Below are 57671 nucleotides of genomic sequence, written 5' to 3' on the forward strand. Positions count from 1 at the left end.
TTCAGGACAGCCGAGGAGATCAGCTCACGGTAAAACAGGTTGAGTTCTTTGATAAGCATCCGATTGACAGCGGCGACTTTTTTACCGGCCAGCCTACCTTCACCAATAACATTTTACGATGGTCTCTCATCGGGATCACCTTCGTGGTCGTGATTCTGCTGATTAACAGCCTGAAGAAGAAATCCGGAATAGATGAACTCAGAACGATGAGTAATTTTGAAGCAGGCGATCAGCTTGAGGGTGGTGAAAAGCAAGGTTCACTTCCGGGAGAAAGTTCTGCGGCAAATCAGCTTGAAGGGGCTGAAGGCAACCCGGGCACAGAGGGTGAAGAACAAGCTAAGCAGCTTCCGGAGAAGAAATACAACAAAGACGAAATTGTGAATTTTGTTGAATTGAAACCGGCTGAAGCCGCTCAGGTTATGAGAGCAATGATAGCATCAGAAGAAAATTAACAGAGAAAAATGGCAACTACTACAAAAAGTAAACCCGGTGTTTTTAATGATATTTCGGACTTAAGCGGTCCTCAAAAGGCAGCTGTGTTTATCATGAGTATTGGTACTCGCACCGCAGCAACCATGATGAAATCACTGAGTGAAACCGAAATCGAGAAAATCACTCTCGAGATTGCAAAGATCAAAGATGTAAAAGCGGAAGTCGTGGATGCCGTTCTACAGGAGTATTATGCCCTGATGGAAGTGAAGCAATACATGCTGAATGGTGGTGTAGATGCCGCCGAAGATCTGCTTGCTCAATTGGGAGACAGCGCTAACTCCGAAAAAATGCTGAAGCGACTTAAAGCACAGTCGGGCAGTACGGTTTTTGATGAATTTCAGCAGACTAAAATCACACAAATTGCCTCCTTTATTCAGAATGAACATCCGCAGGTGGCAGCGCTGATTTTTTCTCAGCTGAATGTTGAGAAGTCGGCCGAAATACTTGGGTATCTCGACAAAGAACTGCAGGCAGATATTGTGTACCGCCTGGCCAGTATGGATAAAATTTCCAGTGAGGTAATCGAAGAAATTGAGGAAGTGATCAAAGAACATATGGGCGGTATGGATACCCTTGGAGACCGCGTGAAAAGCGGAACCAACATTGTGGCCCAAATTCTTAACGGTTCTGATATTACCGTTGAGCGCCATGTGCTGGAGACTATCGGAGAAAGAGACGAGCAAATGGCCAGCGACATCAAGGAGCAAATGTTCTTGTTCGAGGATATTCTGCACTTCGACGACCGTACCGTTCAGCTTATCATCAACGAGATGGAAAAAGCCGATATGGTTATGGGACTTAAAGGGGTGGATGAAGCCCTGGCAAATAAATTCCTCAAAAACATGTCGAACCGTGCGGCCGATATGTTACGTGAAGATATGGATGCCCTTGGTCCGGTTGCCTTGAAAGATGTGAAAGAAGCGCAACAGCGTATCATCAAGAAGATAAAAGAACTGGAAGAAGACGGCCAGATTTCTACCCGTAAGATGGATGAAGAAGAGATAGTTGAGTAAGCAGAATGAGAACTCAGAAGGTCTTACAAAATAATCAAATAAGCTGGTTTAATGAGGGCAGCAAGCGCCTGAATTACCAGATGATTTTCAACGAAAGTGAGGTTAAAAACGAAGAAGATGAATACACGGAAGAAACGACAGATATTAATGAGCTACTTGATGAAAGAGATGCCCGTTGGAAAAGAAAGCTTGAACAGGTTCGCAATGAAGCTTACGCTGAAGGATTTGATGCAGGCCAGGCTGAAGGCATAGAAGCGGCCCGGGCTGAGATCGATGAAAAGCTTTCAGTGGTCAGGGAGGCTTTGGAGCAAGCTCATGAGGAGTGGAAAAGCCGCCAACAGATATTGGAGCCAGGCTTGTTGGATATGGTTTTCGAGATTAGTGAATCTATTCTCGGTATCCCGGTTGAAAATCCCTCAATAAGAGAATCCCTTGAGGAAAAATTAGCTCCGCTGCTGCAAAAGATTAACGAGCAGTCGAAGCCCATTCTTTGGGTTTGCGAAGATGACCTGGAATTTGTGCAGGCACTGAAAGACGATTTTTCCAAAAGCATGGTACTGAACATGCAGGTCTCAGAAGAATGCAATCCCGGCGAGTTCCGGCTGGAAACCCAGGAAGAAACAGTGGTTCACAATTTCAGGGAAATGCTCGATGAATTTAAAAAGACATTGGCCCTGCCATCATGGAAATAGCTGACATGCCCTCCTTACAAAAGCACTTCGATACCATTCGTGGAAAAATCAGCGGTGAGCTGAACCAGGTAAAGAGGTTTGGTAAAGTATCTTCCATCATCGGTACTATCATTGAATGTACCGGACTGGAAGCCTCGGTTGGGGAAGTGTATGGCATCCATACCGTTATGGATACCATTGTGCCCGCCGAAGTAGTGGGGTTGAAGGAAGGGAAAACTCTGCTTATGCCTTACGACCGCGTAGTAGGTATGAAAGCCGGCTGCAAAGTGGAAAGTATGGGGCAATCGCTGAACGTGCCGGTTGGTTTTGAGATGCTGGGCCGTGTAGTGGATACCAACGCCGAGCCCATAGACGGGAAAGGACAAATTCGTGTAACCGGGCAAATGCCGGTACATAACGACCCACCCGCTCCGCTTGACCGTGCCCCCATCAACGACATTATGTTTACAGGCATCCGGGCATTGGATGCTTTAAATACGGTGGGAACCGGGCAGCGAATCGGACTTTTTGCCGGCTCCGGTGTGGGTAAATCCGTTTTAATGGGGATGATAGCCAAGCATTCCTCGGCCGATATCAATGTGATTGCTCTGATTGGTGAGCGTGGCCGTGAGGTTCAGGAATTTATCCAAGATACCCTGGGCGAAGAAGGGCTGGCGCGGTCGGTTGTGGTGGCGGCAACCTCAGATAGCGCGGCCATGAGTCGGGTAAAAGGAGCATTCACGGCAACGGCTATTGCGGAATATTTCCGCGACCAAGGAAAAAATGTCCTCTTGATGATGGATTCTGTGACCCGGGTTGCCATGGCACAACGAGAAATTGGACTGGCTTCAGGGGAGCCCCCAACCACCAAAGGATACACTCCAAGTGTGTTCACCATACTCCCGAAATTGCTCGAACGACCGGGTAAAACACACAAGGGAAGCATCACCGGATTGTACACCGTATTGGTTGATAATGACGATATGAACGAGCCCATTGCTGATGCTGTACGTTCCATTTTAGACGGCCATATCGTGCTTTCCCGACGTTTAGCGCATAAAAATCATTATCCGGCCATTGATATCCTCGAAAGTATTTCGCGGGTTATGACCAAGATTGTAACACCCGAACAACGACAAATTGCGATGAAAGCACGGGAGCTGTTGGCTACCTACCGAGAGGCCGAAGACCTGATCAATATTGGTGCTTATGTGAAAGGTTCAAACCCAAAAATTGATGAATCCATAAAAAAACATCCGGGTTTGGAATCATTTTTGATACAAGACTTAAACGAAACAGATTTCAGCGATGATCTCTGGGATACGCTAAAGAAAATTATTGAATAAAAATCACGAGCAACAGACATGAAATTCAAATTCTCTCTTGCACCGGTTCTCAAAGTTCGGAAACACCAGGAAAAGCTTCAGAAGCAAAAGCTGGCTGAGCAGGTTTCCAAAAAGCAGAAGATCAGCGATGTACGCGATGATGTACAGGGGAAATTGAAAACCTTTCTTCAAAACTCAGAAGATAACTCAGCGGAGAATATTCATATGATCCGAAGACGATCGGCTCACCTGCAACAGGTGCATCAGAAAATGGATAAGCTGAGCCGGGATCTGGACAAAGCTGAAGTTGAGGTTTCCAAAGAGAGAGAGAAGCTGGCCACGGCCTATAAGAACCTTCACATCCTGGAGAAAGTGAAAGAATTTGAGAAGGGGCTTTTCTCGGAACGTATGGCCAAAGATGAACAGAAATTTATGGACGAAATTGCAACTCAATCATTTAGCCGATAAGCGATGAACAAAGCAGTAATACTTAAAATTGCGGGTTTGATAACTGTGCCACTGTTGGTGATGATTGTAGCCATGTACTTCCTGTACCCCTATATCAATAAAGAGGAGTATCAGGAATTGGTGCAGGCGCAGGAAGAAAAGCTGGATGCTGAATTTGAAGCACTGGGCTTGCCTGCTCAGGAAGATTCGGTGGTTGCCGTTCTTTCTGATGCAACCATGGTAATGGATTCTGTAGCCGTTGACACCTTGGTTACCGATGAGCTTCAGCTGGCACTGGAAGAAAATACCCTTTTGCATAAAAGAGTCGATTCTTTGATTGCTGAGATCGAAGTGCTAAAAGCAAATCAGCCGGAAGAAACCGATGCTGAAGATATTCAGGAGCTCAGCAAAGAAGAGTTTGCGCAACGAATTAAAAGTTTATTGAACCTGGAAGAGGACGACCTGGGGCCTATTCTTGAGAAAATGACCAACGAGCAATTGGTGAGGCTGTACAATGGAGGAGGGACCATTCAGCGGGAGAAGATTCTGCGGTCGCTTAATTCTGATAAAGCAGCCAAACTTATGACGGAGATTATGTTATGATAAAGCAGTTATTATCATCGGCCGGAAGTAGTAAAGAAGCCGGGCTGGCAACAAATATCACCAAAACGAACGGTACCAACAGCGATCAGGCTTCACCGGGACTATTCGGCTCTATACTGAAAACCGTACAGGGTCTTGGCCAACAAACAGAATCTGGCAGCACTTCTTCAGAACAGGAGGAAGCTCAGCCGGAAGAAGCAGCTCTTGCCAATGAAGCACCCACTGCTGAAGCTGAAGAAAAAGCAGTGATACAAGAGCAAGAAAAAAATGAAGAAGCGCAGGAAGTAACCGGAGCAGAAAGTGAAGTTAAGATCTCTGAGTCGAAATCGGCTGAATCTGAAAACAGTCCTCAGGTTGTGAAAGGGGATACGGTGTTAAACGGTGCCGGCGAAAAGATATCTTCTACTGCTGAGCCTGAAACTGAGGCAACTGCAAAGAACATAGAAACGGCCGAGCCAGCTGTTGAAACTGAAAAGGAATCAGACATATCAACAAGTTCAAAACCGGCCGAAGCTGTAAGTACATCAATGAATTCCGAAGGGGAGGCTGAAGTAACAAGCACCACGGAATCTTCTGAAGCAAAGAATACCGATCGGGTAGTAAAACCGGCTGCTGAACAGGTATCAGGGGCCGGGGAAGCTAAGGCTGTTGAACCGGGAGCATCTCAAATGGAGTCTTCGGTTAAGAGTGGCTCTGAAGTTTCTGAAATTACTGAAGGTGAAAATGCCACGAAAACCACTGTTTCGGTAAAAGAAATGGTGTCTGAATCAGAAATTGAACTTCAGCAGGCTGAAGGAGATTCAACAAAAACTTCTTCAGCTAACAATCTGCAGAACCCGGCTTCTGCCTCACCTTTGGTGAATGAAGGAGCTAATCCACTGCAAAAGAATCAAAAAGTAGTTGAGCAGGTATCTTCAACCATCCAAAAACAGCAGGTTGAGGAAAGCTCTGAGACCAATGAAACGCAGCCTGAAGCAGAGGCGGAGGTAACAAAACAGGCTATGCGGGCAGCTACCGGGCAAACCGCCACAAGTGCCCCTGAATTAAATCAGGGCATGCAAAGCCAAAAGGCTGAAGAAGTAAGAGAAAAGAGATTTCGTGAAAACTATGCTTTTTCGGGCCGGCAGGAACTGACCTCCGAGCGGCTTGACGTTATTACACAGGGCAGAGACACAAAAGCTCCGGTTTCCTTTTTGTCGCAACTTGATGTTCCGGTTCAGGCTGTTCAGAACCAGATGAGTGCCGGTCAAAATTCTACCATGACAACCGAGCAGGAGCTGATGCTGAAAGAATATCTAAAAGAATCGGTTGAGATGACCGAGCAGAAGGATACTTCCAGCGCTTTGTTTGCCAGAATGGGAGAAATGCCCGTATCAAATATGCTGGTTCGCAGAACCGTAATGCCATCGCTTACCCAGGCCGTTCAGAAAACGATTTCAGCCGGTAAAGCTAGCCCGGAAACCTGGCAAAAGCACAGTTTTGAACTGGAAGATGGAAACAGCATTCAGCTTTCTACCCGACAGGTAGATGGCGTGTTGCAGGTGAAGCTGGCAACCACAAGTGTGGAATTAAGTCGCCTGATGCAGCAGTACGAACAGGAAATTAAACAGCACCTGGAGCAGGAATGTCAACTGGATGTAAACCTTCAGTTTGATGGCGGTGAACAGGGGCAGGAGATGGCAGGCTTCTTTGGGAACTCGTCTTCCTCCAGGCAAAAAGCACCGATGATAAAATCAGGTGTGGGAAATGAACAGGCATCAGCCCGGAAAACCGAACAGAACTTACAACAAACCGTCCGTCGATTTGGCTACAACCAAATGGAATGGACCGCTTAAAGGAACCGAACCATGGATGTAAATAGTATAACTTCACAAGCCTCAGGAGCATTTGCTCAACAAGGGCAGACTAAGAAAAGTCAGCTCGGGCAACAGGAATTCTTACACCTGTTGGTGGCTCAAATGCGTAATCAGGATCCCATCAACCCAATGGATGGAGCCGAATTTGCCTCCCAGCTTGCTCAGTTTAACTCAGTGGAGCAGCTGATCAGCGTGAATAACGGTCTGAAAACCCTGCAAGGCAGCCAGGATATGATGAGCGCCAGCTTAACCAACTCCATGGCAGCATCACTTACAGGAAAACAGGTGAAGGCATTGAGCAATGAGGTTCACCTTGGAGCTGAAGGCAATTCCGATATTCAGTTTGAACTAAATAACTCAGCCGATTCGGTTGAGATTATCATCCGCGATGCGAGTGGATCAGAAATACGCCGCGAAACAATGAACGGGTTGTCATCGGGCGACCACGACTGGACATGGGACGGGCTGAATAATGCCGGTGACCGCATGGGAGAAGGAGATTATACCATTGAAGTGAAGGCAGCGAACGGGGATAATCCGGTAGGCTCGCTGGTATTTATTGAGGGTATAGCCGACAGAGTACGTTATACATCGGAAGGGGTATTCCTCTCGGTGAATGATGTAGAGATACCTATTGGTGATGTTGAAGAAGTAGGTACTGGAATTTTCTAAACGTAATTAATCAAAAAAACAAAAAGGGCATCGCGTAGCATCGCCCGGCAGTACTAAAGGCTGCAATTTTCAAAAAGACAGGAGATAACTTATGTCATTAGTCAAATCTTTAAATTCAGGTGTTAGCGGTTTGAGAGCATTTCAAACCAAAATGGATGTTATAGGTAATAACATCGCAAACGTAGAAACGGCGGGCTACAAATCATCATCGGTTACTTTTGCTGAGATGATGAGTGAGCGTTTAGGCCGTGCAGGCGGAGGCGGAGATTCCTCCCCACAGCTGAGCAACCAGGTTGGGTTGGGAGTGCGTGTATCTTCCATCAGTCGCGATTTTAGCCAGGGCGCGATGCAAAGCACAGGCCGATCCACCGATTTAGCCATAGAAGGCGAAGGATACTTTATGGTATCAGACGGAGGTGAAAACCTGATGACCCGAGCCGGTAACTTTGTGTTTAACAAAGATGGTATGCTGGTTGATCAGGCCGGACGTTCGGTTCAGGGATACATCGCTGACAGTGCCGGAAACATTTTAGGCGGCGGTACTGCTGAAGATGTTCGTATCGATTTTGAAAACGTACTTCCTCCAAAGAAAACAGATAACGTAACGCTTGCCGGTAACCTGAATGCAGGAACCAGCGTTAGCAAAGTACTGCAAGCTCAAAGTGGATTTACCACCGCAACCGGGGACAATGCAACAGCATCAACTCCTATAAACGATCTCAGCCAAACACTGACGGATCTATCTGCCGGTGATGTAATTTCGTTCGACGTTACATTAAACGACGGAACGACTGCAACTATCTCTCATACCTATTCTGCCGGTGACACAGTTGGAGATATGATTAACAGCTTCAACAGCGGATTAACATCGGCTGAAGGCCAGCTTTCGCTGATTGACGGAATGATGAACCTGCGCTCTGCTACCATGGGCGACAGTGAGCTCGATATTTCTAATGTATCGGTAACCGGAGCGGGAGACATCAACTTCCCGGGACTGCAAACCATTCAGGAAGGCCAAACCAACACACAAACCATGAGTACCACGGTGTATGATGATCTTGGTCAGGCTCACTCACTGATGCTTGAGTTCACACAGGTTGGAACCAACGAATGGCAATACGACGCCCGTTTCCTTGATGGCGAAACCATCACAAGCGGAGCTTCCGGAACCGTTACGTTTGATGAACTCGGCCAGCTTTCTTCCGATGATATGCTGAACATGACTTTTGACCCGGGTAGAGGAGCGAGCACATCCAGCTTCTCCGTAAACCTCGGTGATTCCCAAACAGGAACCCGGTTCACACAATATGCAGGATCCAATTCTGCTAAGGTGATTAGCCAGGACGGTTACACTCAGGGTCAGCTGATTGATGTTGCCATTGATGGAGCCGGACAGGTTCAGGGAATTTATGACAACGGAAACAGCACCGTTTTGGCGCAGCTTGCTCTTGCGCAGGTTCAAAACCAGAATGGACTTGAAATGGTAGGAAGCGGATTGTTCCGTGCTACCTCAGCTGCCGGCGAAATGTTTGTAAACACAGCCGATAGCTTTGCCGGAACAGCTATTAACTCCGGTTCTTTGGAAGGATCAAATGTTGACCTGGCTAAAGAATTCACAAATATGATTACCTCACAGCGAGCCTATCAGTCAAACGCTCGGGTAATCACAACTTCTGACGAAATGTTGACAGAAGCAGTAAATCTGAAAAGGTAATTAGCCAAACGATAACGTAGCTAATTTTTCATAGTTAAGGTTAAAGCTCTGCTCACAGAAATTGGTCTGTAGATCAATTATGGGGGTGGAGCTTTTTTTGCTTATGAACTTTTAAAAAATGCCGATACCAATCCTATATCGCATTACAGATGAGTTCCTGTACACTTTTAGAAAAACAGGGGGATATCCTCTTAAGATTTTTACCCATATACCGATAAAGGAAATATGTTAGATCGTTCAACAATCATAGGTTTAGTTATTGGGTTCACCCTGATCATCGGTTCCATCATGATGGAAGGCAGTATTCTCATATTCTTGAGTTTGTCTTCTCTTTTTATTGTGGTTGGTGGGGCGATGGCTTCAACCATGATCAGCTTCAGCATTGATGACATCAAAACGAGTTTTAAAACTTTCATGGGATTAATGAAAGTGACCTCTATCGACCTCCGAACCGACATGGAGCTGCTCAGTATGTTTGCCCGGCGTGTTAGAACCGGTGGATTGTTGATTCTGGATAACGACATCAAACACTTAAAAGATGACTATCTGAAGAACGGTCTTCAGCTGGCGGTTGACGGTTTCAAAGAGGAAAGCCTGGATAGCATTCTTGCCGATGAAATTAAAGGAGCAGAGCGGGATTTAGAACTTGCAGCCGGTGTTATGAATTCACTGGCTACCTACGGACCAGCCTTCGGAATGATTGGGACCATTGTAGGGCTGGTATTGATGCTTCAGAATATTTCGGATCCGGAAGCGCTTGGGGCCGGTATGGCAGTGGCCCTTTTGACTACACTATATGGAAGTATGTTCGCCAATATGATCGTGGGTCCGTTGGCAGCTAAATTAGAGTATTTGAGTGAAATTGATTTGAACCGAAAGCGGATGTTCCGGGTGGGCATTTTGTCTATCGTTGCCGGTGAAAATCCCCGCATCATGGAAAAGAAAATGCTGATCCATATTGATCCGCACAGCCGGGCCGAGTATGTGAAACACCATGAAGAATTAAAGATCATCAAACAACGAGACGAGAAGTTTTACAAACTTTGGATCGAACAACAGGATAAAGAATGGGAAAATCTGAAGGAGATTCTCAAGGCTGGTTAGTGACCTATAGTGACCTTGTGACGTTGATTCTCACGTTCTTTGTGTTGCTATATACCATGACTTCCGGTGTTGAGAAAACATCGTTTAACAGTTTTATACAATACTTCCAGAAGAATGCGGGCTTCCTGCCGGAATCTCAGGCGGCCGTAGAAAGTATTGAGAATAAAATAGAACCCGAGCAGCTCGAGCAAATGATGGAAGAGCAAATGGAGCGATGGGAAGCCTTTGCCGATTTTTTGCATGAGCAGGATGTAGCCTCCGAAGTGGATATTCAGCTACTGCAGGACGGAGTTAAAATCACCCTGAGTGATTCGCTGACATTTGAAAGTGGTTCTTCCGAATTATTGCCGGAGGCTAAGATCGTATTGGAGCAGGTTGCTGAAGTTCTGGGAGAGCGTGAAATTGATATTGAGGTACAGGGGCATACCGATAATGTGCCTATCAGTAACATGTTGTTCCAATCAAACTGGCATTTGGGAGCAGCCCGGTCGGTTTCAGTGGTTCAATATCTTCAGGCTCAGGCGGATATTAACCCACAGTATTTCAAGGCAAGCAGTTTTGGCGAATACCGCCCCGTATCGGAAAATGAAACAACGGATGGAAGAAGAAAAAACCGGCGCGTTGAAATTTACCTGAAAGACCTGATTGCCAGAGGAGCTCTTGAGGCCGTGCTGCCATTTGATGAGCCTATTCCGGTTTACAATCCATCAACAAATTAACAGTTACCATCATGGCTACAGAAAATAAAAACGACCAAAAGGACAAAAAGGATATAAAAGCCAAGAAGCGTAAAGGCGGGCCAAATTTTCTTAAGCTCGGAAAATATTTCCTGCTTGTTCTCATTCTGGTGGGGCAGGGATTTCTGGCGTACGCCATTGTGGATAAATATTATCCAACCGTTTTTGCTAAAATGAGTGAGAAAAGTCCGTCCGATTACGGCACCTATCAAATGGAAGAGATGGTGGTGAATCCTGCCAATACCTATGGGAAAAGATACCTGATGGTGGAAATAAGCCTTGAATTGGACGATAAAGACCATGTTTCGCTTCTCGACGAGAATATGATGAAGCTGAAGCAAGAAATTATTGACGCGCTTTCGTCACGTAATGTTGACCAACTTACCCGGGTAGCGGGGCGCGAAGAATTAAGGAGAGAACTTTCAGGATTAATTAATTCCTCTATCGGAGTACGTTCGGTACGCAATTTGTATTTCACTAAATATGTAATGCAATGATCGTAAACCAAGAACGGAAACTCTTATGGAATCGAAGCTGCCCAGGCGTACATTGGGAAATGTTAAATATGTAGAATCCTACGATTTCAAACATCCTAAGCTGTTTAGTAAGGAAATCATGAGGACGCTGCAGGCTATTCATGAAGTATTTTCCCGAAACCTCAGCCGTATTCTCAGCTCTTCACTTCGCTATAAAGTAGATGTATATCTGCAAAAGGTAGATCAGCTTTCCTCATCAGAATTTGCTCACGAAATTAAAAGCCCGAGTACGATTTATCTGCTCGAGGTTAACGAGTTGGGCGGTGAAGTGGTAGTAGTGCTTCCTCCTGAATTTTGCATTCACCTGATTGAACGGCAAAGCGGAGGGGCTGAAAAGCAGCTGAGCGAGCGCAGGATCCTTACGGTAATCGAAGAAAAAATCATGTCGCGAATCATGGGGAGCATCAGCAATGAAGTGGTGCTGGCCTGGGAGCCGTACATGGATTTTAAGGTGGATGGAATAAAGTACGAGAGCAAGCCAGAGAATCTGAACCTGGCTGCAGTGGACCCTAACATTGTGGTGAAGTTTGAAGTAGATCTCGGCGGGCAAAAAATTCAGATCGGCATTTCCTATTCCTACAGCCTGCTCAAAAAGGCGATGAACGATACGATCATGAAAAAGGGGGTGAACTCTCGCAAAGAACGGCTTTCGGAAGAAGAAATGGAGTCCTATAAGCGAACCCTGGAGAAAGCCAATATCCGCATTCAGTCGCTGCTGGGAACTACCCGGCTCACCCTGGATGAAATCATGAATCTAAAAGAAGGCGATACCATCCCGCTGCGGCAAAAATCGGACAAGCCGCTGGAAATACGCGTGAATGGCGTAAAGAAAATGACCGCATATCCCGGAGTTATACAGGGACACAGAGCGGTCAAAATTTTTGAACTCCTCGAAGAAATTAACGAACAGGAACTGGTATAACTATGAATTACTATCAAGAACAACTGCAAAACAACCTTCCCGAAATAGAGAAGTATTTAACTTCTGTACTGCTGGAGGAAACGAATATTGAGATTACCTCTTTTGAAGCCATTTCAACAGAAGATTTTCTGAAGAAAATGGTTAAGGAAGATATTTTCATTCTTACAAGAGATGAAAACACCGAGACCGACCTTATCTGTATTCTGGATAAAGACTGGTTTGCCATTCTTTCCAGTATCATGTTGGGTGTGGATGAAAGCTCCTTCAATGAAGTGACTAAAGACTTACTGATGAAGTTTTCGTCCGAACTTTCCACAACGCTGTCCAAGAAATTGAAAGAAGACGGGCAGGAATTTGATCTTCGCGAGCTGGAAGTATTAGCGCTTAAGCAGCTGGAAGACAAATTAGGACATACCGAATATTTCTTTGGTATGATGGAAGTGGAAGGCCTGGCTGACGACAAAATTAAAGCAGCCGCAGTATTCGGGAATCCGGAAGCGCAGGTTGAAGTAGAAGAAGAACCTGAAGAGGAAGTTCAGGAAGAACCGACAGAAAATGAGTTTACCCCATCCGGTTCCGAAGAACTCGAAAAAGCCGGGGCTCAGGAAGAGGTGATATCCGGCCGCTATATTGAGTTCGAAGATTTTGAGCAAACCACACCGGCCATTAAAAACGGTGACGGAAACAGCATGGAGCTGCTCAAAGATGTGGAAATGGATGTGTCGGTGGAACTTGGCCGCATCGAATTACCGCTTGGTAAAGTACTTCAGCTTGCAAAAGGTTCTGTAATAGAATTAGAGAAGCTGGCCGGTGAGCCAGTTGATATCCTCGTAAACGGGCAGCGTATTGCCCACGGCGAAGTTGTAGTTGTAGACGAACACTTTGGGGTTCGGATCTCAAACCTGATTACTACCCGCCAACGATTAGCCAAGCTCTCGTAATGGACTTCACCAAAATCCTTTCACAGTCAAAAAAGAAGCCACAGAACGTACTCAAAATCGTGCTTGCGTTTGCAGTGGCCCTGTTGGTTATCTGGATGTTTCTGGTATCACGAATGGAGTTCTCAGCCACTGAAACGGCTGCATCCAATCCCGAAGCAATAGAGCGCACCCAGGGTTTGAAAACAAGCCTGGGGCAGAAAACCGCTGAAGTTGAAGTATCAGCTGCAGAGCCGGAAAATGCCGGGGAAGACACCGTTTTTCAAAATGCATTTACCACCTTCCTGGTTATGATGGGGATGCTGGGACTGGTTTGGTTTTGGGCAAGAAAAAAGTCCGGTTCAACCCAGCAAAAACAAGATGGGCGGGACTTGGGAGAACATATTCTGGGGCAAGGAGCACAGCTGAAGTTTGTAGAAATTAATAATGAGGTGTGGGTGATGGGAATGACCGCAGGATCGCTGAATTTACTGCATCGCATCCCTAAATCAGAGTGGAATGAAAACGAAGGCTTGGAAGAAATAGCAGAGATCAAAAACGGTTCCGCTGATTTTAAATCACTCTATAAAATGTTCAAGAACTAAGATGATGTCGAAGTTGAAACTTAAAAGTTCGTTGTTTGCGAAGGTTTTTATGGTAATGGCCGCCCTGTTTGTTGCCATGCCGTCGTCTTCTGAGGCAGCGCCGCTTAACCTGGCTTCGGTAACAAGCCCTATGTTTATTCAAGCCATTCCGCAAATCGATCTATCGATTGGAAACACCGGCGCAACGGCCCAGGACGAAGATTTTACCTTGCCGATTCAGGCACTGATTTTAATCACAGTACTTTCATTCGGATCGGCTTTCATCACCATGATGACCAGCTTTACCAGGATTATCGTGGTGTTTTTCTTTTTGCGGATGGGGTTGGGTACACAGCAATCTCCGCCCAACCAGGTGTTGGTAGGGCTGGCATTATTCCTCACTATTTTCATTATGAAGCCCACATTTGACCGGATGAACGAGGAAGCCATTCAGCCGTATATCAACGAAGAAATGACGCAAATGGAAGCACTGGGGGCAGCTGCGGTTCCGCTCAAGGAGTTTATGGTTCGGCAGACATCAGATCAGGACCTGCTGTATTTTATGGACATGGCGGAAATTCAAAGCGTGGATGATATTGAAACCCTGCCACTTTATGTAGCCGTACCGGCCTATGTGCTAAGCGAGCTTAGGGTAGCCTTCCAGATTGGCTTTATGATTTACCTGCCCTTTATGGTCATAGACCTTGTGGTAGCTTCTATCTTGCTGGCAATGGGTATTATGTTCCTTCCGCCGGTGATGGTTTCGCTGCCTTTTAAAATCCTTGTTTTTGTACTTACCGATGGCTGGTACCTGCTGGTACAGTCGCTGGTTGAAAGTTTTAATTAGAGAAGAATGAATATAGATACAGCACTTTTTTGGTTACAGGAAATGCTCACAGCCGTAGTTGTTTTATGTTCTCCGGCTATGGTTGGAGCGCTTGCCGTAGGTTTAGCTGTCGCCATTTTCCAGGCGGCTACCTCTATTCAGGAAATGACCCTGAGTTATATCCCTAAGATGGTAGTGGTAGTAGTAGTACTGTTTTTCGCTTTTGGCTTCATGTTGCAGTTTGCGGTTGATTTCACCCAGCGTGTGTTCGACTTCATACCGCAGATTACCCAATAACCGCAGGCTTTCGTGCTCACCGAAACAGCAACCCGGAGGTAGGTAAATGGAATCGCTTACTGTAGATATGATTTTATCGGTGTTCCTTGTTTTTACCCGGGTAGCTGCGCTTATCATGACCGGACCTTTTTTCAGTTCGGCGGCTTTTCCCAAGCAGATTAAGCTGTTTTTTGCAATGGCGACTACCATTCTGCTTTTCTTTGCCATCCCGGCCGATGGGGCATTCGTTTCTGCCAGTGACGGCACGCTATTTATTTTCCAGGCCATTATTCTCGAAGTATTAGTGGGAATGGCTCTTGGGCTGGTAGGCCAGCTTGTGTTTGCAGGATTGGAAATGGCAGGGATGCTTATAAGTTTAAATACCGGACTCAGCTTTGCCAATATGATCGACAGTTCAACCCAGCAACAAAGTGCTGTACTCAGTAACCTTTTTAGTATGATAGCTGTGTTGGTTTTTCTTTCGATTGACGGAGACAAGGTCTATATCAGTGCGCTGGCAAAAAGCTTTGAGGTTATACCCGTTAATGAAGCCCAAATTCACTTGGCCGGTCCGTATATGCTTGAGATAGCGACCTACCTTTTTACGATCGGGGTTCAGATTGCCTCTCCGTTTATCATTGTGCTGTTTCTGTTGGATGTATCGCTGGCTATTTTTGCCCGGATCATGCCTCAGGCCAACATGATGTTTATCGCCCTTCCCATTAAGTTCGGTGTAGGGATCGCCCTGCTGATGCTCGCCATCCCGTACCTGCCAGCCGCCTTCGATTTAATGTTCCAGCACCTGTACGACTTCCTGGTGGAAGTGATGGGTGTCATTTCTCCGCTGGAATTTTAAGGCAAAGGTACATCGTCCCGATTACGAGAGCTTTAAATGAAAATCACGGTAATCCCGAAATCAAGCCAATCAAGGTTCCTTTGTTTTTGAACCTTGATTTATTGGATTGTAGGATTGCTTTGATAAAACTAATCATGACATTCACCATTCAATCCTTATCACGAAACTATGAATGGCTTCGCTGGTGTACCGGAATAGATATGGGCTGTTATGAATTTTTGACCTGAACTTAGTAACAGGAATTCTACAGGTAAAAATTATGCCTGTAGGTCGATGTGTCCGCCGATGGTTTCGTCTTTAGTTTTCGGTTTTTGGGGCTCTTTTTTATGAGTTTGTACTTTGAACTCAGACAGGTCCTGGGAATGAATGGCTACTTCGTCTTCCATAACAAAAGGAGGGCGTTCTTTATCCTTTCGGTCTTGCCGGCCTTTCTTCTGCTTTTCTTCGGCTTCCTGCTTGTGTTTCAGGAGCTCCGGCAGTTTTGTAAAGCGTGTTATTTTTGGTACGAGTGACATGTTATGGTAACGAAAAGGTTGTTCGTTAATCCTTTATCGGACAGAAATGATTAGATATTAAATTAGAATTGTCGGAGCCTAAATTGAACGACGAAGTAGAGTCATCCTGAGCTAAAGAGGGAAGAATGGGGCCGGATGTTTATCGCGAAGGATCTGAGCCAGAAAAAGCTTGGTAAGTATTTCGTGGCTAAGGTTCATCGCTCCGCTCTGAATGACTTTTGGGGAGAATTTATTATAATCAACCATGGGGCACTATACCTATATCGTTACTAACCCTAAGAAAACAACACTTTATACCGGGGTCACCTATGATGTTCGCAAACGAATCATTGAACATTATCTAAACAGAGGAGAGAGTAACACCTTTGCCGGTAAATACCACTGCTATTGTCTGATTTGGTATGAGGCATTTCCAACAATGAGAGAAGCTATTGAGGCAGAGAAAAGAATTAAGGGGAGGAGCAGAAAATGGAAGGAAGCTTTAATCAATGAGGAAAATCCGGGATGGAATTGCCTTAATAAAGTAGTGTTAGGAGAATGGCCTCCGAAACATACGCTACCAGATAGAAAGTCATCCTGAGCAAAAAAAAGTAAAATTAGGGCTGTGTGTTATCTGCGAAGGATCTGCTCCAGATCAAGCTTGGCAATCGTTTCATGGCTAAGGTTCATCGCTCCGCTCTGAATGACATTTGGGAGGTTGTTGAAAAAAGTCCAACTAGGGGTCATCCTGAGCGCAAGTAAGTAGAATAGGGCTGGGTATTAACCGCGAAGGATCTGAGCCAGTGCAAGCTTGGTAAGCATTTCGTGGCTAAGGTTCATCGCTCCGCTCTGAATGACTGCAGAGCTATAGCTAATACTCATCAACTGGCTGCGTACGCCATTTGCTCTTGTCCGAGGTCGCCCTTGAGTTGAATGAGCAACTTACCCACGATTTGAGAAATACGGGCTTCGGTAAGTTCCAGCAGCAAGGCGATTTCACTCATTGTCATATCTTCATAATAATAGAGCATCAAAATCAGACGGTCTCTTTCCTTTAGCTGTCCGATTTTCTTCTGCAGAGCTTCGGTGCGCTCTTTCTTCTCCAAATTGGTATCCGGTGTTTCTGAATTTGGATCCTCATGGAAGTCATAGAAGGAACCGGAGTTTTCATCATAAGCAGGAGTATCTAATGAGAGTACATTTCGCTGCTGTACATTGGAAAGAAGTTTGTAGTAATCATCCATTTCCATTTCCAGCTCATTGGCGATTTCTTCATCAGAAGGCTCGCGGCCAAGTACCTGGCTCATTCGCTGGATAACTTCCTGCACCTGTCCGTAGTTTTTGCGCTGTTTTCTTGGCAGCTGATCGATACTTCTCAGGTAATCAACAATACTGCCACGGATTCGGTAATAAGCGAAGGTGTTAAACTGAATATTTCGTTCGCAATCGTAAGAATCCAAAGCCTGGAGCAGCCCGATGATTCCTGCACTTTCCAGATCTTCACGGTGTGCCAATGGCTGATCAGGTCGATTGATCTTGCCAATAATGCTGCGAATAAGTGGAGTGGATTTACTGATGATAGAATTTCGAATCCCGTCCACAGGGTTCTTGCAATAAATTTCAACCAGTTCTTGTAGTGACTTATTTCCCATGATTACCCTTCTCCGTTAGCATTAGAAGTACTCCCGCCGTTTGGCATAGACACGCCATCTGAATTCTGGTCTTCACGAAGCACATTCAGCAGAAAAATGGAGATATAAACCACGGCGAACAGGATCATGAATGTGAGCATACTGCGGTATAGGGCAACTTCAATGTTCACTCCGGATATCATCAGAAGCATAAAAAGAATCAGTGAAATTACAGTAATTAATCGTATTAGCATGGTTTTCTCCTTCCGTTAGTTTACGGTCTTTAAAAGTGTTTTTTCTTCGTTATTTGCATAAGCAAGCACGTTTTCTGCAATAAACTCGAATTCCGTGAGTATGTCTGTATCGGCGCCCATGTCCAGCAGCGGTTTTTGTTTTTGAACCGATTCCCGGATTTGCTCGCTTGCCGGAATAAACCCAAAGTATTGAGTCTGCTTGTTTAGAAAATAATTCAGGATGGTATTGAACCGCTGATAGGTGCTTTGGGCGGTGTCTTCGCTTTCAGCATAATTCACGATGCTTGCGAATTTATACCCGGGGTCGATATTGAATACGTACTTGCATAAGCGGTACACATCGGAAATAGCGGTGGGTTCATCAACCAGAACCAAAACCCCAATCTGTGAGATATCCAGCGCCCACAAAGACATTTCACCGGCACCAGCAGGGGTATCAATAATGATAAAATCATGGTTTTGCTTAAGAAAGGCAGTCACCTGATCGAGGGCATCCATAAAAAGATCGGGCTTAAACTTGTTCTCGCCGGGGGCATTTGCTCCCGTTACCAGTGTTATTCCGGAGGTAACGCAAGGCAAGTCTTCAATTCCGCATTTGCCTTCCATCCAGCTGCTCACCGTTGCACTCACGGGTTCGTTTAACAGGGTGGCGCAATTTGCCAGGCCCAAATCAGCATCCAGCAAGGCAACTTTGTATCCCAGCTTGCTCAGCATAGTCGCTGTGTTAACGCTGGCCATGCTTTTACCTACGCCGCCTTTTCCACTGATCACAGTGAATACAAATGGTTGTTCTAATTCAATTGGCTGTTTCATAATTCTAATTTTCCTGTAATACCTTTTGAGCAAACCATTGTGGGTTAAACTCATTCAAGTTATTCAACTTGTTGCCGGTGCTGATGTACCGGGCGCTGCATCCCATTTTTTGAAGGAATGGAATAACCGGTCCCCATTGGGCCACTTCATCAAGATGAGTGATTGCCACGTAATCGGGCTGAAGGGGATGGTGAGTAGCTGACGAATTCTGGAAGTAAAACCGGTTCAAAGCTGCATTCACCACATAATGCACCTCTAAAGGAGCAAGAGGAGAGAGCAGTTGTTTGATTTTCCAAAACTCACGGAACGAGTTATCCTGTTCGATGCTTAAAGAAGGTGTGTCGATAAACACATGGTCAAATTCGGCTAAGTCTTCAACAATCTTTGAGACATCCAGTCCGCTCTGTACTTCGAAATAAGGAATTTCATGCTGAGCACAGAATGGTTCCAGAATGGTATAATATGGTGCTGCATTTTCTGCCTGCGGATAGACTGAAACTACGGCTAATTTCTTGTCGATCATGAAGTCAGGGTGTTGAGTCAGCTTCATAATCAGCTGTGTTTTCCCTGCTCCGGATGGTCCGGCAAAGAGCATGAATTTCTGAGCTTCCTCTTCAGATGGCTTACCCAATGCTTTACGGATGATTTCCGCCAGCTTCGACATAAAAAGCTCGCCTTGGTCATAAGGGTCGATGCCTTCTTTAATAATGTCACTGAACCAACCCGCAATTACGCTGGTGTTTATTCCGGTATGCACCAACTGCTGGAAAGCAGGGTGGGAGGCGTAGTCGAGGTTAGCCGAAATAAGGGCTGAGTCGAGCAAAGCTTCCAGTTTGTCAAATCGTTTGTGCAGGGCTTTTATCTCGCGCTCATTATGCCGCGTTGATACCACTTCCCGAACTTCAGGGGCTTTGTTAGCCTGTGGCTTCGATGGTTTGAAATGGGTAATGAAGCCGTTGCTTTTGGCTTTTCCTGAAGGGGCCTCTTTCTGTTCTTCTTTTGGGTTTTCAGACGGTGAAACCGGCTCTTCAACTTTATTTTCTTTTTTCTTTTCAGGAGTCGGTTTTACAGGGCGAATGAAGGAACGACTGTACAACATATCGGAATTTTTTTCCGGCTCAGGTTCATTTGCTTCCTCTAAAGTTGTCGTTCCATTTTGATAGCCGTTCAGTTCGGCACCCATCTGTTGCTCGGCAAACTTACGCAGAGAACCCAATGTATCTTTACGGGATTGGGCATTACTGTGCCCGTTTTTAGGTGGAACCGGCGCTTCACCGGATCGCTCAAACATGACGCCTTGTTCAGGCTCAGGTTTAGACTGCTTAGGTGCTGCAGTACGGGTATGCCCATTTTGGCGGCCGTTGGTTTGGCCTTCCTTCTTGCCATCAGAAAAGATCGTGATACGGGCTTTACCATCGGCTCCATCACCTTCAAAGGACTCAATGACCAGGAAATCATCCCCATACATCTGCTGGGCACTTTTCTTAGCCGCCTCTATTGTTTTCCCAAAAATATTCTTCAATATCATGCCAGTACGTGTTCTTCAGGTTGTTGCGCTGGTTGTTCTGTGTTAGCCGCCGGTTGATTCATCTTTACAGGGTCTTCAATCTTCAGTCGGCCGAATGTTTTAAACTGTACGTCTTGACTGATGTCATTGTACGACAGCACATTTATATCTGGCAAAATTGGTGCCAAAAACTCAAAAAGGGTAAAGCGAAGAACCGGCGAGGTTAGTAAAATCGGCTCAAATCCCTGACGGATCATACTGTCAAAAGTAGCTGAGGAATTCTTGTACAATTTCTCAACCGTTTCAGGGGTTAGCCCAAGTGTGTTGCTGTTTAACGTACCCTGCTGTGCCTGAGCAATCAGGTGCGATTCAAGGTTAGAGTCCATCATTACCACCGTTACTTCGTTCTCGTTGTTTGCATACTGCCGGGTGATGGTCTCCGATAAAGCAGCACGGCAGTACTCGGTGAGTACATCGGTGTTGTTGGTTTGATGGCAATAATCGGCCAGGGTCTCCAAAATGGTAACCAGGTCTTTCACCGGTACCCGTTCGCGAAGCAGTCGCTTTAATACTTTCTGTATTTCTCCCACCTTCATACCATCGGGAATAAGTTCTTCCACCAGGGCCGAGTGCTGTTCTTTGATGTTATCAATAAGCTTCTTCACCATTTGACGGTCAACCAGCTTATGGGCATTTTTCTTGAGCACTTCCATCAGGTGAGTAGTAATCACAGCTCCGGATTCAATCACGGAAAGCCCATATTTTTCCGCTTGAGACTTATTCTTTCCGCTCACCCAAATGGCATCCATACCAAAGGTCGGGTCTTTGGTTTCAATGCCCTGGATATCCGGTTTAAAATCAGCCGGAAGCAAAGTGAGGTGATAGCCGGGGAGGATTTCACCATCGCCCTGCATAATTCCTCTCATCTTTATGGTATAGTGGTTGGCGTCAAGCTGAACATTATCCCGTATTCGAATTGAAGGGATGATGATACCGAGCTCGGAAGCAAGTTGTTTTCGGAGTGAAGTCATTCGATCCAGTAAGTCACCTCCTTGGTTGGCTTCTACCATGGGAATAAGGCTGTAGCCAATTTCGAGCTCCAGGGTATCCATCAGTAAGTAATTCTCAACCGGATCTTCGGCTTTGCCGGACAGTTCTTTTGTTTCTGCCGCTTCTTCTTCAAGCCTTTCATCTTCTTCACGCTGAAAGTTCTTCACTCCCATAAACAGGAAGAAACCGGCAATACTCCAGAAGGGGATGACGGGAAGTCCGGGCAACATCCCCATAAAAAATACAAATACAGCACCGATGATGACGGTCTTGGGATTCCCCAACAGCTGAAACTTAAGTTCGTTACCCAGGTTACCCTCCGAAGCAGCACGCGAAACCATGATACCTGCAGCCGTCGAGATCAACAGCCCGGGAATTTGAGAAACCAGACCGTCACCGATAGTCATCAGCGTATATTTAGCAGCTGCAGCTCCAATCGGCATCCCAAGCTGTACGGTTCCGATGATGAGACCGCCTATAATATTTATAAAGGTAATGAGAAGTCCGGCGATTACGTCACCGCGAACAAACTTACTGGCACCATCCATGGCTCCGTAGAAATCAGCTTCGCGGGCAATTTCCTCTCGTTTCTTTTTGGCTTCTTCGTCGGTGAGTAATCCTGCGGCGAGGTCGGCATCAATCGACATCTGTTTACCGGGCATGGCATCCAGGGTAAATCGGGCGGCAACTTCAGCAATACGGGTAGCACCTTTGGTAATAACCACAAAGTTGATAATTATCAAAACCGCGAAAATGATAATCCCGATTACAAAGTTGCCCTGTACAATAAATCCCCCAAACGATTCAATGATGGAACCGGCATAGCCTTCACTTAAAATGAGCCGGGTTGTACCCACGTTCAGCGAAAGCCGGAAGAGGGTGAGAATCAAAAGCATACCGGGGAAAACGGCAAACTGTAAAGGCTTCAAAGCATAGAAGGCCACCAGCATCACGATGAGGGAAAGGGAGATGTTCAACGCCAGGAAGAAATCCATCAACTGTGTGGGGAACGGTATAATCATAATCAACAGGATCATGATGATACTGGAGGAAATTAAGACATCCGTCTGGAAAAATGTTCCTTTTAACTTTTCGGTTGTGATTCCGCCAAAGGCCATGTGAATTATACTTTGTGTTTGTTTTTCAGTTTATAAACGTACGCCAGGATCTCTGCTACGGCACGATAGAGGTCTGCAGGAATGAATTCGTCTTCCTCAGCCGTCGCATAAAGAGCCCGGGCTACAGGTACATTCTCTACAATAGGTATGCCATACTGCTTGGCCAGCTCTTTTATTCTTAAAGCACGCAGCCGTTTTCCCTTCACCATTACTATAGGTGCATTACTTTTTTCGGGATCGTATTTCAGGGCAACAGCGTAGTGAGTCGGGTTGGTGACGACTACATCGGAAGCAAGAACCGCATGATCCATTCTTTTTTGCTGGCGGAGTTTCATTCCGAATTTTCTACGCTGACCTTTTACATGAGGGTCACCTTCCATCTGCTTGTATTCGTCTTTTACTTCCTGCTTGGTCATTCGCAGGTCTTTTTTATGTTGAAACTGCTGGTACACGGCATCAGCAATGGAAAGGACCAACAGTGCCGCCATAATCCGGGTTACAAATAAAAGGATGAACGAACCGGATTGGCTCATGCTGTAATCCAAAGGGGAGATGATGAATGAAACGAAATGATTTATATCGCTCCGCATGGTGAAGTAAGCGACAGTTAGGATGATGAACAGTTTCAGCAAACCTTTTACCAGCTCCACCAGTCCTTTGGTTGAAAAAATGTTCTTCAATCCTTTTAGCGGATTCATTTTGCTGCCTTTAAATTTCAGGGCATCAAAAGAAAAGACTCCACCTGTTTGCACCACATTCACGAGAACAGCCATTACAAGTAAGCTGATCATGGTTGGGGTTAGCATTTCCATACCGGCCCATAATGCATCCTGCAGGTAGCGTGTAGCTTCCTCCTGATCAGCGAAACCTCCACCCGCGTTCGAAAAGAAAGACTCGAACAGCTTGGTAAGCCGGTCACCGATTATACCACTCATCGCTACAAACGATATAATCGCTGTAACCATAAGGGCTACCGAGGAGACTTCCTTGCTGACGCTGACATTCCCTTCCTTCCTCGCATCATCGAGGCGTTTCTGGGAGGGTTCCTCCGTTTTTTCCTGATCTGATTTATTATCTGCCATGTCCCATAGGTATCAAAAACAGTACCACGGCTGCAGGCTTCATAATTCGGCTGATTTAACGGGGTTGGCAGGAAAGAGGAAGGACAAAAAATCCAGCTAACGGAAAACATTTCCCTAAAAGAGGAAGGGGTGGTAAGGGTACAACTTTTCCCGGTTCAGGAAATTCTTTCTATGGTATATGGTTGATACCTGAAGCAGCATTAATAGCCGATTCAGTACTCTAATAAGTGATTTAATGCTTCTTAAAACATCTCTAACGGCTGTTTCAGAAGCCTGCCTAGCGCCGAATTCAAGCACCTTTTCAACCGACTGGCACAGATTTTGTAATTCAACCCGTGAGAATCGCAGGAAATGTTCTCCATGGTTCTCGGCGGATTTTTGAAATCCTTAAATGATGATCTCAAACAGTTACAAATGATTGACAGATTATATACCCAAATGCAGGCGATGCAGGTTTTGAACCGGTCTCAGGAAATGACCGCGGACAACCTGTCGAATATTAATACGCCGGGCTTTAAAGGGACCAAAGTGTTTTACCGGATGTTTCAGGAGAACGTGAATGGGAAAACCATTTCAAAAAGTGTGCCCATGCAGCAGGTAAACCTGGAGCAGGGCGTTTTGGAGCCAACCGGTAATGAATTTGATATGGGCATTAACGGCGACGGCTTTTTTGTAGTGGAAGACAATGGTGAACAGTTTTTAACCCGCGACGGCCGGTTTCACCTTGATCCCGATGGATACCTGGTAAACAGTTCCGGTGCTAAAGTGATGGGAGATTCCGGCCCGGTTCAGCTTGCAGAATATATGCAGTCGAATGGAGAAACAGGCGGGAATGCCATGCTGGAAGTATCCAAAGATGGAACCATCCGGCTGAATAATAAAGCACAAGACCGTCTGCGCATAGTAAATGTGGAAGACCCGGCCATGCTTAACCGAAAAGGGAGTGCCTACTTCTCGGTGATGGACGAAAGCATGCTTTCGGAAGATAGCACCGGGACGGTGATGCAGGGATATTATGAAAAAGGAAATGTACAGCCCCTGACGGAGATGGTGGATATGATGAGAAACATGCAGGCTTTTGAAAGCCAGCAGCGGGCATTGAAAACAACCGATGAAATGCTTTCTCAGGTAACCACCCGACTGGGCAGATTTTAATTATCAAACAACAGAATAAACAACAGCATTATGTTTAGAGCATTAAGTACAGCCGCACTTGGAATGAGTGCTCAACAGCGATCGGTAGATAACATAGCCAACAACCTGGCTAACGTTGGAACCACCGGTTTTAAAAGAAGCACCATTGCTTTTCAGGATCTATTCTATGAAAACATCGCTTCTTCCAAGCTGGGCAACTCAGGAAACCAAAACTCAAGTGGCCCTTCGCTGCAAATAGGTCACGGTTCCCGTGCCGTTGCCACGATTCGAAACTTTATGCAGGGTTCGGTAGCTGAAACAGGCAATGCCCTGGATTTAGCCGTCAGCGGAGCCGGTTTCTTCCAGGTAGAACTGCCGGATGGTAACATCGGCTATACCCGCGACGGTAACTTCAGTCGCGATGCCACCGGGATGCTCGTAAACAACTCAGGTTTGCCCCTGGCCAGCCAGATTGAAATCCCAACCGACGCGGTGGCTATTGAAGTCTCCCAAAACGGAACGGTAACCGCCCTGATGGCCGGCGATAACACCCAGGTTGAATTGGGACAGATTGAACTGGCCAAGTTTTCCAATCCGGGCGGACTTGAAGCGCTCGGTGACAACCTGTTTGCAGAAACAGAATCGTCAGGCATGCCTTTTTTCGGTGAGCCGGGATCGGAAGGATTTGGGGTGGTTCGCCAGGGATACCTGGAACAGTCGAACGTAGATATTGTAACGGAAATGGTACGGCTTATTGAAGCACAACGTGCGTATGAGACCAATTCAAAAATGGTTCAAACCGCTGAAGACATGATGTCGGTAACTAACTCCATCAAACGATAAGACCCATAAGCAATCTATAGCATCGTGATACCGATACTCCTCATAATTTTTTCGTGCACCTCTGTGGTAGCGGGGCCGGCGTACCCCACTGCAACTGATGAAACCAGGCAGGTTATCATAGAGAAAGCACAGGAATCAATAGAGTCAACATTTGACCCTGAGGAGTATCGGTTCACTCTTTCTGCTCGGTGGATTCCCGGCAGTTTGTTAAAAGCCCAACCCGAACATGTACGCTCTGTTAAGCTGCAGGGTACGGTTGAACAATACACCAATTTCGAAGTGCTGTACCTGAATGGGAATACGATTGAACAAGTTCAGATACAGCTGAAAGTAGAAGCGGAACAAAAGCTTCCGGTCCCCAACCGAAGAATGATGAGCGGGCAAACCATTAAGCCGGGCGATTTAAGCTGGCGTTGGGTACCTGTAAGGATGGGAAGGGAGAAGCCGGTTCGGAATATGGAAGAGCTAGAGGGAAAGACATTGAGGAGAACTGTGAATCCGGGACAGCCGATTCATCATTCAGAGATAAGTACCCCTTTCCTGGTAGAAGCAGGAGAGGATGTTGACCTGATATTCACAGAGTTTGGAATACAGATTATCCTGACTTGTGAGGCTCGCCAAAACGGAGCCATCGACGAAGAAATTCAAATTTATTGCAAAGAAACACGAAACAAATACCTGGGCACAGTGAAAGGTCCGGGAGAAGCACTATGGCAAAAAACACATTAGTAAATCGAATCGTACCTGTTGTTCTTTTTCTCACGCTGCTGTTCTCCGGAACGGGCTATGCACAGAGTTCCCTGTACCGGGATGTGAAAGCAAATCAGGTGGGAGATATCATAACAGTGATACTGAAGGAAAGCACTTCCGGAAGTTCTACCTCCGATTCCAAACTTTCTACCAGCTCGGATGGATCAGCCAATGGGGCCATAAGCGGAAATTTTCTGCCATTTGAACCGACTTTTGGCTCAGGCGTGAATGTGAACTACGGTTCGGATCAGAAAAACCTTTCCAGTCAGCGCCAGTTACTCGAAGGCTATATAAGTGTTCAGATTGTTGAGGTGACCGATCGGGGAGACCTGATTGTAGAGGGTAACCGGATGACCGAGGTAAACGGTGAAGTTCACAAAATGTCGATTACCGGGACTGTTCGGCAGAATGATGTGGACAGTCGAAACCAGGTGCTTTCTTATCGCATTGCCAATGCCAATATCAGCTACCAGAAAATGGGCGGTATCAAAAAGAAAAAACAACACAAAGGCCTCCTGAAGAAAGTGGTGTTCACCGGCGTCACTCTCGGGATGGGAGCTGCCATGATACTGCGCGAACTACAACGATGAACAAGATTACAGAAGCAATCAACATGAAAAAGAATATACTCGCCCACATTATTGCAGCTGCTTTGGTATTCGGTTTATCCGTTCCGTTACAGGCGCAATCTAAGCTGGCTGACCTGGTAGAAATCCAAAATGCAGAACGCTCGGAACTGATCGGCTATGGGCTGGTTACCGGGCTGGACCGTACGGGTGACCGTTCATCCAGCAGCAGGGGATCGGTATTTACCGTACAGTCGATTGCCAACATGCTGGAGAACTTCGGGATTACCGTTGACGCTGAACGCCTCCGAACCCGAAATGTAGCCGCTGTGATGGTTACAGCTACCATTACTCCGTACCATGCTCCCGGTAGTGAAATTGATATCACCGTTTCCTCTTTGGGAGATGCAAGTAGTTTACAGGGTGGCGTCTTGCTTCAAACTCCGCTTTTTGATCCGGATAACGATGCCGTTTTTGCCAAAGCTCAGGGTCCGCTAATTGTAGGGGGAATAACGGCTGAAATTCCCGGCGCCCGCCTCAGCCAAAACCAAACATTGACGGCAACCATCCCAAGCGGGGGTACCGTAGAGCGAAACGAAGAATTCAATTTAAGTACCGAAGAACCTTTGGGGCTGGTCCTGAGAGAACCAAACTATGCCAATGCCCGGAATATGGTTGAAATCATCAACGAGACGTTTGATGAAGAGCTGGCTTCCATGCACCATCCGGGTTTGGTAAAAGTGAATTGGCCGGAAGCCTTCAGAGACCGCGGTACCATGAACGTTTTCACCAGCATTATTCTGGAGCAGGAAATTCAGGTTCAGTCTCCGGCTAAAGTAGTTATTAACGAGCGAACCGGAACCATTGTGGCCGGCGGTGAAGTGGTTATTGACGATGTAATGATTTCGCACGGAAATATTCAGGTGCGAACCCAGGTAACACCGTATGTGAGTCAACCACCGGCATTCAGCGGAGGGGAAACCCAGGTGTTGAATGTGCCGGAAGCGGGTATTAGTGAACAGGCGGCCCAAACCATTGTGCTGGAACCTGAGACGAATGTACAGCAACTGGCCGGTTCGCTGAACGCGCTGGGCTTAAGCCCGAGAGATATCATCTCGATTTTTCAGGCACTGGACAGAGCCGGTGTATTGCGTGGCAAACTCATTGTGATGTAGAAGAAAGACAAAAGGAAAAACATGAAAGTTGACGACTCTTTTTTAAACATAGCCCGAAATCAGGTTGATAAGAACAGAAGCCAGGATCTTCAAAAAGAGAAGGCGGCTACTGATTTCGAAGAGATTTTTGCAAAGCATTTGGTGAATGAGCTCACTAAAGATTCATTTAAGATGTCCGATAACGGCGGTATGATGGGACAATCGAATAATATGTACAGAAGCTTTATCACCGATGCTCTGGCGAGTGAACTCGCGGCTCAAAGAAAATTAGGAATGGCAGATTTGGTTTCCAGATACTGGGATCATTCTTCCGCATCCACCAAAAAGTAATTCAATAATTAAGAAACAAAGCAATGTATAACATATCCGATACCACTTCATTAGAACAGATAGCAGAATCGGTTGACCTGCTTCATAATTGCTCCAAACAGATTATAAAGGTGATGGAGGACCAAATTGATGCTATCATCGCTTCAAATGCGCTGAGAATTGAAGAGCTTTCCGAAGTGCATGGTAATCTGTCTAAACGATTTAAAATTCACGAGCAGGAATTCATCAGCGAACTATCCGCACTATTAGCTACTTCAGGAAGTACAGCACCGGTGCGGTTGGTGAGTCTTAAAGAGGTGTTTCCGGAGTCTGTATCTGATATAGAAAATTGGCACAAAACCCTCACCGCTGATACCAAAGAACTACAGCGTAAGCATAATCAGATTCTACAGCTGCTTGAGTTTGCGATGAGCCAAAATGCCCGCATGATGCAGTCTATGTATAGTGTTCATAATTCCAAAAACACACATTATGCACCTACGGGGCAACAAAAGGGAATTACAACAGGTGTAGCACTCAACCAGGAGATCTGATTATGCGCTCTCTATTTGAAATTTCTAAAAGTGGATTACGAAGTGCCGAACGTTCTCTTTCGGTTACCTCAAATAACATTGTAAATGCCGACACGAAGGGATATTCCCGCCAGCGGATCGACAAAACTCCGAACGGTATGAAGATGACCGGCTATAATACCGGGCTCGGGGTGAATATCTCGAATGTAACCCGTCTCCGAAACGAGATGAACGATGTGATGCTGAACGAAAAGCGGCAAAACATGTCGTTCATGCAGAGTAAAGCCCGGGTTTTTGAACAGCTTGAGGCCAGTATGGCTTCCGATTCAGGCAGCGATCTGGACCTGAGTATCAGCAATTTGCTGGATACTTTTTCTGAGCTGTCCACCGACCCGCAGGATATAAGCGTTAGAAACAGCCTGATCAGTGATGCCCGGCAATTGACGACTAAATTTAAGGATGTAAGCAGGAATATAGATCGCACCAGCGACCTTATTTTGGAGTCATCCAACAGCACTATTAATGCAATTAACGGCTTGCTGGGAGAGATTCATTCTCTGAATCAGACCATCGCTCAGGCCGATGCTGCCGGAGCTCCCGATAATACAAGTCTGGATCTCAGGGTGCGCAAGCTGGAGGAGTTGTCTGAGCTTACCGACTACGAAATAAGCGCCAACGATTCCAATGCCGTTGAATTACGCATTGGTGGGGTGAAGGTGCTGGATGCAGAAAAAGCAGATCACCTGAAAGCTGAAATCAACGATGTAGATAAAACCTACCAGATTCGGCTTGAGAGCGGGAAAACAGTGGAGCCTCAGGGCGGTCAGCTTGGAGCTGAGCTTGAGATGTATCAAACCGAAATACCCGCATTGAAAGACCGGCTGGATGAACTTGCATCAACCATAGTAACAGAGTTTAATGCCATTCACTCCGGCGGTTATGGGCTGAATGACAGCATAAGCCGAAATTTCTTCAACCCAACCAACACCACAGCTGATACCATCAGCCTGAACCAGGTTTTGGTGGATGACCCGACAAATATTGCGGCTTCTGATACCGCCGGTGAAGCCGGGAATGGTGAAACGGCACTTCAGATCGCAGAACTTCGCAGCCAGCAACTGATTGGCGGAAGAAAGCTGATTGATTATTCCGTGGATTTGATTACATCGGCCGGGAATAGCCTGAGCAGCCTTAACTCTCAGATAGAAGCCCGGGATTCCGAAATTCAGATGCTGACCACCCAGCAGGAGAGAGAATCGGGTGTGAATATTGATGAAGAGCTAAGCCTGATGATTCAATATCAAAATGCTTATCAGGGAGCGGCTAAAGTAATGTCGGCCGCACAGAATATGTACGACACACTCATCGGAATTTTGAGGTAAATCATGAGAATTACACAGAAAACTATTTTTGGAAACTTCATGCGCGATATCAATAAGAATCGCGGTGAAATGGCTAAGATTCAGTCAGACCTTTCCAGTGGAAAAGCAGTCAGGGTGCCATCACAAGACCCGGTTTCTTTTCAGAGAAGTCGGATTCTGACCGAAGACATCCGCAAGGAAGAGCAATTTCAGAGCAATATCGAAAGTGGCCTTCGGCAAAGCCGGTTGGCCCAGGATGCTCTTGATGAAACCATCGACCGGCTGATTGAGATTAAGGAAAAGGTTGTACAGGGAGCATCCAGCTCGTTGGGAGAAAGCAACCGGGCCAGTATGGCCGATTCCATTTCAGGCATCAGAGATAGCCTGATCAGTACATTGAACCTAAGCTACGGCGATCGTTATTTATTTGCCGGTACCAACAGCGGTGAAAAGCCTTTTGAACTGGACGGTACGGCCGTGGGTGGAGTTTCAAATGGAAGTAACAACAAATCGCCTAAAGTACAGGCCGGAGATGGTGTCAATATCGACATCAGTGTAACCGGTTCGGAAATCAGAAATACACCGGCGGGTGATCTTTTTGAGGTGATTGGAAATATTGAACAGGCTTTGCGAGATAACGACGTAACTGCTTTGAATAACCTGCTGCCTGATGTGGATGAGTCCATTGAACATGTGACGGATGTGACCTCAAGATTGGGGAATAATATCAACCGGATGGACTTTATGTTTGAACAATATGAAGCCACCCGAATTACGAAAGAAGCGGATATCAGTCGCTTGGTAGATACGGATTATGCCGAGGCGTTCTCGGATTTACAGCGGATTGAAGTAGCGTATGAGTCGGCAATGGCGGTTCATACCACTATGTTCAAAAATACCCTGCTGGATTATCTCTAAGCCTGAACCTTGAAAATAGAATCGGAATCAATAGCCATGAAAGAAGAAACTAAATACAAAGAGTGGATTGATTTGGTCGTTTACCTGACCGACATCAAATACCTGAATTCAAACAAGATTGCTGAATGGGATTCTATTTTCAACAGCATCAGGGTTGTTTGTCCCGACGAACGTCCGGATGAATTGGATGAACACATCGGATGGCGAATTTCTGAGAAAGAAGAACAGCGATCCGACATTTGGAATGAGATGCTGGCACAATCTGACAAAGAGTGGACCCTTTTTGTGGAAGATGATGAAGTCATTCAATTCAATGATTTTCCTAATGAGGCGGAGGTCCATGAAAAGAAATGGGCTCCGGCGCTGATTGTTCATACTCAGAATGAAAAGCTGTATCAGCATTATCAAATTCGCCTGGTTCAGAAAGGAAAAACCCAGGTATTTGATGGCAAGAATCTTCCGGATTGTACACGGTTCATTACCCAGAATGAAATTGGGTTGGCTTCCATGCCGATTATGATTGAAAGGAAAACAAATCCGGTACAGGAAGTAAACCCTTCGGATGAATTAACGCTTCAATCCTACTCTCCACAGTTATACCTGGTTCAGGGAGATCAGTATTTTAAAGAAGGGAAATATGTACATGCCGCGGCCCAATACCGTCAGTTACTTAAGAAAAACCGGTTGTTATCCTTTGATCGTTTAGGAGCGGTTAATGGATTGGCAAGCTGTATGGCCGAACAGTATAAATGGCCTCAGGCTTTGGCACTGACGGAGAAATCGCTGGAGGCAGAGCCACTGCAAAGTCTTCCTTACCTGATTCAGTTTAAAATCTTTCAGCTGCAAAAGAAATGGAAGCAAGCCTATCAGTCGCTGAATAGTTATTACGAACGACTTGAGCTTTATTCACTCGCCAACTTTGATGTGAAAATATCTGAAGAAGAGACCTTGATTAACCTGGCTGATCTTGCATTGAAATCCGGTTTAAGGGAAGAAGCCTCCAAACTGCTGAACGAACTTTTTGCTGTTAAAAACGGAGAGGTGGACCGCACTTTTCTGCGTCAGCTTTTAGTGCTGTCGATTGAACTTACAGACTTCGAAAAGTCGGAATTTTTCTTCAACAAAATGTTTGAAGATGAGGTAGGATCCGGGACCATGGACGATGAAATCAGGGAAGAGCTCAACGATTACATGACCATGTTTATGCAAAATGAGTGGCATGAGTTTGTGTATGAGTTGTATTGGGAACTCTACAATTCAAACCCGCAAATCGATGAATACCGGCGCAGACTGATTGTGGCATCCGTTAAGACCAACCGAGTAGAACAAGCCCAGAAGTTAGTAGCAAAAGTAGCCTGATTGCTTGCTTGTTACCCGGTTACATAAAACGGGTCATCCTGAGCGCAAGAATGCTGAAATAGGGCCGGGATAGTAATCGCGAAGGATCTTTGCCGCGAAATACTTGGTAAGTAGTTCTTCATTGCTCAGCTTTGAACGACATTCATGGTAACCCTGATACCAACCCACTTACAGAATTCCATCTAAAGTGTGTATAATTTTGATATCGCTTTTAGCTCTCAGTTAGAATCGTTAATATTATCACGTGAAAATTTCTGCAACATATCGCTTCATTGCATCTTTGCTAAGCCTGAGCATATTCATTGGTGTTTCACTTCCGTCCGGCTTGCACGCCAAAGACTTGGAAGAATGTGATGCCATGGAAACCATGCATGCTGATCATCAAATGCCTATGACCATGATGGCGGGACACGATGACTGCCCCATGGAGCATCAGCACAAAAATGAGGAGGCAAATCCTGCCATATCAATGGTAGGAATGCACGATTACGGTTTTGCCTGTGCCTGCAGTATCGAAGAAGCACCGGTTAAAACCGAAGCGCCTGTTTTCCAAAAAGTGAAAGCAAAGGTTTTAGCTGTTGTTCAGGTTATTGCGGAAGATCATACCACTAAAACTGAATCCGACAACCACGCTATTCAAACTTCGGATTCCTATTCACCACCACCCATCTTTTTAGCCAACGAGACTTTTTTGATTTAGGGATCGGTACATCTTTTCTACCCTAAAGTCATGATTGTGAGGGTAAGGATCATAATTCATTTACCAACTTTTTGTGGATAAATGGACAGCATGATTTTGATAAAGCCTTAATGACTTTTCTCTTAACAATCCCTTTTAAAACTACCGATTCAATAAAAAGAACTCATACTAAACAAAACCATCCGGTTTTTCCTGGAAAATAAACTGATAGCTGTATTGCTGGTACTACTGCTGGCGGGATGGGGACTAATTACCTCACCGTTTGATTGGAATCTGGATGCCCTCCCGAAAGATCCGGTTCCGGTAGATGCCATTCCAAACCTGGGGGAGAACCAACAAATTGTATATACCGAATGGGCCGGGCAGTCTCCCCAGGATATTGAAGATCAGGTAACCTATCCTCTCACAACGCAGTTACTTACTGTTCCCGGAGTGAAAACCGTTCGAAGCACTTCCATGACCGGGCTTTCCAGCATCTATGTGATTTTTGAAGAAGATGTGGAGTTCTACTGGAGTCGTTCCCGCATTCTGGAAAAGCTGAATTCATTACCCGCGGGCACTTTGCCGGAAGAAGTGCAGCCGGCATTGGGGCCCGATGCAACCGCGCTTGGGCAGGTTTTTTGGTACACCCTGGAAGGACGTGATGAAAACGGCAATCCGGCCGGAGGCTGGGATCCACAGGAATTGCGATCACTTCAGGATTTCTATGTAGGATATGCCCTATCCGGTGCGGAAGGAGTGGCTGAAGTGTCTGCTATTGGGGGGTATGTGAAGGAATACCAGGTAGATGTGGACCCAAACAAAATGAAGGTTTATGGGGTCACTCTTTCGGATGTATTTGAGGCTGTTCGAAACAGTAATGTGGAAACCGGAGCGCGAACACTGGAGTTGAATAATGCCGAATACCTGGTAAGGGGATTGGGATACATCAAAAGCCTGGACGACCTTGAGTCGGCTGTGGTAAAAGTGGTGGATAACACTCCTATTCGAATTCAGGACGTGGCTTTTGTAACGATGGGTCCGGCACAGAGACGAGGAGCTTTGGATAAAGCCGGAGCAGAAGCCGTTGGAGGTGTGGTCGTGGCAAGGCAAGGAGCCAACCCACAGCAGGTGATCGATAATGTAAAGGCAAAGATTGAAGAACTTTCAACAGGCCTTCCCTCAAAAACACTCGAAGACGGATCCACGTCAAAAGTTACGGTAGTTCCTTTTTATGATCGTTCTGAACTGATTTCAGAAACACTGGGCACACTGGAGGAAGCACTGACCCTGGAAATACTGATTACCATCATCGTAATCGTAATAATGGTAATGAACCTTCGCACTTCGGTGTTGATCTCAGGTATGCTTCCGCTTTCTGTTTTGATGTGTTTTATCGCAATGAAATATTTTGGGGTGGATGCCAATATTGTCGCGCTTTCCGGTATTGCCATTGCCATTGGTACGATTGTAGATATGGGGGTGATCCTTTCTGAGAATATGCTTCGCCATATGGAAGAAATGGATGAAGGGGAGTCGCTTCTGGAAGTGATTTATACCGCTACGGTTGAAGTAGCGTCAGCGGTAATTACGGCGGTTACAACAACTATTGTAAGTTTCCTGCCGGTATTTACGATGATTGCAGCGGAAGGTAAACTATTTAAGCCTTTAGCTTATACAAAAACGTTCGCGCTAATTGCCTCCATCATTATTGCAATTACTCTTATCCCGCCTTTTGCACACTGGGTCTTTGGCTTAAAAATCCGAAACAAAAACATCAAGCTGGGCTGGAACGGATTATTGGTAGTTAGCGGATTAGTTATCCTATTTACGGTATCAGGGTGGGCCGGATTGTTAATTCTCGGGTTTGGACTGATTAACGGAGCCGGCTATTTCCTTGGAGAGAAATATCAGCAGCGCATTCCTTTATTAAATAATGCACTTTCTGTTACAGTAGTCACATGGTTGCTGACCGAGTATTGGTTGCCATTTGGTCCTTCCGTTTCATTTGCAGGCAACCTGACTTTCATTATTCTACTGATTGGTATGATTCTTGTCAGTTTCTGGCTGATTATCAAATACTATAACCAGCTTATAGGATGGTGTCTCGATCATAAAAAGACCTTTCTTGCTATACCTTCTACTTTGGTTTTGGTTGGAGTGATGATATGGCTGGGTTTTGCAACGGTTTTTGGATTTGTAGCCAAAGGCTTTGATTCGTTGGGGGTGAATATCCGTACCACTTCGGTGTGGACGGCAGCCAGCCATACCTTTCCGGGATTGGGAGAGGAATTTATGCCCGCTCTGGATGAAGGCGCATTTTTGCTAATGCCCACCACAATGCCTCACGCCGGTATAGAGGAGGCCAAAGACGTGATGCAGAAGATTGATATGTCTGTGGCATCTATCCCTGAGGTTGAAACGGTAGTTGGAAAGATGGGGCGGACTGAGTCAGCTCTGGATCCGGCACCTATTTCCATGTTTGAAAACGTAATTCTCTACAAGTCAGAATACAAAACCGATGAAAGCGGTCGCCGGATTCGATTCAAAGTAAACGAAGACGGAAGCTACGCACGGGATGAAAATGGGCAGCTTATTCCAGATTCTGACGGCGAATATTTCCGCCAGTGGAGGGATGAAATTCAATCACCGGATGATATCTGGAATGAAATTGTCGAAGCCTCCCGGCTTCCGGGGAACTACTTCTGCCCCTAAACTTCAACCTATTCAAACACGGCTGGTGATGTTACAATCCGGTATGCGTGCACCTATGGGGGTGAAAGTAAAGGGAGACAATCTTCGTGAAATTGAGAGTTTTGGATTGAAACTGGAGGACGTACTTCGGAGAGTTCCCGGGGTGAAGGCGTCATCGGTTTTTGCCGAACGAATTGTCGGTAAGCCCTATATCGAAATTGAATGGAACCGGCAAGCGCTGGCTCGTTATGGACTCTCGATGCAGGAGGTTCAGCATTTTGTTACCGCCGGTATTGGCGGAATGCCCGTATCCAGGTCGGTAGAGGGAAGAGAGAGATACGATATCCGTGTCCGTTTTGCACGAGAATTAAGAGGCGATCCGGAATCACTTTCAGAACTGCTGGTGCCAACCAAAACCGGAACCCAGATTCCTCTGGGGCAGCTGGCTGAAATTCAATACCGACAAGGGCCTCAGGCAATCAAAAGCGAAGATACTTTTCTTGTGGGCTATGTGATTTTTGACAAAGTAGATGGTTTTGCCGAAGTGGAAGTAGTTGAAAATGCCCGGCTGGTTATTCAGGATCGTATTGACTCAGGAGAACTGACGATACCGGCTGGTATTAACTTCGAATTTGCCGGTAATTATGAGAATCAGGTTCGGGCTGAACGAAGACTGAGTATCATCTTACCGATTGCTCTGGTCTTGATCTTTCTGATTATGTATTTCCAATTTAAATCGGTGGCTACCACAGGAATGATCTTTACCAGCATTTTTGTGGCCTGGGCGGGCGGGTTTCTACTGGTCTGGTTATACGGTCAGGGCTGGTTTCTGAATTTTGAAATATTCGGACAAAATCTCCGCAACGTGTTCCAGATGGGTACTGTAAATCTGAGTGTGGCTGTCTGGGTGGGCTTCATTGCACTTTTTGGAATTGCAGCAGATGGCGGAGTGGTAATGGCTACCTACCTTGACCAACTGTATGATCGCAGGAAGCCAGCAACCATAGGCGAACTTAAAGAGGCGGTTGTTGAAGCAAGCTCTCGTCGGATTCGTCCTACGCTAATGACTACCGCTACCACAATTCTGGCACTGCTTCCGGTACTCACCTCAACAGGACGAGGAGCTGATATCATGGTTCCAATGGCCATCCCAAGTGTGGGGGGAATGTTACTTCAGATTATCACCCTGTTTGTTGTGCCGGTACTGTACTTCATATGGAAGGAATTCAAAATCAAAAGAATATCGAACATTGAATCATAAAACTATGAAATCAGAACTTTTAAATAGAATAGCGCTAGCGACGCGCTTGTGCGGTGTTTTAATTACATCTCTTAGCTTCAAGCGAGACGCTTGGAGCAGACTGGTAGGGCCTGCGAATTATTTGCGGCTTCTGTCATTAGCGTTACTGATCCCGGTGTCGGTAACTGCCCAAAGTATTGAAGACTACCAACAAATGGCTGCCGAGAATAACCCGGAAGTCCGCGCTGCATTTCAGCAATATCTTTCCAGCATGGAGGTAGAATCCCAAGTGGGGGCATTACCTGATCCGGAAGTGGCTTTTGCTTATTTCATTAGCCCGATTGAAACCAGATTGGGGCCACAGCAAGCGCGCATCTCACTAACCCAGATGTTTCCGTGGTTTGGAAGCCTCTCTGACCACCGATCAGTATCGGAAGTGCGGGCAAAAGAACAGTACGAAGTGTTTCGGGAAACCCGGAACCGATTGTTTTTTCAAACTGAAAAATCGCTGCTCGAACTTTATGAACTCGAACAAAGCTTATCGATTGCTAAAGAGAATCTGGACATCCTGAATTCACTGGTGGAGATCAGTTTACGACGATATGAAACTGATCAGGCTTCCCAGGTAGATGTGTTAAGGGCTCAAATCGAACAGGAAGACTTGAAAACGCAAATTGCTCTGCTTGAAGACAACCGGGAAGTGTTGATCAGGAAAGTGAATGAGCTTTTAAATGCTAAGGTAGAGCAGGAAGTCACCCTGCCGGATACGTTAATTCCCCAAACGGATATAGAAAGTGAGTCGGAACTGAAGAATCAATTGATACAGCAAAATCCGGCCTTAAACCGGCTTCGGTACCAGGAAGATTCAGCGCGCGAGATGAAAGCACTGGCTGCAAAAGATGGAAAGCCATCTTTCGGGATAGGAGTGGATTACATTTTTACCGGTGAGCGATCCGGTGTTACCAATCTTACCGATAATGGCAAGGATGCTATCATGGCCCGTGCCAGTTTCAAAATCCCCCTATTCCGAAATAAATATAACGCTAAAGTGAACCAGGCGGAGCTGAATATACAAGCGGTACAGTCCCGGATTATCGATAAAGAGAACAAGCTGGAAACCGATCTGACCTCTTCGTTAAGAGATTTTTACGATGCCCAACGCCGATATGAATTGTACGACCAGAAACAGATTCAGCGGGTAAATCAGGCACTGAACATTATGACTCAGAAATATGCTACAGACAGTTCCAATTTTGAAGAAATTCTTCGCATGCAACGCAAGCTTCTTGACTACCAACTCAGCCGTATTCAGGCTTTGGTGGATATGCAGGTTTCATCGGCGTATATCGATTATTTGACCGGAAAAAATAACATCAATCTTAATAAATAGATGTAAGATGTGAGATTTGAGTATCAAGATAAAAACTTCTCAAATCTTACATCTAATATCTTAGATCTCACTACTATGAAAACTAAAAACATACTTATTTACTCTGCACTTATACTTGGAGGGCTCTTACTTGGCTACCTCTTTTTTGGAGGAAGTTCAGAACCACAGACACTTGAAGAGCATATTTCAGAAACTCATACCAATGAAGAGGGGGAAATAGTGTACACCTGCAGCATGCACCCTCAAATCAGAGAGAATGAACCTGGCAATTGCCCCATTTGTGGGATGGAGCTCATACCGGCCGGTGATTCTGAAAGCGGAGCCTTGGAAAATGAGTACACCCTTACCATGACCAATGCGGCCGTAAAGCTGGCTGAGATCCAGACCTCTTTGGTTGAGTATGGAGATGCAGTTCACACCTTTACACTTCCGGGGAAAGTAGTTGAGAATCAGAATAATGTATCGAGCGTGACGGCGCATTTTCCCGGACGAATTCGTGATTTATATGTGGATTATGAAGGGACTTTTGTGCAAGAAGGCCAAAAAATGGCATCGGTTTACTCACCCCAGCTTATTGCAGCACAGCAAGAACTACTTGAAACCGTAAAATACAAGGAGCAGAACCCTCGATTATATGAGGCAGCGAAGCAAAAACTGAGACTTTGGGAGTTTCCGGAAAGCACAATCAACGCAATTGAGAGAAGCGGAGAGATTATGACCGAACTGGATTTCTTCTCTCCGGTAAGTGGTTACGTTTCCGAAGTTGCTATTTCGAGAGAAGAGCACGTTATGGAAGGCGGATTGATGTATCGGGTTGTAAACCTGTCTTCGGTTTGGGTGGATTTCCAGGCCTTTGAATCTAACGTGGCCAATATTGAGGAAGGAGATAACGTACAGTTTTCGGTTGAAGCTTTTCCGGGACAGCAGTTTGAGGCTGAAGTAATTTACGTGGATCCTTTTCTAAATAACGATTCCCGATCAGTAACGATCCGAACCCGAATTGAGAATCCCCGTTCTATGCTAAAGCCCGGAATGCTTGCAAGGGCTAATATTCGATCCGAAGTCTCTGAAGGTGAGGCCCTATTGGTGCCCCGCTCAGCAGTAATGTGGACCGGAAAACGTTCCATCGTTTATGTTCAGGTACGGGGGACTGATACACCAACCTTTGAAGCCCGCGAAGTGGAAATCGGGCAGCGTGCCGGGGAATATTATGTGGTAGAATCAGGATTGCAGCAAGGTGAGTTAGTTGTTACCAACGGCACCTTCAAAATTGACAGTGCCGCCCAGCTTAATGATAAACTCAGTATGATGAACCGAGAGCCCGGAGCCGGTGCCAATCGTTCTGCACATGATCATGGAGGTATGGAAATGGACATTAGTGGTGATTCAGAAGATATGGATCATACCGAGCATCAAACAATGCAGTTGATGTCAGCGGATTCAGATACCACCCATAAATCAGTTCATCAACATAGCACCCATTTGGATAAGCTGGTTGAAAATTATTTGAAAATGAAAACTGCGCTAACTCAAGACAATCTTGATCAGGCTCTAATCCATTTTCAGGCGTTTGCTAAGGAGGTAAGAACCAGTTCCGAAATGAACAAGCACGAGGAGCATGCTCAGAAACATGCCGTGCATCACCATGCGATGCTGGAAGCTGTAAGTAAGGCCGAAAAGGCCTCTGATATCAAATCCTTTCGTTCAGCTTTTAAAAAAATATCTGCTGAGCTAATAACGGCTTTAGAAAATCAGGGCTATGAAGGAAGCTTATTTAAGCAATACTGCCCAATGTATGAGGTAGGAAGTTCATGGATTAGCGACAGCGAGGAGATCAAAAATCCATTTTATGGAAGCCGGATGCACAACTGTGGAGAAACGGTTGAGCAACTTTAGAGTAATACTTACAATTTTGAACTTAAAATTTTATTAATCTAAACAAAGGAGCTGAAAATGATACCTGAGTGGTTACCTAATATTCACCCGCTTGTAGTGCATTTCCCCATTGCTTTACTTGCAGGGGCTGTGGTTGCAAATTTTATCACCTTCTTTATTTCAGAAAAATGGTGGGATGAAACAAAGAGTACCATCCTTTATGTAGCAGGCACGCTGTTCGCCGGGATCACCTACTATAGTGGTACATTAGCTGCAGATAGCGTCTTTTTACCTACAGAAGCACAATCTGTATTAAGCGAGCACGCCGACTGGGCAGAGTACCTACTTTGGTTCTTTGTTATATACACTCTATTGAGAATCGCCTTTCACTGGTTTGATCTTTTTGAAAAGAAGAGCTTTAAGATCATTGCATTAATTACAGCGCTTCCGGGATTATTTATGGTGTTTGAAACCGCGGAGTACGGTGGTAAAATGGTATATGGCTATAGAGTCGGAACCGGTCAATTATTGCAACAAGAAGAAGCAGCCCTATCTGAAGTCACCGACAGTACTACAACGGTTCCATCCTCTTTTATCACTAAAGAAAATGGAGGCTGGACCTGGGAGATCAACTCAAATTCAGTCAGTGATCTAATCACTAACTTTCACTGGGTGGAAGGTTCTTTACAGGCATTAAAGCCAACTATAACTTCAAGCGGTAATCCGTTATTACAGCTTCAGGCTTCCGGGCAAGCAAATCTATTTGTAACCCATCAATCATACCAAAACATACAAGTTGATTACTACCTCAATCTGGATGATTTAGATGGAGAAATAGAACTCATTCATCACCTGCAGGATGCAGATAACTATGATTTTGTTTCACTGAATTCGGATGGGATTATTCGTCAGGGCAGAATCCAGAACGGTGAAAGAACCATTTTCGAAGAAGGCACCTATGAAACCGATGGGCTGTTATTTCTACGGGTAGTGGCAGATGAGACTCACTTTCGCGGATACATTAACAGAGAAATGAAAGTGCACGGCCACGGAGATGCCCCCGAAAGTGGGGCAGTGGGTATCAAATTTGTTGGCAGTGGATCTCTTCTCATATCTAAAATTGAAATGACAAAGCTATAAAAATAAATCGGACTTACGATGAATGAATTCATACAACTCTACGGCGAATCAACAAAAACAGCACTTGGGTTTTTCTGGAAATCGGGCTGGGCTTTTGTACTTGGCTATTTTGTATCAGGAATGATTCAGGCTTTTGTGCCCAAGGGTAAACTAACCAAATATATGGGAGGCGGAGATTTTAAAAGTATCTCTCTATCTACCTTTTTTGGGGCTGCCTCATCTTCCTGTTCCTTTGCCGCATTGGCCGCCGCCCGGGCTCTCATCAAGAAAGGGGCACATTTTATAGCCGGTGTGGCCTTTATGTTTGCTTCCACGAACCTGGTTATAGAGCTGGGAATACTCATCCTTATTTTTCTGGGCTGGCAATACCTGGCCGCAGAAATAATTGGCGGATTAATTCTGATAGCCATCAGTACCGTGCTTATCAAACTTACGTATCCGGAAAAGTGGATGGAAGCAGCACGGAAGAAAGTGGAGGATGAAGGCGAAGAGATAGAAGAAGAATTTGACTGGAAGAAGCGCATCAAAAGTAAAGAAGGATGGCAGCTGGTAGGGCATAAATTCGTAAATGACTGGAAGATGGCTTGGGAAGATATCCTTATAGGATTTACCATTGCCGGCTTTGTAGCTGTTTTAGTGCCGGAAATGTTCTGGAGTTCATTGTTCTTGGTAGATGCTACCGGGATACCGGAATGGGTAGTAGCTGTTGAAAATGCCCTGATTGCTCCGTTTGTGGCCGCTTCTACTTTTATCGGTTCTATGGGTAATATCCCTCTTGCAACCGTTTTAAGCGAAAACGGAGTGCTGTTTGCAGGTATCATGGGATTTATCTATTCCGACCTTATGGTGCCGCCTCTCGTTCACATTAATGCTAAATACTACGGTTGGAGAGTGGCGCTGTATATAGCCGGCATCATGTTCATCAGTATTGTACTGACGGCATTAATCCTTAATGGACTTTTCAGCTATCTGAACATCATCCCTGAAAGTCAGCGGGTGGTTTCTGAAATCACGCAGTTTAAAATTGACTATACCTTTTGGATGAATCTGGTGTTTGTCTGGATTGCCGGTTGGTTGGTGTATCAGAATAAGGCTTATCTGAAAGATCATTCCATGAAAATGATGAAGATGGAAGGCGGGGGTAAGATTAAATCTTTCATGGTTGGTTTATTTATTCTGATAAACCTGATCGGGCTCACAGCATTCATTTTTAACTCATTGATATAAAATGGCTGAAACCAAACTTCATTCTAAGATTACTTGTCCCAACTGCGGTTTTTCCTTGAAACAGAAAATGCCAACAACTTCCTGCCAGTTCTTTTGGGAATGCCCGGAATGTAAAAGCATCATCAAGCCTAAGGATGGAGACTGTTGTGTGTTCTGTTCTTACGGGGATACGCCTTGTCCTTCTATTCAGCAAGAGAAATTCTGTTGTTGAATGAAAACTTTATTTATTGACATCTCGTTTTATCATTTCTTAACCATACTTTCTTTGGATTTTAAAGTTGAGGGCCTATTTTCTATAAGTGGAAAAACTGAATAACCATATACTGTTTAAATCTGCTGCAAACTTAGTTATTGTAGCCAGTATTCTATGTGTAATCTTTGGAAATGGATTGCATGTTCACGCCCTTTTTGATCATATCTTCGATCACGGTGATGTACATGCTTTTGTACACATCCATTCAAATGAGCAGGATCAAAATCATAGTCACGCCAAAGAATTTGATGATAAGGATGCCCACCAGCATCCAACGGCTACCGTTGACCTAACGGGAACACTAACTCAGAAGACTACCAATAAAGTATCCACTAACACACAGCTTTTTTCTTCTCCAGCCGTTTTAAGCAGCCAAAGAACTTTACAATCTCCGATCCTGCTTTATTTAGATCTGCCTCCGCCGGATCATCTTTACCAATCCATCCCATTTTCTTCTTACTCTCTTCGCGGCCCACCCCTGGGATAAATCTATCCCTTTGCCAGATAGCATCTCTAATCCGCTATCTCAATAGCATTCCATAACCATTAATACATCCTATTTATGAATTCATCCAAGTGGTGGATCTTGTTTTTGGTATTCCTGTGGATACCATTTCAGGTTCACGCCCAAACTCAGACTCTTTCCTTAGAGGACGTTGTTGAGCGATTTAAACAACACAGCCTCCAGCAAGAGCTGGCAGAGCTTGATAAGCTTCGAAAACAGGGAGCGGCTCAACAGTATAAATCGTACATGAATCCCGAGGTGAGCATCTTCAGCGAGCAGCTCAATGCCGGCACGCTCGATTATGATGAAACCACCTATCAGATTTCGCAGCCGATTGAACTGCTGGGGCAACCCTTCCTTCGAAATAAAAGCGCGACCAAAAGTAGTGAGGCTGCAGAATTAAGCTATGAGTATGACCGCTCAGTGCTCATCCAGCAGGTAAAGAGCCTGTATGCTGAATATTGGTTTTTACAGCATAAACTGAAGGTTTACGACCAAGCACTTGATGTTATTCACGAAGTGTTGGCATCAGCCATAGCCCGACAAACAGAAGGCACAGAGTCAGGTCTTCAGGTGCAGCGTTTTACGGTGGAAAAGAATCGGTACTGGCGTATGCGCAATGAAGTTGAGCTGGAAATGATGCAAACAGGGAAGCAACTGGCTTCTATGATCACTTCTTCGGAAGAAACCGGCTTTGACTTCCAGGTGGAAGCTGATTTGCCGGTGGAGCCGATCATGGAGGATTCGGAAACGCTGAAACAGTACGCTCTGGAACACCGGGTCGATTTACAAGCTATTGAGCTTGAAGCAGAAGCTCTCGGACTAAAATACAAAGTGGAAAAACGAGAACGCCTGCCGGACTTAAAGGTAAATTTCGGCTATAAAAATCAGTCGGACGGCTCGGAAGGTTTTGTAATTGGCGGAGGCATACAGCTGCCCATTTTCAACCGAAACAGTGGAAGCATCACCATGGCAGAAGCCGAACATCGCAGCGTGGAAACATCGTTGCAGCTCCAAAGGCGAACCATTCGTAATCAGGTGGATGTAGCGTACCATCGTGTTCAAAATTTGTATGCGCAGTGGCAAGAAATGCAACAAAATCCACTTTCTGCGGAAATGTTGGAAACATCACGGTCAGCTTATCAGGAAGGACGTTATTCGCTGATCGAACTGCTGGATGCCACCAAGGCTTACGTAGATGGTAGTAGCCTTCTGCATCGAATGACTGCAGATTACCAACAAGCCCTTTTTACACTCGATACCATCACTTCAGGAAAAATATTCTCAACTCAAAACACTTCAGAACAATGAAAAATCTATTCACAGTACTCTTTGTAAGCCTTGCATTTATTATCGCCGGTTGCGGCTCAGAAAAGGAAACACACAGTCATGGCGAAGACGGGGATCACACCCATGAAACTCCGGCTCAACCATCCATGACAGATGACAGCGATGCTGTCCGTATTGGAGGCGGTGACCATTCATCAGAAGGCGATTCTACTCATGCCCATGACGATGAAGAGGATCACAGTCACGATGAGGAAGAACATAGCCATGATGATTCAACGCATTCTCATGGGGATGAAGAGCACAGTCACTAATTCCATGAACAAACCACTTATCACGAATAAATTTTAAAGCAATGAAACAGCTTATACTAACCATAATTTTAGGGACCTCTCTGGCGATGATGGGGTGCGGCGGAAGCGGTGATGAAAGCCACAGTCATGGTGAAGATGGAGACCATACACACGAGCAAACTGCTCAGCAAGCACAGGAAAATGATAGCCATTCCCATGATGGAGAAGACGCCCATAGTCATGGGGAGGATGCCCAACTGGAAGGAGCCGGGGTAATTACTCAATGGACAGATAAAACCGAACTGTTCATGGAGTATCCGGAACTTATTGTAAGTCAGGAAGCCACCTTCGCCGTTCATCTGACTCGACTTTCAGATTTCCAGCCTATTTCTGAATCAGAAGTGCAGTTCGTGTTTAGTTCTGAGCGAGGCAACGAAGGTTCCCTTACCGAAACGGAAGTGCAAATTCCGGGCATCTACGGACCTGATGTTGTTTTTGAGCGAGCAGGACGATATGACTTAACTATTATCATCCAGGGAATGGTTGATGATACCCTTCAGGTAAATGGTATTCCCGTTTATGCATCCGCAGGAGACGTTCCGGCTACTCACGATGAAGAAGACCCAAATCTGATTTCCTTTCTGAAAGAACAGCAGTGGAAGATCCCTTTTGCCACTCAAAAAGTCGGCCGACACACACTGTCAGAAAGGGTGGACGCGCATGGCGAACTACAACCTGTACAAAGTAGGGAAGTGGTTGTCTCAGCACCTTTCTCAGGGATCATCCTGAGCAGCACCAATCAGAGTCTGCCGGTTGAAGGTCAGAACATTCGGAAAGGCACATCGCTGGTTCAGCTGAATCCAGCTATTCAATCCGCCGATGGAGAGAACTATGCTCAGCAGTTTATCAATGCACAATCACAATTGTCTTTGGCCAAAAAGAACCTGGAACGGTCAAAGCGATTATATGAAAAAGAAGCGATCCCGGAAGTGGAACTGGAAAGAGCACGAATCGAATACCGTCAGGCACTCACGCAATTTCAGACAATCAACGAGATCGCTCAAATTGATACTGCAACGGTAGATACTTATGGCGACTCAGAATCCTCTTATCGCTTTGAAATGAAAGCACCGATATCCGGAACCGTAGTGGAATCCTATGTGCAACCCGGAAAGCAGGTGAAAGCCGGAGAGCCCCTCTTAAAAATCGTCGATATGAGCAAAATGTGGTTGAGTGTTCACGTTCCCGCAGCTAAGCGAATAGCCATTCAAAATCCCGGCGCGGCTGTTTTTTACGTGCAGGGTAATGAGAGAATGTACGAAATGAACGAAGTGAACGGACGCCTGCTGAGTGCCGGAAAACAGGTAGATCCTGAAACACGAACACTTTCGCTGATCTATGAAATTGATAATCCAGAAGGTTTGCACAGCGGACTCTTTGTGACCGCAGAGATCGACACCGATCAAAAAGAAAACGTGATCGCCATTCCTGAATCAGCCCTTATTGAAGAGGAAGGTAATTTTGTGGTGTATGTGCATGTGGCCGGAGAATCCTTCGAAAAAAGAGCGATAACCACGGGCATTAGAAACCGCGGCTGGGTGGAAGTGACTTCCGGCCTGGAAGAAGGCGAGCATGTGGTTATGACCAATGCGTACCAGGTAAAATTAGCTTCGTTGTCATCTGAAGCACCTTCGCACGGACACTCTCATTAATCATCAGGAAAGGAAATAAATTATGTTAGATGCAATAATCAGAGGATCGTTAAGGTACCGGCTGGTCGTGTTGGTGAGTTCGGTGGTCATATTGGCGGCCGGAATTTATATCGTGGACCGCATGCCTGTGGATGTATTCCCCGATCTCACGGCACCCACCGTAACGGTAATGACCGAAGCGCACGGGATGGCACCTGAAGAGGTAGAACGACTGGTAACCATTCCGGTCGAGACCTCCGTAAATGGAGCGACGGGAGTGCGACGGGTTCGCTCGTCCACTTCAAAAGGCATATCCATTGTATGGGTGGAATTCGACTGGGGCACCGATATTTTCAGGGCTCGGCAAATTGTGAATGAGAAATTACAGCTGGTAGCGACCGGCCTGCCCGAAGAAGTCCCGCCGCCCATTATGGCGCCGATCTCATCCATCATGGGAGAGATCATGCTGGTGAGTGTGAACAGCGATGAACATTCCGAACTCGAAGTACGAACAGCCGCCGACTGGGAAATTCGGCGACGCTTGTTGGCTATCCCCGGAGTCGCCCAAGTTATTCCCATTGGAGGTGGCCAGAAACAATATCAGGTACGGGTTAGCCCTGATAAGCTGAAGCAGTATAATATCACCCTGCATCAGGTTTTACAGGCTGCCGAACAGGCTAATGAAAACTTCTCCGGCGGTTTCTTTAGGGAATACAGTCAGGAGTATACCATTCGTGGTATAGGCCGGGCGTACTCGGTAGAAGATCTGGAGCAGTCCGTGATCACCCAGCGAAATAATATTCCAATCACGATAGGAGATGTGGCTAATGTCGAGATCGCAGCTGCTCAAAAGATCGGGGATGCCTCAGTGGATGCCGAACCGGCGGTAATTATCTCCATCCAAAAACAACCCGGTGCTAATACACTGGAACTAACATCCCGCGTAGATGAAACGCTGGCCCAGATTGAATCCAGTCTCCCCGACGGCTTTGAGATCAATACACACCTGTTTAGGCAGGCCGAGTTTATTGAACTGGCTATCGATAACGTCATCGAAGCCCTGCGGGATGGGGCCTTTCTGGTAATCGTGATCTTGTTTCTATTTCTGGGGAATTTCCGTACGACACTGATCTCGCTAACCGCCATTCCGTTAGCGCTGATCTTTTCGATCTTCGTACTGGAATTCTTTGATATCACCATCAACACAATGACCTTGGGGGGGATGGCTATTGCCATTGGTGTGATCGTAGATGATGCCATTATTGATGTGGAGAATGTATTCAGGCGACTCAGGGAAAACTCAAAACTTCCGGAAACCAAGCAGAAATCGGACATCGATGTAGTATTTGAAGGCTCAAAGGAGATCCGTTCTTCTATTATCAATGCCACACTGATCATTATGATCGTATTCATTCCTTTGTTTTTCTTGAGTGGGATCGAAGGGCGCATGTTACAACCGCTGGGACTAGCCTATATCATATCCATCGGAGCGTCATTAGTAATTGCCATGACCGTTACACCGGCCATGTGTTACTATTTGCTTCCCAGTCAGGCCTCCAAAGGAAAACTGGAAGAAAGCTGGTTCACCAACAAGTTAAAATCAGGCTATGAACATGTGTTGAATGTAGTCCTTCGCATCAAGAAGACTGTTCTGGTTGGAACCTTGGTGCTGTTTCTTGGAACGTTAGTGGTGTTGCCATTTCTAGGAAGGTCATTCCTTCCAGAGTTTAATGAAGGCACGCTGGTGATCAGTGCAGTAACTATTCCGGGAACCTCATTGACTGAATCTAATGCTATCGGAAAGCGAATCGAGGAGATCCTGCTGGAACATCCGGCCATTGAATCAACCTCTCGACGTACCGGACGGGCTGAACTGGATGAGCATGCTCAAGGCGTGAATGCTTCCGAGATAGATGCCGAACTCGACATCCCGGACGGAACGAGCAAAGAACAAGTGTTGGCTGAGATTCGGGAAGACCTGAGTGTAGTTTCAGGAACCAACATCACTATTGGTCAGCCTATTGGACACCGGATTGATCACATGCTGTCCGGTACACGAGCCAACATTGCCGTGAAGATCTTTGGTACGGATCTGTTCAGGCTTCGGGCTTTGGCAGAAGAAGTACGCGGACAAATGGAAACGGTAAAAGGCGTGGTGGATCTTTCAGTAGAACAGCAGCAAAATGTCCCGCAGATCCAAATTCGTCCCGATCGAAGGGCACTGGCTCGCTATGGAATTACCATTCAGCAACTTGCTGAAATGGTGGATGTGGCATTTGCCGGTGAAGTAGTCTCTCAAGTTCTGGAAGGCGATAAAATGTTCGATCTACTGGTTCGCTTTGATGAGGACCACCGTGGCAGCATCGAAGCGGTTCAAAAAGCGACCTTCAATTTAGAAGACGGAAGCATTGTGCCACTGGCAGAACTGGCTTCGGTGACATCCCGAAGTGGCCCTAATACCATCAGTCGTGAAAACGTGCAGCGGAAGATCGTGGTTTCAGCAAATGTAGCCGGCCGTGATCTGCGTGGAACTGTAGATGAGATCCGGGCCAATGTATCTCAGAACGTCAGCTTCCCGCAAAGCTACTTTGTGGAATACGGCGGACAGTTTGAAAGCGAAGCACAGGCCACACGCACCATTTCGTTGCTTAGCATCATTGCCATTGCGGCGATTTATCTGCTATTGTACCTGGAATTCGGTTCTCTCAAAACCGCCTTGCTGGTCATGGTAAATCTTCCTTTTGCCCTCATCGGAGGTATTTACACGGTGCTGTTTACCAGCGGGATCATTTCTATTGCCTCATTGGTAGGCTTTATCACCTTATTTGGTATTGCCACAAGAAACGGTATTCTGATGGTCTCACACTATCAGCAGCTACGGAAAGAAGGAAAGGAATTCATCCAAGCTATCCGGCAGGGAGCGATGGAACGTCTTAATCCGATCCTGATGACCGCACTAACTGCAGGGTTGGCACTTATTCCTTTGGCACTTGCTGCCGGTGAACCGGGGAACGAGATACAGTCTCCGATGGCTCAGGTTATTCTGGGTGGACTCTTGAGTTCTACCTTACTTAATATGGTAGTTATTCCAGCCTTACTGGCGCAGTTTGAAACGCAAAAATAATTTCTAAACAGGAGGGGGACGATGATTGGCTTTTAATCCTCGTCTTCTTCCAGGTTTTTAAGCTTGTTTCGGATGGTGCGGTCAGAAATGCCCAATAATTTTGCAGCTTTCTTCTGGTTTCCCTGCGTATGTTCGAGGGCTTTCTGGATCAGCTGCAGCTCCATGTCTTCAATCGACATTAGTGGGAGGTCGGTGGCAAGAACTTCTTTATTCAGGTTATCATCCACGCTGGAGAACATTTCATGATTGATATGCTCCATGGTGATTTTATCACTGTCTTGGGCTAAGATAATGCCGCGGTGAATTTTATTATTCAATTCTCTCACGTTTCCGCGCCATTCTTGCTGAACAAGATGATTTAGGAGCTCTTCCGAAAGTTCTTTTTTCTCCAGCCCGTATTTCGTTGAATAGTGTTCTACAAAATAATTGGCCAAAACCGGGATGTCGGTTTTACGATCCCTGAGCGGCGGAATTTCAACAGGAAATACATTCAAACGGTAGTACAAGTCTTCCCGGAATTGCTTCTCTGAAATAGCTTCCGCAATGTTTCGGTTTGATGTGGCCAGGATACGCACATCTGCTTTAACCGGCTCCTGACTTCCCACCCGGTAAAATTCATTCTCCTGCAAAACACGAAGCAGTTTAGCCTGAACGTTTAGTTTAATTTCTGTGATCTCATCCAGCAAAAGGGTGCCGCCTTCAGCAGCATCAAAAGCTCCCTGCCGGTCTGAGGTTGCCCCGGTGAAAGAGCCTTCGAGGTGTCCGAATAATGTGCTTTCAACCAGCTCGGAGGGGAGGTTCGCACAATTAATTTTGATATACGGTCCCTGCGCGCGGTTACTGTTAACATGAATCTGATGGGCGAATACTTCTTTCCCGGTTCCGCTTTCTCCCTGAATTAATACAGGAGCAGTATTCCGGGCAATTTGAGGAATGATCCGCATCAGCTTTTTAATCTGTGGATCGTTTCCGATAAACTTATTTTCCGTTTCGTCGGAATTGTCAACCGGGCTTACCAGGTCGCCTTTTTTGTCTTCCCGGGGAGAGTGAGCCACTGATTTGGGCTTTTTGTCTCGTTCTTCCGGATCCGCATTAAAATAACGGTTAACGCGATATAGAATCTCTTTGGCTTTAAAGGGCTTGGTCATGTAATCAAATGCCCCTTTGTGGAGAGCTCGTACGGCGTGGTTGATGTTCCCAAAGCCGGTAATCATAATAACACCGGTATCCGGGTAATTCTTCTTCACGTTGGCAAGCACTTCATCACCGGTCATTTCATTCATTTTAACATCGGTGATGACCAGATCTACACTATTTTTTTCGAGATATTCAGTGGCTTTTACAGGCGATTCAAAAGCGTGAACCTTAAATCCTTCTTTTGTTAATATCTCCTCCATAAAACCGAGCAGGAGTTCGTCATCATCAACAACAAGAATGGAGTGTTTCATAGGTTTTTAGCGGATTAATTTTTTAATAGCGCCAACTTGATGAAAGAAGTTACGGGATTCTCAGACAAAAAAAGAGAGCATTAATGCTCTCTAACTATTTATTAAGATGAAATTAAGAAAGATAAGTCCGCACTATTTGTCAACTATATTCTGTGCTATTTTTGACCATACTTCCGGGTCGTTCAACATCTTACCAATTTCGGTGTTTTTAGCTGCCTCAGGCGACTCTTTCTTGGCGGCTTCATACGCCTGAAGTTTGGCTTTATAATCTTTCAGCTTACCGAAAGAAGCCTGATTCTGCTTTTCAAGTTCAATTTTAGCAAACAGCTCTTCGCTTTTCTTGGCGCTGAAATTTTCCAGAGATACCTTGTCGGTTAACTCCGGGGATTTTTCGGCACGAGAAACTTTAGAAGCTTGCTGACTATTCTCGGAAGCGTCAGTGCTTTTTATTTGGCCGTTAACGTGATTTGTTAGCTTATTAATTTCCATGGTATTATCCCTCTTATTCATCAAGATTAAAAGTACGAAATGTCAGGATTCTTTAAAACACGGTAGCTCTTTTCCACCTTGCGCTGGTTTACAGCTGTGCCTAATTTTTCCTTATGACTGTTTAATATGTTTTGAAGGTTGTTTTGAATGCCATCATTCAGTTCCACAAACGTTTCAAAGAGAAAGCGCAGGGAGATACGTTCCTCTTCCGAAAGTGAGTCTTTGGGGTTTGCTTCGGTTAAGATGCCCAGCTTTTTCACCAGCTCTTCGCGTTGCCCCAGCTGAGACTTGATGGCGTCAAATGAAGGTTCATTCTCATCTATTTCACGGAGAATCGCTTCGCTTCTGTCATTCAGTTGTCCCAATATGTTGTGTAAAGGGGTCATAGTTTGGGTTTCCATCTCATAAATTATTAATAACCGGACATGAAGTTATAAACCGCATCGAACTGAGCTTGTCCTTCTTCGAGAATCAGGTCCAGCTCATTAAATATTCGGCGCTGCTCGGCTTCATATTCTTCCAGGTATTTCCGTTCACTGGCTATACGCCGGTCTAAACGGTCAATTTTTTGATCCAGTCCGCTTTCAATCGCAGAGAGGATTCCATCTGCTTCTGTGTATGATTCGGCCCGTGCCTTCATCATGGCCACCGGAGAGTTCTCGTTGGTAAAGAAATTGGCAATCTGCTCGGGGTTCTGGTTCAGGATGTCATCCAGTTTAGAGGAATCATCGATAACCATCTTTCCGTTATTCTCGAACGTGATGCCCATGTCGGCAAAACTGGCGACCTCACCTTCAGCAACACCGCCTAACGACAGAATAGCTGTTTGCCGTAAGTTAATAGTCAGATTTCGGACCGATCTCACTCCCTGAAGGGGGCCTTTATTTCCGGTTTCAGGATTAATGAATGTACGCTCCCGAATGGTCTCGTTCATTTCATTATAGGCATTGATGAAGTCCTGCAGGTTAGATTTTGCAGCTTCAGTATCACGCTCAACCGTCATTTGTTCCGCTACTCCGGTGGCTTTCTTCATAGTGAAGGAGAGTCCTTCGATAGCATCGTCAACGATATTTTCGGCGCGGTTAAAAGTCACTCCATCAATAATAAACTGAGCATCTAACTCGGCTTGGGGAGTGAGGTGAGTCATGTTCCCGGTAACGCCTGCTAATACACCGGTGGCTCCGCTAAATTGAATACGGTTGTCGTAGCCGGTTTCAAGACTTTTAAGGGAGAACTGAATATTTTCGCCATCCAGGTTAAAAACGCTGGCACTGGCTTCATCACCAAAGAGACTTTCAATTTCAGTTTCAAACGATTCCAGGATTTCCTGGTTGGTTTTATTTACCGTGCCGCCGCTGCCATCGTCTTTGGTGGTTACAACATTTATAGTCTCAGTCTTGTCACCAATGGTCAGTGTCACGGAGCCATCTCCCTGTGCGGCGAGTTCATAGCCGGCACCGGTCATCGTTTCGGAGAGTGCGGTGTCGTTTTTAGCGAGCCTTTCTACGGTGATATTGAAAGCTGATTCATTATCTAAACCGGAAGCGGAGTTTACCTGCACAACCGAATCATCACTGGAAGTAGTTTTAAACGGTTCAAAAGACCGGTTGCTTGGGGTTTCAAGCTCCTTAATGATATTCTCAAAATCAGAGATCGCCTTACTCACGGTTCCAACGGCAGACTTTGATTCTTTCTCATCCCGAACCTGCACTTCCATCCGAAGCATTTTCTGGCTTTCAATATTAACAAGCTGCGTTACGAACGACTCGTACGAACTTGTTTGACTCATAAGGCTGGAAATAGATGCCATAGTTAGAGGTATTGACGGTTACTGTTTATTTATTGCTGAACTACAGAGGGGGAAGGTTGTTTTTGATTGGCAACTTCTTCCCAGGTTTCTCTTAAAGGCTCCAGGATTTCACGGATTTCTTCAAACCGCTGCTTCCGGGCCAGGTCCTGGCAATACCGGTAAAGCTCAAAAAGCTGACCGGCGGGTTCATAATCAAAATTCAATCCTTGTATCAATTCAGATAGAATGGCTTTTACTTTTCCCTGATCTTCGCGGTAGGAGGCCTGTATAACCAGGTCATACATCTTCACTACCAGCTTCAGCGGGGAAGCATTCATCACAGATTGTTTTTGATAGACTAATTGTGGATCTCGCATAATTTTGAAATTGATGAAAGTAACTCCCGGTTCTTTTCGGCCAAATACCGTCAAAACTTAAATTAGGAGTTTTTAATGTTTCTCAATCCATCACAGGCTTAAAAACCTGTTGCGGACAAACTTGTTTTGGCAACTACTGTGCCAAAGTTGAAAACCATCGATCGGTAGTTTTTGAGGCAAAATGAATCCGGTTTGATACCTGACAGGCGGAAAAATATTCTGAAGCGGAAAATTTGGCCCTCACTCTGAGTCTCAAACAGGCGAATTACAAGATGGAATTGGGCTTTTATACCATGGCATCATTTTTGGAAAAGAGAGGGTGTTGAAAACCAGAAAACTCATTTTCGATTATGAAAGTAGAATTAGCGCGCGCCCAAAAGTTATTAGATCAGAGATACCCGGATCCGGATGAAGCGATAAAATTGCTTGACCCTTTGCTAAGGCGAGAGTCTAAACACTGGCTGGTCTATTACTTCCTGGGGATTGCTCAAATGCAGAAGTCCAATTTTGAGAAAGCCATTGGGTACTTCGAGAAATCCATCGGTGAGCATGATCAAAACTCCCAGACCTATTTGTTGGTAGCTCGCTGTTATTATGAACTGCAGGATTTCGAAAATGCAGAGCGATTTGGGAAAGCGGCCGTACAGTTGAACCAGGAGCTGTTAGATGCCTGGATGTTTATGGGGCAGCTGTACTGGGATCAGGCATTATTAAATAAAGCCATTCAATGTTACACTATTGCCAATAAACTGGACCCGAAGAATTACCTGATTGCTTACAATATCGGGCAAATTTATGCTGATCAGGGTGACTATAAGAAAGCCCTGGAATTGTACGATATTACCCTGCAAATGGAGCCAAAGCTAATTGATGCCGGTATCAAGAAAGCGCAGATTTACCAGTCGATTGGTGAACATGAGCAGGCGGAAGAAGCCATCGGGAAAGTACTGGAGATTGATAGCGAAAACCTGCTGGCGTTGAGCGTACTCTCTCTGTTATATCGTGCCATGGGTAGATATAGCGAGGCCATTGAATTGAATGAACGTTTGCTGGATCGTTACCCTAACGACGGAAATGTGCGGGTAAATTATGCACTCTGCCTTGTGGAAACCGGCCAATATGATGAAGCGGAGAAGAATTACCGGAGAGCATTAAAGGATGCCCCGGAAACGCAGCAGTCACTTTCCAACTATCTAATGGGGATACATTACAATCCCAAGCGAACCAAAGAAGAGATTTTTGAAGCTCATTCACTTTGGGATCAATATTATGCACCGGAAGAACGGCCCGAACGTCCGGTTCCTGCCAATAATGATAAAGACAAGAAACTGCGTGTTGGGTTTATCTCGGGTGGGTTTAAAAAACACCCGGTAGGCTGGATGATAACATCCGCCCTTGAGGAACTTCCCAAAGATGAAATTGCAACCTATATATATACCACCGATACCTACCACGATTCACTTACTAAACGCATTCGGGAAGCCAGTGCAAAATGGACATCCGTAGTGGGATACAGCGATGAGGTGGTTGCTCAGATTATTAAAGACGATGAGATTGATATCCTGGTAGAGCTTTCCGGACATTCATCAGGGAACCGTTTGAAAACAGTAGCTCTGGAACCAGCCCCAATTACCATAAAATGGGTGGGAGGTTTGTTCAATACTTCAGGGTTACAGTCGATGGATTACCTGCTGACCGATGCGAAAGAATCTCCGGAAGGAGAGGAGCCATTTTACACCGAAAAATTGGTTCGTATGCCGGACGATTATGTTTGTTATACCCTTCCAAACTATGACATTGATTTAGCAGAAGCTCCTGTTACCCAAAATGGATACATCACTTTTGGGTGTTTCAATAACCCTACCAAGATAAACACACAGCTTTTGTCTAAATGGGCAGAAATTCTGAAGCAAGTTCCTGATAGCCGTCTTTTTCTCAAGAGCAAACAGTACGACACGGAATTAGTTAGGGAGCGAATTACTCAACATTTGGCGGAGTGTGGTATTGAGGAAGACAGGGTGATTTTTGAGGGATATTCGCTCCATAATGAACTACTTGAATGCTACAATAAAATTGATATTGCACTGGATCCATGGCCGTATTCCGGTGGATTAACAACCATCGAAGCTTTATGGATGGGCGTGCCGGTAATCACCAATTCAGGTCCTACTTTTGCGGGGCGACACTCTACTTCTCATTTGACGAATGCGGGATTCCCGGAATGGGTGACTAACAACTGGGAAGACTATATACAAAAGGCAGTTTCTCTTGCCGGTGATGTTGATCAATTATCAAAGTTAAGAGCTGAACTTCGGGGACGCCTATTAAGCTCCCCGGTATGCGATGCTCAACGCTTTGCCCGCAACCTGGCGAATGCCTTCCGCGAGATGTGGCTTCAGAGAGTGAAAGGATATGAGAAGAATCTTCCCGAAGGAGAATGGCAGGATCATATTTGGGTGTCACAGAAAAAAAAAGAACCCGAGACCCAAGCTGAATCACTTCAAAACGGAATAAAAGACAAAGCGTTGAAGAAGGGGATTTATGTAAATAAGTCTCTTGTGAAGTTCACGGATACTCCATCAGATGTGGTAGAGGCCATAGTGAATACTCAGGATTTAAAGTATGCGGAACCATTGAGTGTGGCCATTCCGGAATCTGAGCTTTTCAGGTTGAGGAATATATTTGAAGATCATGAATATGGACTCCCTTCAGTTTTTCAGCTGAATGAGAACAGTGTGGTTGTTGATATAGGGGGAAATGTTGGGTCTTTTTCATTATATGCCCGGCAGTGGAATCCGGATTGCCAGATCCACAGTTTTGAGCCCAACCCACAGGTGTTTCCACTTTTGGCTCACAATGTGAAAGGCCTTGATAATATTTCCATTACTAAGGTAGCCCTGAGCGATCAGAATGGTGAAATAAATCTGTTTCAGCACCCAAGGAATACAGGTCAGTCTTCAACGACTGTACACATGAAAGGCGGACATGAGGTTACTGTTAAGATGCAGAAAAGCGGAGAAGCACTTGCTGAGAAAGGAATCAACAAGATCGATGTCCTCAAAATTGATACCGAAGGTGCTGAAGTTTCTATTCTGAAAGGCATGAAAGATCTGCTCATCAACACCGGCTTTATTATGCTCGAATATCATTCAGAAGCAGATCGCCGGGAGATAGATGCCATTCTATCCGGATTCAGCGTGTATGCATCGGGAGTTTCAGTTCCTTGTGAAGTTGGAACCATCAAGTACATCAACAACAGGATTCTAAACAAATAATATTGTGAAAGCAGAATTAGAAAAGGTCCGGCTTTTATTGGATCGGGCACAACCCGATGCTGATGAAGCAATAAAGGTTCTGAGCTTATTGGCAGAACAGGGTAATGAGCACTGGCTGATTGATCACTTTCTGGGAATTGCCCACATGGTGAAAGCCAGCTATAAGAAGGCAGTCGTTTACTTTGAAACTTCTCTTACCAAGCATGCGGAAAACCCACATGCTTACTTACAAATTGCCAAATGTTTTAACGCACTTTCAGATTTTGAACAGGCAGAGCGTTATGGAAAAGCAGCCATTCAGTTAGATCAGCATTTGCTGGAGGCCTGGATGTTTATGGGTGAAATTTACCGGGGGCAGTCTGATTCAGAAAAAGCCATTCAGTGTTTTACCATCGCTAATAAACTGGCCCCAAAGAATCATGTTATTGCCTATAAATTAGCCGGAAT

At 45.6% G+C, this 57671-nt stretch carries 54 protein-coding genes and 1 pseudogene (2 of these 55 cut by a window edge); 43 read left to right on the forward strand and 12 right to left on the reverse strand.

The window, feature by feature from the left end:
- From fliF to fliR, 18 genes are all read left to right on the forward strand, one after another.
- On the forward strand, positions 1 to 452 hold the end of the coding sequence (gene fliF / locus JJ941_RS02845; protein WP_290962129.1) for a flagellar basal-body MS-ring/collar protein FliF. 1189 nt of this gene lie to the left of the window's left edge; the window shows 452 of its 1641 coding nt (coding positions 1190-1641); its start codon lies beyond the left edge, outside the window; it ends in the stop codon at positions 450 to 452.
- Positions 453 to 461: 9 nt separating this feature from the next.
- Entirely contained in the window at positions 462 to 1505 is a 1044-nt protein-coding gene (fliG, locus tag JJ941_RS02850; protein WP_290962131.1) for a flagellar motor switch protein FliG, read from the forward strand.
- A gap of 5 nt (positions 1506 to 1510) precedes the next feature.
- Positions 1511 to 2197 (forward strand): FliH/SctL family protein, encoded by a 687-nt coding sequence (locus JJ941_RS02855; RefSeq protein WP_290962139.1) that lies wholly within the window; start codon positions 1511 to 1513, stop codon positions 2195 to 2197.
- A 59-nt stretch (positions 2198 to 2256) separates the two neighbouring features.
- Positions 2257 to 3522, forward strand: a complete 1266-nt coding sequence (locus JJ941_RS02860; protein WP_366069238.1) for a FliI/YscN family ATPase — start codon at positions 2257 to 2259, stop codon at positions 3520 to 3522.
- A gap of 18 nt (positions 3523 to 3540) precedes the next feature.
- The gene (gene fliJ / locus JJ941_RS02865; RefSeq protein WP_290962143.1) at positions 3541 to 3969 is read left to right on the forward strand and encodes a flagellar export protein FliJ; all 429 of its coding nucleotides are present in this window, start codon (positions 3541 to 3543) and stop codon (positions 3967 to 3969) included.
- A 3-nt stretch (positions 3970 to 3972) separates the two neighbouring features.
- The gene (locus tag JJ941_RS02870; RefSeq protein ID WP_290962145.1) at positions 3973 to 4551 is read left to right on the forward strand and encodes a hypothetical protein; all 579 of its coding nucleotides are present in this window, start codon (positions 3973 to 3975) and stop codon (positions 4549 to 4551) included.
- Positions 4548 to 6386 carry a hypothetical protein gene (locus tag JJ941_RS02875; RefSeq protein WP_290962147.1) on the forward strand — a complete coding sequence of 613 codons (1839 nt, stop codon included), beginning with the start codon at positions 4548 to 4550 and terminating at the stop codon, positions 6384 to 6386. The genes JJ941_RS02870 and JJ941_RS02875 overlap by 4 nt, the downstream gene beginning before the upstream one ends.
- A 12-nt stretch (positions 6387 to 6398) precedes the next feature.
- Positions 6399 to 7079, forward strand: a complete 681-nt coding sequence (locus JJ941_RS02880) for a flagellar hook capping FlgD N-terminal domain-containing protein (protein WP_255134764.1) — start codon at positions 6399 to 6401, stop codon at positions 7077 to 7079.
- A 91-nt stretch (positions 7080 to 7170) separates the two neighbouring features.
- Entirely contained in the window at positions 7171 to 8793 is a 1623-nt protein-coding gene (locus tag JJ941_RS02885) for a flagellar hook protein FlgE (protein ID WP_290962149.1), read from the forward strand.
- 225 nt (positions 8794 to 9018) lie between these two features.
- On the forward strand, positions 9019 to 9897 hold the full coding sequence (locus tag JJ941_RS02890) for a MotA/TolQ/ExbB proton channel family protein (protein ID WP_290962151.1): 879 nt from the start codon (positions 9019 to 9021) through the stop codon (positions 9895 to 9897).
- Positions 9861 to 10616 (forward strand): flagellar motor protein MotB, encoded by a 756-nt coding sequence (locus JJ941_RS02895; RefSeq protein ID WP_290962153.1) that lies wholly within the window; start codon positions 9861 to 9863, stop codon positions 10614 to 10616. Before JJ941_RS02890 ends, JJ941_RS02895 begins: the two co-directional genes overlap by 37 nt.
- 11 nt (positions 10617 to 10627) lie before the next feature.
- Positions 10628 to 11131: a flagellar basal body-associated FliL family protein gene (locus JJ941_RS02900; protein ID WP_290962155.1), complete on the forward strand. Its 504-nt coding sequence runs from the start codon at positions 10628 to 10630 to the stop codon at positions 11129 to 11131.
- Between the two features lie 25 nt (positions 11132 to 11156).
- Positions 11157 to 12092, forward strand: coding sequence for a FliM/FliN family flagellar motor switch protein (locus JJ941_RS02905; RefSeq protein ID WP_290962157.1), 936 nt, complete (start codon positions 11157 to 11159; stop codon positions 12090 to 12092).
- 2 nt (positions 12093 to 12094) lie between these two features.
- Positions 12095 to 13033 carry a flagellar motor switch protein FliN gene (gene fliN / locus JJ941_RS02910; protein WP_290962158.1) on the forward strand — a complete coding sequence of 313 codons (939 nt, stop codon included), beginning with the start codon at positions 12095 to 12097 and terminating at the stop codon, positions 13031 to 13033.
- A complete protein-coding gene (locus JJ941_RS02915) occupies positions 13033 to 13614 on the forward strand; it encodes a flagellar biosynthetic protein FliO (protein ID WP_290962160.1) in 582 nt (193 codons plus the stop codon). Before fliN ends, JJ941_RS02915 begins: the two co-directional genes overlap by 1 nt.
- A 1-nt stretch (position 13615) precedes the next feature.
- The gene (gene fliP, locus JJ941_RS02920) at positions 13616 to 14440 is read left to right on the forward strand and encodes a flagellar type III secretion system pore protein FliP (protein ID WP_290962162.1); all 825 of its coding nucleotides are present in this window, start codon (positions 13616 to 13618) and stop codon (positions 14438 to 14440) included.
- Between the two features lie 6 nt (positions 14441 to 14446).
- On the forward strand, positions 14447 to 14716 hold the full coding sequence (locus JJ941_RS02925; RefSeq protein WP_290962165.1) for a flagellar biosynthetic protein FliQ: 270 nt from the start codon (positions 14447 to 14449) through the stop codon (positions 14714 to 14716).
- 46 nt (positions 14717 to 14762) lie between these two features.
- A complete protein-coding gene (fliR, locus tag JJ941_RS02930; RefSeq protein WP_290962167.1) occupies positions 14763 to 15551 on the forward strand; it encodes a flagellar biosynthetic protein FliR in 789 nt (262 codons plus the stop codon).
- 257 nt (positions 15552 to 15808) lie between these two features.
- Here fliR and JJ941_RS02935 read toward each other — a convergent pair whose 3' ends face one another.
- A complete protein-coding gene (locus tag JJ941_RS02935; RefSeq protein ID WP_290962169.1) occupies positions 15809 to 16066 on the reverse strand; it encodes a hypothetical protein in 258 nt (85 codons plus the stop codon).
- A gap of 244 nt (positions 16067 to 16310) precedes the next feature.
- Here JJ941_RS02935 and JJ941_RS02940 point away from each other — a divergent pair, with 244 nt between their 5' ends.
- Positions 16311 to 16646 (forward strand): GIY-YIG nuclease family protein, encoded by a 336-nt coding sequence (locus tag JJ941_RS02940; RefSeq protein ID WP_290962170.1) that lies wholly within the window; start codon positions 16311 to 16313, stop codon positions 16644 to 16646.
- A 280-nt stretch (positions 16647 to 16926) separates the two neighbouring features.
- On the opposite strand, the gene JJ941_RS02945 is transcribed toward JJ941_RS02940, so the two are convergent.
- From JJ941_RS02945 to flhB, 6 genes are read right to left on the reverse strand one after another with little or no spacing between them, the layout of a single operon-like run.
- A complete protein-coding gene (locus JJ941_RS02945) occupies positions 16927 to 17697 on the reverse strand; it encodes a FliA/WhiG family RNA polymerase sigma factor (protein WP_290962172.1) in 771 nt (256 codons plus the stop codon).
- 2 nt (positions 17698 to 17699) lie between these two features.
- Positions 17700 to 17930 carry a hypothetical protein gene (locus tag JJ941_RS02950; RefSeq protein WP_290962174.1) on the reverse strand — a complete coding sequence of 77 codons (231 nt, stop codon included), beginning with the start codon at positions 17928 to 17930 and terminating at the stop codon, positions 17700 to 17702.
- Positions 17931 to 17945: 15 nt separating this feature from the next.
- Entirely contained in the window at positions 17946 to 18743 is a 798-nt protein-coding gene (locus tag JJ941_RS02955) for a P-loop NTPase (protein ID WP_290962176.1), read from the reverse strand.
- Between the two features lie 4 nt (positions 18744 to 18747).
- The gene (locus tag JJ941_RS02960) at positions 18748 to 20271 is read right to left on the reverse strand and encodes a hypothetical protein (RefSeq protein ID WP_290962178.1); all 1524 of its coding nucleotides are present in this window, start codon (positions 20269 to 20271) and stop codon (positions 18748 to 18750) included.
- The gene (gene flhA / locus JJ941_RS02965) at positions 20268 to 22418 is read right to left on the reverse strand and encodes a flagellar biosynthesis protein FlhA (RefSeq protein WP_290962180.1); all 2151 of its coding nucleotides are present in this window, start codon (positions 22416 to 22418) and stop codon (positions 20268 to 20270) included. The genes JJ941_RS02960 and flhA overlap by 4 nt, the downstream gene beginning before the upstream one ends.
- 5 nt (positions 22419 to 22423) lie before the next feature.
- A complete protein-coding gene (gene flhB, locus JJ941_RS02970) occupies positions 22424 to 23500 on the reverse strand; it encodes a flagellar biosynthesis protein FlhB (protein WP_290962182.1) in 1077 nt (358 codons plus the stop codon).
- 414 nt (positions 23501 to 23914) lie between these two features.
- Between flhB and JJ941_RS02975 the strand changes: the two genes are divergently transcribed.
- The 22 genes and pseudogenes from JJ941_RS02975 to JJ941_RS03085 all read left to right on the forward strand — a co-directional run bounded on the left by JJ941_RS02975 (position 23915) and on the right by JJ941_RS03085 (position 49846).
- Entirely contained in the window at positions 23915 to 24655 is a 741-nt protein-coding gene (locus JJ941_RS02975; RefSeq protein ID WP_290962184.1) for a flagellar hook basal-body protein, read from the forward strand.
- Positions 24656 to 24685: 30 nt separating this feature from the next.
- Positions 24686 to 25477, forward strand: coding sequence for a flagellar basal-body rod protein FlgG (flgG, locus tag JJ941_RS02980; RefSeq protein ID WP_290962186.1), 792 nt, complete (start codon positions 24686 to 24688; stop codon positions 25475 to 25477).
- Between the two features lie 24 nt (positions 25478 to 25501).
- Entirely contained in the window at positions 25502 to 26206 is a 705-nt protein-coding gene (gene flgA / locus JJ941_RS02985; RefSeq protein WP_290962188.1) for a flagellar basal body P-ring formation chaperone FlgA, read from the forward strand.
- On the forward strand, positions 26188 to 26817 hold the full coding sequence (locus JJ941_RS02990) for a flagellar basal body L-ring protein FlgH (RefSeq protein ID WP_290962190.1): 630 nt from the start codon (positions 26188 to 26190) through the stop codon (positions 26815 to 26817). The genes flgA and JJ941_RS02990 overlap by 19 nt, the downstream gene beginning before the upstream one ends.
- Before the next feature lie 23 nt (positions 26818 to 26840).
- On the forward strand, positions 26841 to 27968 hold the full coding sequence (locus JJ941_RS02995) for a flagellar basal body P-ring protein FlgI (RefSeq protein ID WP_290962192.1): 1128 nt from the start codon (positions 26841 to 26843) through the stop codon (positions 27966 to 27968).
- 21 nt (positions 27969 to 27989) lie between these two features.
- The gene (locus JJ941_RS03000; protein ID WP_290962194.1) at positions 27990 to 28298 is read left to right on the forward strand and encodes a hypothetical protein; all 309 of its coding nucleotides are present in this window, start codon (positions 27990 to 27992) and stop codon (positions 28296 to 28298) included.
- A 23-nt stretch (positions 28299 to 28321) separates the two neighbouring features.
- A complete protein-coding gene (gene flgN / locus JJ941_RS03005; RefSeq protein WP_290962196.1) occupies positions 28322 to 28831 on the forward strand; it encodes a flagellar export chaperone FlgN in 510 nt (169 codons plus the stop codon).
- Between the two features lie 2 nt (positions 28832 to 28833).
- On the forward strand, positions 28834 to 30192 hold the full coding sequence (gene flgK / locus JJ941_RS03010; protein WP_290962198.1) for a flagellar hook-associated protein FlgK: 1359 nt from the start codon (positions 28834 to 28836) through the stop codon (positions 30190 to 30192).
- Positions 30193 to 30195: 3 nt separating this feature from the next.
- Positions 30196 to 31089, forward strand: a complete 894-nt coding sequence (gene flgL / locus JJ941_RS03015; RefSeq protein WP_290962200.1) for a flagellar hook-associated protein FlgL — start codon at positions 30196 to 30198, stop codon at positions 31087 to 31089.
- A gap of 36 nt (positions 31090 to 31125) precedes the next feature.
- Positions 31126 to 32448, forward strand: coding sequence for a hypothetical protein (locus JJ941_RS03020; RefSeq protein ID WP_290962202.1), 1323 nt, complete (start codon positions 31126 to 31128; stop codon positions 32446 to 32448).
- Between the two features lie 244 nt (positions 32449 to 32692).
- Positions 32693 to 33148: a hypothetical protein gene (locus JJ941_RS03025; protein ID WP_290962204.1), complete on the forward strand. Its 456-nt coding sequence runs from the start codon at positions 32693 to 32695 to the stop codon at positions 33146 to 33148.
- A gap of 165 nt (positions 33149 to 33313) precedes the next feature.
- Positions 33314 to 37082, forward strand: a pseudogene (locus tag JJ941_RS15275) (efflux RND transporter permease subunit).
- 121 nt (positions 37083 to 37203) lie between these two features.
- On the forward strand, positions 37204 to 38451 hold the full coding sequence (locus JJ941_RS03040; protein WP_290962210.1) for a TolC family protein: 1248 nt from the start codon (positions 37204 to 37206) through the stop codon (positions 38449 to 38451).
- A gap of 75 nt (positions 38452 to 38526) precedes the next feature.
- Positions 38527 to 40347 carry an efflux RND transporter periplasmic adaptor subunit gene (locus JJ941_RS03045; protein WP_290962212.1) on the forward strand — a complete coding sequence of 607 codons (1821 nt, stop codon included), beginning with the start codon at positions 38527 to 38529 and terminating at the stop codon, positions 40345 to 40347.
- Between the two features lie 57 nt (positions 40348 to 40404).
- Positions 40405 to 41466: a DUF2231 domain-containing protein gene (locus JJ941_RS03050; RefSeq protein WP_290962214.1), complete on the forward strand. Its 1062-nt coding sequence runs from the start codon at positions 40405 to 40407 to the stop codon at positions 41464 to 41466.
- An 18-nt stretch (positions 41467 to 41484) separates the two neighbouring features.
- Complete coding sequence (locus JJ941_RS03055) at positions 41485 to 42693, forward strand: permease (RefSeq protein ID WP_290962216.1); 1209 nt, start codon at positions 41485 to 41487, stop codon at positions 42691 to 42693.
- A 1-nt stretch (position 42694) separates the two neighbouring features.
- Positions 42695 to 42904 carry a GDCCVxC domain-containing (seleno)protein gene (locus tag JJ941_RS03060; protein WP_290962218.1) on the forward strand — a complete coding sequence of 70 codons (210 nt, stop codon included), beginning with the start codon at positions 42695 to 42697 and terminating at the stop codon, positions 42902 to 42904.
- A gap of 88 nt (positions 42905 to 42992) precedes the next feature.
- Entirely contained in the window at positions 42993 to 43433 is a 441-nt protein-coding gene (locus JJ941_RS03065) for a hypothetical protein (protein WP_290962219.1), read from the forward strand.
- Between the two features lie 75 nt (positions 43434 to 43508).
- Positions 43509 to 44762, forward strand: a complete 1254-nt coding sequence (locus JJ941_RS03070; protein WP_290962220.1) for a TolC family protein — start codon at positions 43509 to 43511, stop codon at positions 44760 to 44762.
- On the forward strand, positions 44759 to 45052 hold the full coding sequence (locus JJ941_RS03075) for a hypothetical protein (RefSeq protein ID WP_290962221.1): 294 nt from the start codon (positions 44759 to 44761) through the stop codon (positions 45050 to 45052). The genes JJ941_RS03070 and JJ941_RS03075 overlap by 4 nt, the downstream gene beginning before the upstream one ends.
- A 41-nt stretch (positions 45053 to 45093) precedes the next feature.
- Positions 45094 to 46743, forward strand: coding sequence for an efflux RND transporter periplasmic adaptor subunit (locus JJ941_RS03080; protein ID WP_290962222.1), 1650 nt, complete (start codon positions 45094 to 45096; stop codon positions 46741 to 46743).
- 22 nt (positions 46744 to 46765) lie between these two features.
- Positions 46766 to 49846 (forward strand): efflux RND transporter permease subunit, encoded by a 3081-nt coding sequence (locus tag JJ941_RS03085; RefSeq protein ID WP_290962223.1) that lies wholly within the window; start codon positions 46766 to 46768, stop codon positions 49844 to 49846.
- Between the two features lie 32 nt (positions 49847 to 49878).
- Here JJ941_RS03085 and JJ941_RS03090 read toward each other — a convergent pair whose 3' ends face one another.
- The 5 genes from JJ941_RS03090 to JJ941_RS03110 all read right to left on the reverse strand — a co-directional run bounded on the left by JJ941_RS03090 (position 49879) and on the right by JJ941_RS03110 (position 53949).
- Entirely contained in the window at positions 49879 to 51294 is a 1416-nt protein-coding gene (locus tag JJ941_RS03090) for a sigma-54 dependent transcriptional regulator (protein WP_290962224.1), read from the reverse strand.
- Positions 51295 to 51426: 132 nt separating this feature from the next.
- Entirely contained in the window at positions 51427 to 51783 is a 357-nt protein-coding gene (locus tag JJ941_RS03095; protein WP_290962225.1) for a hypothetical protein, read from the reverse strand.
- Positions 51784 to 51809: 26 nt separating this feature from the next.
- Positions 51810 to 52169: a hypothetical protein gene (locus JJ941_RS03100; protein WP_290962226.1), complete on the reverse strand. Its 360-nt coding sequence runs from the start codon at positions 52167 to 52169 to the stop codon at positions 51810 to 51812.
- A 26-nt stretch (positions 52170 to 52195) separates the two neighbouring features.
- Positions 52196 to 53572, reverse strand: coding sequence for a flagellar filament capping protein FliD (gene fliD / locus JJ941_RS03105; protein ID WP_290962227.1), 1377 nt, complete (start codon positions 53570 to 53572; stop codon positions 52196 to 52198).
- Between the two features lie 50 nt (positions 53573 to 53622).
- Complete coding sequence (locus JJ941_RS03110) at positions 53623 to 53949, reverse strand: flagellar export chaperone FliS (protein ID WP_255135911.1); 327 nt, start codon at positions 53947 to 53949, stop codon at positions 53623 to 53625.
- Positions 53950 to 54299: 350 nt separating this feature from the next.
- Between JJ941_RS03110 and JJ941_RS03115 the strand changes: the two genes are divergently transcribed.
- Positions 54300 to 57224 carry an FkbM family methyltransferase gene (locus JJ941_RS03115; protein ID WP_290962228.1) on the forward strand — a complete coding sequence of 975 codons (2925 nt, stop codon included), beginning with the start codon at positions 54300 to 54302 and terminating at the stop codon, positions 57222 to 57224.
- Between the two features lie 4 nt (positions 57225 to 57228).
- Positions 57229 to 57671 carry the 5' portion of a TDP-N-acetylfucosamine:lipid II N-acetylfucosaminyltransferase gene (locus tag JJ941_RS03120; protein ID WP_290962229.1) on the forward strand. The gene runs 1249 nt beyond the window's last position, so 443 of the gene's 1692 nt are visible here — the first part of the coding sequence; it begins with the start codon at positions 57229 to 57231; the stop codon falls past the right edge of the window.

It is taken from the genome of Gracilimonas sp. (assembly GCF_017641085.1).
In the GTDB taxonomy this organism is placed as follows: Bacteria; Bacteroidota; Rhodothermia; order Balneolales; family Balneolaceae; genus Gracilimonas.

What these genes read in the sequence shown, in the direction of transcription:
- JJ941_RS03085 (WP_290962223.1), top strand. Translation starts at nt 46,766, where the DNA reads ATGTTAGATGCAATAATCAGAGGATCGTTAAGGTACCGGCTGGTCGTG.
- JJ941_RS02880 (WP_255134764.1), top strand. Translation starts at nt 6,399, where the DNA reads ATGGATGTAAATAGTATAACTTCACAAGCCTCAGGAGCATTTGCTCAA.
- JJ941_RS03115 (WP_290962228.1), top strand. Translation starts at nt 54,300, where the DNA reads ATGAAAGTAGAATTAGCGCGCGCCCAAAAGTTATTAGATCAGAGATAC.
- JJ941_RS02900 (WP_290962155.1), top strand. Translation starts at nt 10,628, where the DNA reads ATGGCTACAGAAAATAAAAACGACCAAAAGGACAAAAAGGATATAAAA.
- JJ941_RS02915 (WP_290962160.1), top strand. Translation starts at nt 13,033, where the DNA reads ATGGACTTCACCAAAATCCTTTCACAGTCAAAAAAGAAGCCACAGAAC.
- flhB (WP_290962182.1), bottom strand. Translation starts at nt 23,500, where the DNA reads ATGGCAGATAATAAATCAGATCAGGAAAAAACGGAGGAACCCTCCCAG.
- fliR (WP_290962167.1), top strand. Translation starts at nt 14,763, where the DNA reads ATGGAATCGCTTACTGTAGATATGATTTTATCGGTGTTCCTTGTTTTT.
- fliG (WP_290962131.1), top strand. Translation starts at nt 462, where the DNA reads ATGGCAACTACTACAAAAAGTAAACCCGGTGTTTTTAATGATATTTCG.
- flhA (WP_290962180.1), bottom strand. Translation starts at nt 22,418, where the DNA reads ATGGCCTTTGGCGGAATCACAACCGAAAAGTTAAAAGGAACATTTTTC.
- JJ941_RS02960 (WP_290962178.1), bottom strand. Translation starts at nt 20,271, where the DNA reads ATGATATTGAAGAATATTTTTGGGAAAACAATAGAGGCGGCTAAGAAA.
- JJ941_RS03070 (WP_290962220.1), top strand. Translation starts at nt 43,509, where the DNA reads ATGAATTCATCCAAGTGGTGGATCTTGTTTTTGGTATTCCTGTGGATA.
- JJ941_RS03100 (WP_290962226.1), bottom strand. Translation starts at nt 52,169, where the DNA reads ATGACCCCTTTACACAACATATTGGGACAACTGAATGACAGAAGCGAA.
- JJ941_RS03090 (WP_290962224.1), bottom strand. Translation starts at nt 51,294, where the DNA reads ATGAAACACTCCATTCTTGTTGTTGATGATGACGAACTCCTGCTCGGT.
- flgN (WP_290962196.1), top strand. Translation starts at nt 28,322, where the DNA reads ATGTATAACATATCCGATACCACTTCATTAGAACAGATAGCAGAATCG.
- JJ941_RS02935 (WP_290962169.1), bottom strand. Translation starts at nt 16,066, where the DNA reads ATGTCACTCGTACCAAAAATAACACGCTTTACAAAACTGCCGGAGCTC.
- JJ941_RS03020 (WP_290962202.1), top strand. Translation starts at nt 31,126, where the DNA reads ATGAAAGAAGAAACTAAATACAAAGAGTGGATTGATTTGGTCGTTTAC.
- JJ941_RS02945 (WP_290962172.1), bottom strand. Translation starts at nt 17,697, where the DNA reads ATGGGAAATAAGTCACTACAAGAACTGGTTGAAATTTATTGCAAGAAC.
- JJ941_RS03000 (WP_290962194.1), top strand. Translation starts at nt 27,990, where the DNA reads ATGAAAGTTGACGACTCTTTTTTAAACATAGCCCGAAATCAGGTTGAT.
- JJ941_RS03055 (WP_290962216.1), top strand. Translation starts at nt 41,485, where the DNA reads ATGAATGAATTCATACAACTCTACGGCGAATCAACAAAAACAGCACTT.
- JJ941_RS02975 (WP_290962184.1), top strand. Translation starts at nt 23,915, where the DNA reads ATGATTGACAGATTATATACCCAAATGCAGGCGATGCAGGTTTTGAAC.
- JJ941_RS03050 (WP_290962214.1), top strand. Translation starts at nt 40,405, where the DNA reads ATGATACCTGAGTGGTTACCTAATATTCACCCGCTTGTAGTGCATTTC.
- JJ941_RS03095 (WP_290962225.1), bottom strand. Translation starts at nt 51,783, where the DNA reads ATGGAAATTAATAAGCTAACAAATCACGTTAACGGCCAAATAAAAAGC.
- JJ941_RS02885 (WP_290962149.1), top strand. Translation starts at nt 7,171, where the DNA reads ATGTCATTAGTCAAATCTTTAAATTCAGGTGTTAGCGGTTTGAGAGCA.
- flgK (WP_290962198.1), top strand. Translation starts at nt 28,834, where the DNA reads ATGCGCTCTCTATTTGAAATTTCTAAAAGTGGATTACGAAGTGCCGAA.
- JJ941_RS03080 (WP_290962222.1), top strand. Translation starts at nt 45,094, where the DNA reads ATGAAACAGCTTATACTAACCATAATTTTAGGGACCTCTCTGGCGATG.
- JJ941_RS02925 (WP_290962165.1), top strand. Translation starts at nt 14,447, where the DNA reads ATGAATATAGATACAGCACTTTTTTGGTTACAGGAAATGCTCACAGCC.
- flgG (WP_290962186.1), top strand. Translation starts at nt 24,686, where the DNA reads ATGTTTAGAGCATTAAGTACAGCCGCACTTGGAATGAGTGCTCAACAG.
- JJ941_RS02955 (WP_290962176.1), bottom strand. Translation starts at nt 18,743, where the DNA reads ATGAAACAGCCAATTGAATTAGAACAACCATTTGTATTCACTGTGATC.
- JJ941_RS02890 (WP_290962151.1), top strand. Translation starts at nt 9,019, where the DNA reads ATGTTAGATCGTTCAACAATCATAGGTTTAGTTATTGGGTTCACCCTG.
- fliJ (WP_290962143.1), top strand. Translation starts at nt 3,541, where the DNA reads ATGAAATTCAAATTCTCTCTTGCACCGGTTCTCAAAGTTCGGAAACAC.
- JJ941_RS02870 (WP_290962145.1), top strand. Translation starts at nt 3,973, where the DNA reads ATGAACAAAGCAGTAATACTTAAAATTGCGGGTTTGATAACTGTGCCA.
- flgL (WP_290962200.1), top strand. Translation starts at nt 30,196, where the DNA reads ATGAGAATTACACAGAAAACTATTTTTGGAAACTTCATGCGCGATATC.
- JJ941_RS02940 (WP_290962170.1), top strand. Translation starts at nt 16,311, where the DNA reads ATGGGGCACTATACCTATATCGTTACTAACCCTAAGAAAACAACACTT.
- JJ941_RS03045 (WP_290962212.1), top strand. Translation starts at nt 38,527, where the DNA reads ATGAAAACTAAAAACATACTTATTTACTCTGCACTTATACTTGGAGGG.
- JJ941_RS02855 (WP_290962139.1), top strand. Translation starts at nt 1,511, where the DNA reads ATGAGAACTCAGAAGGTCTTACAAAATAATCAAATAAGCTGGTTTAAT.
- JJ941_RS03075 (WP_290962221.1), top strand. Translation starts at nt 44,759, where the DNA reads ATGAAAAATCTATTCACAGTACTCTTTGTAAGCCTTGCATTTATTATC.
- JJ941_RS02895 (WP_290962153.1), top strand. Translation starts at nt 9,861, where the DNA reads ATGGGAAAATCTGAAGGAGATTCTCAAGGCTGGTTAGTGACCTATAGT.
- JJ941_RS02875 (WP_290962147.1), top strand. Translation starts at nt 4,548, where the DNA reads ATGATAAAGCAGTTATTATCATCGGCCGGAAGTAGTAAAGAAGCCGGG.
- JJ941_RS03060 (WP_290962218.1), top strand. Translation starts at nt 42,695, where the DNA reads ATGGCTGAAACCAAACTTCATTCTAAGATTACTTGTCCCAACTGCGGT.
- fliP (WP_290962162.1), top strand. Translation starts at nt 13,616, where the DNA reads ATGATGTCGAAGTTGAAACTTAAAAGTTCGTTGTTTGCGAAGGTTTTT.
- JJ941_RS03110 (WP_255135911.1), bottom strand. Translation starts at nt 53,949, where the DNA reads ATGCGAGATCCACAATTAGTCTATCAAAAACAATCTGTGATGAATGCT.
- JJ941_RS02905 (WP_290962157.1), top strand. Translation starts at nt 11,157, where the DNA reads ATGGAATCGAAGCTGCCCAGGCGTACATTGGGAAATGTTAAATATGTA.
- fliN (WP_290962158.1), top strand. Translation starts at nt 12,095, where the DNA reads ATGAATTACTATCAAGAACAACTGCAAAACAACCTTCCCGAAATAGAG.
- JJ941_RS02990 (WP_290962190.1), top strand. Translation starts at nt 26,188, where the DNA reads ATGGCAAAAAACACATTAGTAAATCGAATCGTACCTGTTGTTCTTTTT.
- JJ941_RS02950 (WP_290962174.1), bottom strand. Translation starts at nt 17,930, where the DNA reads ATGCTAATACGATTAATTACTGTAATTTCACTGATTCTTTTTATGCTT.
- fliD (WP_290962227.1), bottom strand. Translation starts at nt 53,572, where the DNA reads ATGAGTCAAACAAGTTCGTACGAGTCGTTCGTAACGCAGCTTGTTAAT.
- JJ941_RS02995 (WP_290962192.1), top strand. Translation starts at nt 26,841, where the DNA reads ATGAAAAAGAATATACTCGCCCACATTATTGCAGCTGCTTTGGTATTC.